Origin of the sequence: Flavobacterium sp. GSP6, assembly GCF_003984855.1 — a bacterium.
GTDB lineage: Bacteria > Bacteroidota > Bacteroidia > Flavobacteriales > Flavobacteriaceae > Flavobacterium.
Genome location: NZ_RYDO01000019.1, coordinates 1 through 56,599, shown reverse-complemented (window position 1 = coordinate 56,599; position 56,599 = coordinate 1). Strand labels below are relative to the sequence as shown.

Here is a 56,599-nt window from a genome sequence, read left to right as displayed (position 1 = left end):
TTTTGCCTTGCCATAATTTCTAAAATTTTAAATTAATAATTGTTTCAAATTCCCTCAATCATCATCCTGTTGCAACACCTTTCGATTGATTTCTAAACAAAGATTACACTTAAACAAATAATTTAGAACACAGCTATATTCCATATGTCCTACAGTGGTATAAATGTCATTTATAAACATAAATGTCACTCTGCATCGAAAATAGAACCAAACAATATTTATATGCTTTTACATATAAATACATTTTATTTAACAGATTATATGCTTTTGCATATAATTTACTATATTTGCTTAAAATCAATGCAAAAGCATATAATTATGAACACACTAGCCGATTTTGTAAAAGAGAAAAGAAACGAAGTAAAACTCACTCAGGAAGCCTTTGCGGAACGCGCTGGAGTAGCACTTACCGTCATTCGAAAAATAGAACAAGGAAAGGAAAACCTCAACCTCGAAAAAGTAAACCAAGTGCTCAAAATGTTTGGGCATATCTTGGCACCGGTAAATGCAAGGGAATTATCCAAAATTGAATACTAAATAATATGAGAAAAGCAGCCGTATATTATAAAGAGTTTCTGGCCGGCATCCTCACGGAAACGGACGACGGGGATTACACCTTCGAATACGACCAAAATTATGCAATGGAACATCCCAAAGAAGGAATCAGCTTGACGATGCCGGTCAGGTCAAAAAGCTATACAGACAAACGATTATTTCCTTTTTTCGAAGGATTGATCCCAGAAGGATGGCTTTTGGATATTGCATCTAAAAACTGGAAAATAAATCCAAATGACAGAATGGGCTTGCTCTTGGCTTGTTGCCAGAATTGCATCGGAGCGGTTAGTATTCAACCAATATCAAACGAAAATGAGTAAAAAGTGTCTATACTGCTACAAACCATTGGAGGACAAAAGTGTTGGTGATTTCCACGAACAGTGCAGCCTAGAGTTTTTCGGCACCAAACAGCCACCAGTATTCGAGCATTCATTAAAACAAATGGCAGAATTGGCTAAAAACGTGGTGGAACGGAGTGTGGCAGTTCCAGGTGTACAACCAAAACTATCCCTATCCATCGTGAATGACTCTCTGCAGGACGGAAACAAAGGGCGTCTTACCGTTGTTGGAGCCTTGGGAGGAAATTACATTTTCAAACCACCATCCGACCAATTTATTGAAATGCCAGAAAACGAACACCTGACGATGCGCATTGCCGAAGCTTTCGGAATCAACACCGTAAAGTCTAGCTTGATCAGATTGCAATCCGGCGAACTATCTTACATTACCAAACGCATCGACCGAACAGACTCGGGAGAGAAGATCCATATGCTCGATATGTTCCAGATCACGGAGGCTTTTGATAAATACAAAAGCTCAATGGAAAAAGTAGGCAAAGCCATAAATGAATATTCGGACAACACCCTGTTGGACAAATTGTATTTTCTGGAATTGGGTGTTTTCAGTTTCCTCACCGGAAACAATGATATGCACTTGAAAAACTTCTCGATGATCCATTCCGGCGAAATCTGGACATTGGCTCCAGCCTATGATCTATTGAACGTAGCCATTGTAAACCCGGACGACACTGAAGAACTTGCCCTAACATTGGAAGGCAAAAAGAAAAAACTCAAATGGGAGAATTTCGAAAGACTAGGCATCAACCTCGGACTTAACGAAAAACAAATAAAAGGAATCGCAAAACGCTTCCAGAAAAACAAGGCCGTCGCCATCCAATGGATCAACAATTCATTCCTGTCGGAGGAGTACAAGGAGAAATACAAGACCCTATTGGAAGAAAGATACCGTAGCTTGTTTCTGCGGGAATAAACGCATCCTTTTTTTGATTAATTTTACTCCAAGAAACTTTGGCCAACAGTACATTAGTGTATCTCAAAGCCCAATCAAAGCCATAGATAGAGTATGAGAACCGAAAACAAGAGATTGTGTATCTACCCTAAGGACATACAACGCATAACAGGAAAGAGTTATCGCCAAAGCATTAGACTACTTCAAAAAATGAGAATTAAGTTAAACAAACTAGAGGATCAGTTTGTGTCTATTGAAGAATTTTGTCAATTTACGAGTCTGAAAATTGAACAAGTTGAACCTTTGATAATCGGATAGAAATTATAATTAAGCTATTCAAAATTTAATCTTTAGCAGTTCAATAAAAATAGCGAACTAGTTCGTGTTTTGACAAATTGCAACCCATTCTTAGAAGTGTTTTTTGTATATTTACAGTCAATAACACAGCTGAAAAACTGTCAAAATTTGAAGTGGCACTTGAATGAAAAAACAGATATAAAATACTATATATCAACCACATAGCAAAATAGAACTTTCCCTCTTTCTCTACAGAATTGAAGCCATAACATCTATTAATCAGTGAGTTAGTTTTTTGTTTTTTGTTTTACTTCTAGCCTACATTTAGATTACATAATTATTATAGAACTGCAGAAAGCAATCAATAATACCAATAAACCCATATTAGTTGATATTAGCCTCTAAATTCAAAAAAAGACAACGGAGAAACATTATATAAAACGTTGCTGTAAGACATCGTAAAATCTTCTTTTAGTCTCTTTTTGCTACAGCACTAATTTTAAATAGAATTAAAGATCATTTAAGAAAAATCGAGTACCATTTTTGATTTTTCCCTATAATTTGACGGGGGACTTTCTACCATAGTACATCACTGCTTTTATATCTCTCATATTTTTATTTGTCTACTTAAAAAGCAAATTTTAGGGCGAGAAACTACTTGTACCAGCTTAAGATTGTTGTAAAACTGCCTACTAGCTATTTAAAAAGGTCTAGTGTAAGGGCTTTCTTAGCTGAGATTATAACAACGCAAGAGTAAGTACTATTTTTATTAAGGAGTAGGCTTTCAAGATGTCTGTGATTGGTAAAATAAGATCTCTCAAATCAGTACCACCCCGTTTATAGTATATTATATGATTCCAAATTTATATTTAAGGCGGGGTTTTATATTGGCGGGAATCAGTTTGTCCAATTGCCTCTTGTCACTTCCTTGCAGACAGATACGCTGCAACCATGTAAAATACAATGCACCTATATAGGATCAAATCTTGGTCCCAAGCGTGCAAAACGACAATCATACCAATTTGGAATTCTTTCTTTCTGCAAAAACTACAAAGTAGCCCAAGCTGACTCAAAAAGGATATCACAGACCGCTAATTATATAATATTAAAAATAATTGTATAACATTCTCTATGTAGAGTTTTGTAAATTTACAAATATGGTAAAGAACCATTGTTTACAGCAAGTAAAAAAATTTAACGACCGCTTACTTGAAGTAAAGTAGAGTTGTAAAACATTCTAAATTTACGTAACTCAAATGAGTATAACCATAAAAGAAAAAAAATGAAAACTAAAATGCAATTAGAACAAAGCATCATAAAGATAACTAATACAATTAACCAAGAATATCCAGAGCTATCAAAATTTATTATTGAAATGCCCGAGAACAATTCGGAGAGTGAGGAAGTAACTATCAAAAGCCTTGAAGAGTATTATAATTCTTTAAAAGATCTTCTGGATAAATATGCAAAAACACATAGTGAAACGGAGATCAAAGAAATTGCTAAAACACTTGAATACGCAGACTTACAAATCTACCCGCCTTCTGAAGATATTTATCAACAATTAAAGGAAGAAAAGGATTTGAATCCAGAAGATATTACAAAAAAGAAAACACCAAACGAAAAGGACTTTAAATATGTGAAAACGGGTGCTGATTTAGATGTTCCAGGTTCAGAGCTAGACGACCAACAAGAAAATGTGGGAAGCGAAGACGAAGAAAACAATTATTACAGTACCGGCGGAGACAACCATAATGATTTAGACGAAAACAAAGAATAATATATAAAACAATTATGAAAATTCAGTTCACCACAGACAAAACAATTTTTGATGACGAAAATCAAGAAGACTATATACCTACCTAAAAATGACAACAAAGGATTTATCAAAGAGCTGTTTGTAAAATACTAGATTATCCTCACGGTTTTGATTGAACACATTAAATTGTTTGTAAATCAGTTTCCTCATTTAGTTAATAGTAGTTTTATAAAAGTATTTATATATAAAAAACGAAAAAATGACTGCTTTTTAAATTTGTAGTTAAAAGAATAATAACTGAATGAATCACAACGATGAAACAATTAAAGCAATATAAAATGGAACAAAGTATAAACAGTTTATTAGGCTACACCATTAAAGGAACTGATGGTGAAATTGGAAAAGTAGAAGAGTTCTTTTTTGATGATCAGACCTCAACCATACGGTATGTGGTGGTAAAAACGGGAGGATGGTTTTCCGAAAAAAAAGTTTTGATTTCGCCTGAAGCATTTCAAAAACTGGATTGCGAATCAAAAAAACTATCTGTAAATCTTACGCAGGAAAAAATAAAAAACAGTCCCGATATTGAAACAGACAAACCTGTTTCAGAACAACAGGAAGAGTTGATTCGTGGATACTACTCTTGGCCAGGCTATTACGGAAACGGAATGTATGGACACATGGGGCTAGGCATGTGGGGATATCCGTTAGTTGAAGTAAGAGAAACAGAAAAGGAAATGATACAAAGAAAAACGGAAAAGCAAGCTAATGAAAACCCGCATCTACGCAGCACACAGGAAGTTACAGGATATGATATTCATACGACGGACGGAAACATAGGCAAAGTAGAAGATTTTATAATTGACGATGTAAGCTGGAAAATCCATTTTCTTATTGTGGAAACCGGCAACTGGTTTTCGGGGAAAAAAGTGATTATTTCTCCACGTTGGATTAAAGATGTAAAATGGCAGGAGCAGATAGTTACTATTAATCACTCAAAGGAAGAAGTAAAAAACAGTCCCGAATATGATTCGTCGCAACCGATAAATGATTCATATGAGCATTCACTCAATGACTATTACGAAAAATAAAATAATAATTATGGAAATTTTACAACAAGCAGAAGTATTTGAAAAAGCCAAAATGAGTCATATGTCTAATAATGATAGAGTGACAGCTTCAAGAGAAGCAAAACGACTTGTATTAGCAATCAACAAAATTTATAAGAAGACAAAAGAAGCAACCTTGATGGATATAATGAAGCGGTTAACCATTAAGAAAAAAAGAATAGATATTCGATTGAAAGGAAGACCTAATTCTTGAGTATACTTATACTATTAACCCCTAATAAACAAACGCCATGGAAAATCATATTGTAAAAATAATTTCAGTGGAACCAGTAACGCATGATGTAAAGCGATTTACAATCCAAAAGCCAGAAGGTTTCAAATTCATACCTGGACAGGCAACCGAAGTGTCCGTAAATACTCCTACTCTTAAACATGAAAAGCGACCTTTTACTTTTACAAGTTTAAATGATAATAGGCACCTTGAATTTACAATCAAAATTTATGATAACCACAACGGAGTTACAAAAGAATTAGGAAAATTAAAGCTCGGTGACGAACTTATCATCCGTGATGTTTGGGGCGCAATTGAATATAAAGGCGAAGGAGTATTCATTGCTGGTGGTGCAGGTGTTACACCATTCATTGCAATTCTGCGGCAGTTACAGGCGGATGACAAAATTGCAAACAACAAACTAATTTTTACCAATAAAACCGAAAAAGATATAATTCTAAAAAAAGAATTTAATGAAATGCTCGGCAAGAATTTCATCAACACGCTCACTGATGAAAAAAAAGAGGGGTACGAAAATGGTAGGATTGATTATACTTTTCTAAAAGAAAAAATAGACAACTTTAAACAGCATTTCTATGTTTGTGGTCCACCACAATTTGTAACGGCCATTTCAGAAGCACTCACACAATTAGGAGCGAAAACTGATACAGTAGTTTTTGAGAAATAATCGGTGAGATTTGTTAAAACTGCTTTAACGATTTGATTGCTTTTTTCTCGAATTTAGAATTATAAAAAAAATCTTTTAAATTTATATTGTGCATGATACAAACGCATCCGATAGCAATAAATTATGAAAAGAAACATAAAAACGATAATAACTAAAAACATATTTCGTCTCCCACTGGATATTCCGGGGCAAACTGAACACCCTATTCCGGTTCAAATTGGACAGTTTTGATGATGATTTTTAGTCCTACTTTGTGATCAAATCAAAAAGATAATTAATGCCTAATCAAAGCCATAGATAGAGTATGTGAACAAATAACAAGAGATTGTGTATCTACCCGAAAGACATACAACGCATAACAGGAAAGAGTTATCGTCAAAGCATAATACTACTGCAAAAAATGAAGATTAAGTCGAATAAACTAGAAGAAAAGTTTGTGTCTATTGAAGAATTTTGCTAATTTATGAGCCTAAAAATTAAACAAGTTGAACCTTTAATAATTGGATCGAATTTATGTTTTAGGTGACTAAATTTTGAACCGTTTCCAGTTCAATAATAGTACTCAACTAGTTCAAATTATTACAATTAATCATTAATTCCAGCAAAAAAATCCTTATATTTGAGTAATTGAAATTTAGAACAATTTGCTAACATATTGAGAGGTATCAGTTGAGGTGTCACTTAAAATAAAAGCTTTTTGAAGCCTTATCTTACAGCACTTAAAAAAAATAAACAAATCCCTCTTTCTCCGCAAAAGAAAAACCTAATTTTTTTTCATATTTTTATATATACTTTTTTCTATTACTCTAATCTCTAAAGTGTTCGACTGTGAAAAAGAGTTCGACAGTCGAACTCTAACGGTTCTTTTAAACACAACTTTTTATCTTTAAAAAACTTAGAATTATTGAAAAATGTTAAAAACAGTTAGGTAAATATTTTAAACCTAAAAAATAATCATTGAATTAAAAAAAAAATCAAATCACTTAAAATCAAATGATTACATTACAATTTTAAGTTGTCAAAAAAAGTTAATATAGGAATTAGGTGTTCGATTGTAGTCCCATCGACTCCACTTTAAAAAAATCGTAATAAGCTGTATTTTAAGCTTTTACGATTTTTTTATTTTACTATTTCCCAACAAAATAAATTAAAATTTATTTACAATAGAATACAATCCTATTTTTTGTTTTTAGCTTGTAAATTCCATTCCTGATTCATAGAAGCGTTTCACAGAAAACATTGTTATATGGCTTTGCATATCCCTCTTTTATCAAAATTTCGTTTAAAACTCTACCAATCATTTAGAATTAGATAGCCAAGTTTGCTTTATTGCAACCTAAATAGTTACAGATAGGATAATTCACTCCGCAATTAGGTTCGAACATAAGGGTGAATCAATGCGTAAAAAAATGAAAAATAATTAGAAAAAAACATCTAATTTTGATCCCAGAAAATATCATTAAAAAAGTGGTACAGTTTCACCGGAATACTTATTAAGTGGTTCGTTAACCGAATAAGGTGTCATAAATGTATGTGAGTTTTAAATAAATTTGTTCATCTAAATCTGAAAACATAAAATTATAATGAATGTAAAAGTTATTAATAATTACGCCAAACTAAAAACAACTTTGTTTTTTTTACCGCTTATATTGTTATTGGTTATTCTTATATTTCTTTTCAGCCAAGATTCTTTAACTACTTTTAAGTATGTACAAATTCAAAAGGACTACTTTTTATATATTAACCATTATTTAGGTCAATATCCAAATTTAGAATACAATCTTACCCAATTAGGCGATGCCTCTGTTTTTTTGTCATTTTTAATTATTTTCATCGTGTATGCTCCTAAAATATGGGAGGCAATATTAACAGCTTCATTGGCTTCCCTCCTATTTTCTTGCCTCTTAAAAAACTTGTTCTTAGTACCTCGACCTGCTCAAATTTTTGACAATCATAGTTTTATCATTGTAGGAAAAACAGCTATCGGATTTAGTAGTTTGCCTTCTGGGCATTCCATTACAGTTTTTACTATACTCACCGTTTTGTTGTTTGCATTTATGACTGAAAAGTTAAACTATAAAATCTTATGGGTCTTTTCTGTTGTATTTACAGGATTGATTATTGTGTTTTCCAGAGTGGGTGTTGGAGCACATCATCCGCTAGACGTCATTATAGGCAGTATTATAGGATATATTTCGGGTCTTATTGGTATTTTTGCCAGCCGAAAATATAAAATATGGAATTGGGTGAATAATAAAAAATACTATCCAATTTTTATTCTGTTGATTGTGATCTGCGGTATTTCATTCATCATCAAAATAAATCGAGAAAGTTTCATCATATTTGATTTGGCGTTAATTAGTTTAATTGTTTCACTTTATAAAATCATTCATGTATACGTTAAAAAATAATTTAAAATTAACTCATTTTGTCTTATTGATGAGTTTTCTTAATTTTATATTCTTTCATTATCCGTTTTTTAAATTTGTGTTTAATAACGTTGAATATAAAAACTTGAACGGAATGTTTTTAATTCTTAGTTTGATGATTCTAATGTTAGTGCTAAATGCTTTCGTTTTTTTTCTGCTTTTTTTCCTGTCGCGTTATGTTGGGAAATTTCTTTTAGTGTTGTTCTTTATAATAAATTCAGTTGCCGTTTACTTCGTTAATACCTATAGTGTTATCATTGACGAAAGTATGATAGGCAATATACTTAATACCAATTATGACGAGTCTAGCAGTTTTTTTTCGTTCAAATTAGTTGTATACTTACTTTTTCTGGGCATAATTCCTAGTATTTATATCATCAAAGTTAAAGTCATAAATGTTACAGTAAAAAGATTTTTTGTCCTGATCTCATTGACTTTATTATTTATTTTAGGTTTAGTAATTGCCAATTCAAGTAATGTTTTGTGGATTGATAAAAATTCAAAAACTTTGGGCGGACTTGCAATGCCTTGGTCTTATACTGTAAATATTTCACTTTTTTATGCACATGAATCCAAAAAAAATGAAAAAGAAATTTTATTACCAAATGCAACAATAAAAGATAATCAAAAATCAGTTGTAGTTTTAGTTATTGGCGAATCTGCAAGAAGTCAAAATTTTTCTTTGTATGGATACAACAAAAACACAAATCCCCTACTCTCTAAAACTAATAATGTATTTCATTTTAATGCAAAATCGGATGCAACCTATACCACTGCAGGTGTGAAAAGTATTTTAGAACATAAAAACACCGATGATTTGTATGAAATTTTGCCCAATTATTTGTATCGAAATAATGTTGATGTTATTTGGAGAACAACAAATTGGGGAGAGCCACCAATTCATATAAAAAATTATCAAAACAGAGCATTTCTAATGCCAAATTGCAAAGGCGATGGCTGTAATTATGATGAAGTACTTTTGAGCGGATTAAAAGAACAAATTTTAGCCAGTAAAAAGAATAAAATATTAATCGTTTTACATACAAGTACAAGTCATGGACCTACATACAGCAAGAAATATCCCTCTGAATTTGAGACTTTTAAACCCGTTTGCAAAAGCGTTGAATTAGCTAATTGTTCTCAAACAGAACTAATCAATGCTTACGACAATACCATTGTGTATACCGATTATATATTAGCCAATATAATTAAAGATTTAAAGCAATTGACTGCCTATAAAAGTACTATGATTTTTGTGTCTGACCATGGTGAATCTTTGGGAGAAAAAAACCTATACATGCATGGTTTACCTTTGAGTATTGCACCAAAAGAACAATATGAAATCCCTTTTATAGTTTGGTATTCTGATAACAGTTCAAAACATTTAAAACCTAATGAGATGTTGTCTCAAAACCATGTATTTCACAGTGTTTTAAATTTTTTAAATATTCAAAGTCCTATTTATAACGAAGAATTGAACATTTTTAAATAAGTAAAACTTCGTATCTCTTTTAGTAAAAACATTTTTAACCCTTGTAATTCAGTGCTTTTTATTCACAAACTATTTAAAATGATTACTTTCAAGAAATCGATCATTTGATTTATATTGTCAATATAGTAGTGACCAAAAGAGCATTACCGTTTTTCGGTTTCTGGCGTTGCGAGTTTTTAAGTCCTGCTTGACTATTTTCTGCTTGAAGTATAATCTTAATTAACCTGGATTTGTTGATTTGTAAAAGTATATTTGCTATTCTTTCCATATCTTGGTTGAGACACTATTTATCATCAACCGTCAATTCATTGCTAATTTAATTATAAAACTTCGAGGTCGGTATCTAACTAACCGCATATTATTTCTTTATGACAAATATTATTTGCCTTTACCATCCTTTTGATATAAATTATTAAATATTGTGCATCTAAGTAATGACTAAAATTTAATGTCGTATTTTAATAAAGCACTAAATTTCTTTACCACAGATTTCACAGATTAGCACAGATTAATTCGTTATGTAATTTTAAAAATCTTTTTAATCCTTACAATCTGTGGCAAAAACTCTTTTTAATAATTGCGACAATATATCTTTCTTGCTACTTATCAAATAAATACACTAACAACAAACATATTTATCACGTATAATCTGTTGAATTTAATATAATTTGCTTGAAAAATTAAATGGAAAACTGGTGTTTTTAATGCGTTTGATTTGTGATATTTATCATTTTTAGAGCATTACTTTCAAAAAGACTATATTTGCAAAAAATTTAAGCAAATGACTACTTTTGAGCAATTCAATCTTCCTAAATCCGTACAAAAAGCGATAGATGATTTAGGGTTTACAACTCCTACTCCTATTCAAGAAAAAACATTTTCTGTGATAATGTCAGGAAGAGATATGATGGGAATCGCTCAAACCGGTACTGGTAAAACATTTGCTTACCTTTTGCCTTTGTTGAAACTATATAAATTTACTCCCGGGCATACCCCAAAAATAGTGCTCCTGGTTCCTACTCGTGAACTTGTTGTACAAGTTGCGGAAGAAATTGAGAAATTGACAAAATACATGTCGGTTCGTACTATTGGAATCTTTGGAGGTGTCAATATCAATACCCAAAAGAAAGCAGTGTATGCAGGTTGCGACATACTAGTGGGAACTCCAGGAAGAATCATGGATTTAACGCTGGATAATGTGATTCGTTTTGAAGAAATGCAAAAGCTGGTAATAGATGAGTTTGATGAAATGCTGAATTTAGGTTTCCGTACCCAATTGACCTCTATATTGGCCATGATGCCTAAAAAACGTCAAAACATTCTGTTTTCAGCAACTATGACAGATGAAGTAGATGCGATTTTGAATGATTATTTTGATTATCCTCAAGAAGTTACGCTTTCGGCATCAGGAACACCTCTGGAAAACATCAAACAAATATCCTATCAGGTTCCTAATTTTAATACTAAAATAAACCTTTTAAAACACTTATTACAAGAAAACGAAGACATGAGTCGTGTGCTGGTGTTTGTCAATAATAAGAAAATTTCTGATATGGTTCACGAACGAATCGAGGAGGATTTTGAAGGTCAGTTTGGAGTAATTCACTCGAATAAATCACAAAATTATCGTTTGAGTACGATGGCTTCGTTCCAAGAAGGAAATTTACGTGGTTTGATTACTACTGACATCATGGCCAGAGGTTTGGATATTTCTAATATTACCCACGTTATCAATTTTGAAATGCCTGAATTACCTGAACTATATATGCACAGAATTGGTCGAACCGGTCGTGCAGATGCTACAGGAACCGCTATAAGTCTTATCGCACCTCGCGAAGAAGAATTTAAAGTAGAGATTGAAGTGCTGATGAATATGGAATTAGCTATTGAACCTTTCCCAGAAACCGTAGAAATTTCATCAAAATTAATTGAACCTGAAAAAGAGAGACAACCGATCAAGTTTATGATGAAAAAACAAAAACTTGACGGAGATGGCGCTTTTCAAGAGAAAAGTAAAAAGAATAAAAAAGTCAATTTAGGCGGCCCTGGTGTAACTAAGAAAAAAACACATGGTTCTGTAAATAGGAATATGCTAAAAACCAGAGACAAAAAGAGAAAAGACAAGAACAAATAGTGATCAGTATTCCGTGTTTAGTGTTCATTTTCTAAATCCTGATTTTTTTCTGAACATCGGGGTCTAAAGATAAAAATAAATAGTAAAAAGTGTTGAAAAATAATTTCCGTTTTTCAACACTTTTTTTGTGAGTTTTTAATTTTAATTCTTAGTGAAAACCAAGCAAACCGGAGAACACAAAACAATTTTTTTACCAGTATCAGCAAGCAATCCAGTCTTTTTATTTCTTTTAAAAATCACTACATCATTGGTATATTGATGTGCTACTACAAGAAAATTTCCCGTTGGGTCAATGGTGAAATTTCGAGGTCCTTTTCCTAAACTACTGGTTTGCCCTTTCAATAGTAATTTTCCGTTTTTTAGAATTTCAAAAATGGTGATATTATTTGCTTCGCCGCGATTAGAGGCATATAAAAACTTCCCGTCAGGTGAAATATGGATATCCGCAGCACTAAATGATCCTTTGAAATCTTTGGCTAAAATAATCGTTTCATCAATCTTTGTCAATGTTCCGTTAGAATAACTAAATACTGTTAGCGCGCCGTCCAGTTCCTGTAATAAATAAACAAATTTACCATCTTTGCTAAAGGTTAAATGTCTGGGTCCGCTCCCGGATTTCACTGAAATGCTGTCTTTTAATTCTAAAACAGTGTGTTCAGCATTAGGATTATAAGCGTATGAATATACTTTGTCATTCCCTAAATCGTTAGACAAAACAAACTTTTTATCTGGAGAAAAATGAACCATGTGTACGTGCGGACCTTCTTGTCTTTGTGTATTAGTTCCTTTTCCATAATGTTGAATAACTTGCTTCGCTTCAGCTAGACTTCCGTCGTTATTTTTAGCAAAAACGGAAATATTTCCCCCGGAATAATTAGCAACAATTACATTTTTATCGTCATTGATTATGTAACAAGGATCCGCACCCTTGGAGCTTTGCTTGTTGATTAAGTCTAATTTTCCTCTTGCTGGATTATAGCTAAAAGAACTCACCGTACTTTTAGTCCCATTTTCGTTTACGGAATACACAAAATTATTATTTTTTGAAACCGTTAAATAACTGGGATTTATAACCTTTTCAGTCGCATTTTTAAAACTGAAATCGCCTGTGTTTGAATCAAAATCATATACATAAATTCCTTTACTGTCACAACTTTGGGTATAGGTTCCTATTAGTAAATTCAATTTGTTTTTTTGTGCATGAACACTTGTAAAAAGGAAGATTAATAGAAGAACCGCAAACGGCTTTTTCATGTTTTTAAAATTTATTAGAAAGCTAAAATACACATTATATTCCTAATGAATGTCACTAGTTTATTCCTTTGAAAAATTATAACAACTTCATCTAAAACTGTCAACAAATTTGTATTTTTGATTCCTGAAATTCAATGAACACCGTTGAAAACAAAATACAGTAAAGTAAACTCAACCTCAGAATGCATTTTAAACATCCCGAAATTTTATACTTTCTGTTCTTGTTGATTGTTCCAATTTTGGTTCATTTGTTTCAATTACGCCATTTCAAAAAAGAATATTTCACCAATGTTCGGTTCTTAAAAGCACTTTCAATTCAAACCAGAAAAAGCTCTAAAATCAAAAAATGGTTGCTTCTCGCCTGTCGTTTATTACTTCTAACTTGCCTTATTTTCGCATTTTCGCAACCTTTTTTCGAGTCCCAAGACAGCAAAAATGCCACCAATGAATTGTATATTATTTTGGACAATTCTTTTAGCATGCAAGCCAAAGGCAAAAAAGGGGAATTATTAAAAAGAGCGGTTCAGGAATTACTTGAAGAAACTCCGGAAAATGTAAATTTTTCTTTAATTACCAATTCCGAAAATTATTGGAACACGGATATAAAGTCTGTTCGTAGTGCTTTACAAAATCTAAAATACAGCCCAACTCCGTTCCAATTAGACAATATAATGGCAAAAATAAAAGCGCATAAATCAGCTTTTAATAAAGATATCGTCATCATTACGGATGCGGTAGGTCTTGATGAAAAACAACTGAAAAATAGTGATGCAACTGATTCTCCTTCATTTATAATTCCAAAAGCAGAACAAAAAAACAATGTTTCTATTGACAGCGTATTCATCCATAAAACAGTAGAAAATTTTTATGAAATTAGTGTCCAAATATCCAGTTATGGCAAGAATTTCAACCCGATTCCAATTTCTCTATACAATGAAAACAAGCTTATTGCTAAAACGATAACAACTTTAGACACAAAGAAAAGAAACCTCAGTTTCACGATTCCTAAACAATCCTTTCATGGTTATTTTTCTATAGTTGACAATGGTTTGTCTTATGACAACACGTTGTTTTTCAGTATTTCAAAAACGAAGAAAACCAACATTATCAGCATTGGAGAACTAGCGAAAAGCAACTTCCTTTCCAGAATTTATACCAGTGAAGAATTCAATTATAACAATTATACCTTAAGCACCTTAGACTATAATAAACTGGAAGAACAAGACGCGATTATTCTTAATGAATTGAATGAAATTCCGCAAGCTTTGGCAACCACTTTGAACTCTTTTGTAGAAAAAGGCGGCAATTTAATTGTGATTCCTTCGGCGATAAGTTCCATTACCAATATAAATTCTTTTTTGTCGAATTTTGGAAACCTCAAATTTAGTTCTTTAGAAAACAGAGAAAAACTGATTACTAAAATCAACTTCAATCATCCTATATTCCATAGTGTTTTTGAAAATAAAGTGACTAATTTTCAATATCCAAAGACAAAAAAATCTTTTGTAATATCCAGTTCCTCTCCTGCTGCTTTGTCTTATGAAGACCAAAGCGTTTTCTTGACATCGATAGCAAATTCGGTTTCAGTAGTTAGTTTTTTTGCTGCTCCTATTAACATCGAAAATTCAAATTTTCAGCAATCTCCATTAATTGTACCTACATTTTACAAGATGGCGATGCACAATCAAAACAACGGAGTAAATGCCTTGATAATTGGTAATAACAACCCGCATTTTATAGAAGCATCGCTAAACAAAGGCGCTATTTTAACGGCAAAAGGCTTAGACGAACAATTTATTCCTATCCAACAAATTCTGAATAATAAAGTCAAAATGACTTTCAATGATTATCCGATACAAGCAGGGAATTTCAGCATTTACAATACAAAAGAGTGGATTGAAAACATTAGTTTCAATTACAACCGAACCGAAAGTGATTTGGCTTCAGCCAATGAGACTATTCTTTCTGACTATAAAACAATCGAATCAATACCATCGTTCTTTGACACTTTACAAACTGATAGAACTGATAATCAAATTTGGAAATGGTTTGTTATCTTTGCACTGTTATTTCTAATAACCGAAATGGCAATTATACGATTCGTAAAGTAAATAACGAAGTTCAATACTTAAAAATCAATATAAAATGAGCAAGAATGTACTTTAGTCATAAAAGTCAATGCAAATTTCATATTCAATCAAAAAAACAAATAGTATCTACATATGAAATTAATCCTCAGAGACGCCAAAATTATCGATTCGAAAAGTACCTTTCATAATAAGACTGCAGATATTTTAATTGTTGATGGTTTTATACAAAAAATTGGAACCTGGCTCCCAAATCTGGATAAAGCAGACGAAATACAACTCGATAATTTACATGTCTCCCAAGGCTGGTTTGACAGTAGCGTTTCGCTTGGAGAGCCTGGTTTTGAGGACCGTGAAACCATATCAAACGGACTTACCGTAGCTGCCAAAAGTGGTTTCACGGCAATCGCATTACAACCCAACTCCTTTCCTATTATTGACAATCAATCCCAAGTCAATTTTGTTTTGAACAAAGCACAAGGATTTGCAACTCAACTGTATCCTATCGGCGCTTTGAGTAAAGAAAGTGCAGGAAAAGACATGGCTGAATTATATGATATGAAAAAAGCGGGAGCCGTTGCTTTTGGAGATTATAATAAAAGTTTAGATAATGCTAATTTGCTAAAAATAGCCTTACAATACGTTCAGGATTTTGATGGATTGATTCTTGCTTTTTCCCAAGACGAAAATATAAAAGGAAATGGAGTGGCCAATGAAGGCATAGTTTCGACCCGACTGGGTTTAAAAGGAATTCCAAATCTTGCCGAAGAAATACAAATTGCACGGAATTTATTTCTGTTAGAATATACCGGCGGAAAACTTCATATTCCAACCATTTCTACTAAAAAATCAGTACAATTAATCAAAGAGGCTAAAGCTAACGGACTAAATGTAACGTGCAGCGTGGCAGTACATCATTTAGTTCTAACTGATGAAAAACTGGAAGGTTTTGATACCCGTTATAAAATTTCTCCACCGCTTAGAACTGAAACCGATAGGAAAGCATTACTGAAAGGAATAAAAGACGGAACGATCGATATGATTACATCCGACCATAATCCGATGGATATTGAGCACAAAAAAATGGAATTTGATGGAGCCAAGAATGGAACTATTGGTCTGGAAAGTGCTTTTGGAGCTTTGATGACTGTTTTGCCATTAGAAACCGTAATAGAAAAACTCACTTCAGGAAAAACAACTTTTGGCATCGAAACAGTATCAATTAATCAAGGTTCAAAAGCAAATATTACCTTATTTAATCCGGAACCAAAAAGCATTTTTACAAAATCATCCATTTTATCCAAATCTAAAAACACTGCTTTTTTAGGAACTGAACTAAGAGGTAAAGTGTACGGAATTGTGAATCAAGGAAAATTAATTTTAGCATAAAAAAATGAATACTATTAATAATAATAATTCAGAGTCAGGAAAGACGGCCGCAATCACCAGTTATATTTTAGGAATTGGCGTATTTATTGCCATGTCTATGAACTCCGAGGACAAAAATGAATTTGCTTCATTTCACATCCGTCAAGGACTGGGACTTACTTTAACATTCATATCACTGGGATTAATCATCAGCAATTTTGACAGCCTAATGATTTCGGCTCCCATGTGGATTTTCGTATTTGTTTTATGGTCTTACGGTATTACCAGTGCTATAAAAGGAGAAACAAAACCGGTTCCATTATTGGGAACGTATTATCAAAAATGGTTATCAAACATCTCATAATCCATGAATTTATCTTTAGAATATAAAATACGAGAGCCTAAAATAAAATTAGACGAAAATCCACTTTTACTTTTATTGCACGGATACGGCAGCAATGAAGACGATTTATTTTCATTTGCAACCGAGCTTCCTGATGAATATTATATTGTTTCAGCACGTGCGCCTTATAACATGCAATACGGTGCATATGCATGGTATGCAATCAATTTTGATGCGGATCAAAATAAATTTTCGGATCACGATCAAGCCAAAGTTTCAAGAGATTTAATTGCCGGATTTATTGATGAATTAATTCAAACCTACCCCATAAATGCTGAGAAAGTCACATTGATTGGCTTCAGCCAAGGATCTATATTGAGTTATGCAATTGCACTTTCGTACCCTGAAAAGGTTCAGAAAGTAGTTGCGATGAGCGGGTACTTAAATTTAGAAATTGTCACTGAGGATTACCTAAAAAACAACTTTCATACCCTGAAAATATTTGCTTCACATGGAACAGTGGATCAAGTAATTCCAGTTGAATTGGCTAGAAAAACACCAGCAATAGTAGAAAATTTAGGGATAAATATAACCTACAAAGAATATCCTATAGGTCATGGAGTTGCTCCACAGAATTTTTATGACTTCAAAAACTGGATTTTAGAGAATGAATAAATAATATTCGTGCCGTATTCAGGTCTTTATAAACGGAATACGGCACCTTAATTATTTTTGGTACAACAACGATTGATTGACCTCAAAAGAAATACTTTTATCTTCATTGACAAAATATTTCAACAAAACTTCACCCCAAATTTCACCATCACTATAATCAGCAATAATCCATCTGTGGTTTAGTATTTTGACTTTGTTAATAATAAATTTATTTGTGCTAATTTGATCTTGACCCGTATACGGATTTCCCTTTAGGTTGGCATTCAAATCCAATAATTTTTCAGTGACGAAAGGAATCAATTTCTCGTATTGAATTGTTTTGTTAGCGCTTGTAGTATCAAAATAATTTTGAGCATTCTCATTTTTTTCCAAAGAAAAATAGTTGGCATCCACTAATTGATTCGAAACCAAACTCAGACTGTCTCTTAATTTTTTAGTGGTTTTTTCATATCTAGTTTGCTCAAATACTACTTGTTTACTCAAAAACATATACGTAAAAACAGTAGAAAGCACAGCCAGAATAGTAAGGTACAGGAATAATGAATTTTTCATTTTAAATATAATTAAATTTTAATTTCTAGATTATCATAGGCGAGATAAACATGCTCGGGGAGATTTTTTTGAACCTCTTCGTGATACCCCATGATATGACTAATGTGTGTGAGATAGGCTTTTTCTGGTTGGACCAAAGCTATAAAATCCAACGCTTCTTTTAAATTGAAATGCGTTTCATGAGACTCTTCCCGTAAAGCATTTACAACCAATACCTTTAGATTTTTTAACTTGACTATTTCACTTTTTTCAATAGTTTTCACATCCGTTAAGTAGGCAAAATCATCAATTCGATACCCAAAAACCTGAAGATTTCCATGCATGACACTGATGGGGACAACCGTTTTGTTGCCAATGGCAAATGACTGGTTGTTGACAACTTCAATAGTTGTAACAGAAGGCGCACCGGGATATTTATTGACCGTTTCAAAAACATAATCGAAACGTCTTTTTAGATTAGTTATAACCCGTTGATGTGCATAAATTGGAATTTCTCCTTGTTTGAAATTAAAAGGCCGAATATCATCGATTCCTGCGGTATGATCCGCATGTTCATGAGTAAATAAAATACCATCTACTTTCTGGCAATTTGACGCAAGCATTTGCTGTCTGAAATCAGGTCCGCAATCAATTACAAAAGAATAATTCTCCCAAGAAATCCATACAGAGACGCGCAGTCTTTTATCTTTAGAATCAGAGCTTTTACAAACAGGATGATTACTACCAATAACAGGAATGCCTTGTGATGTACCAGTTCCTAAAAAATATACCGTCAACTTTCTTTATTTTATTTGCAAAAATAGGGTTAATTCCCTTTCATTAGAAACCTATTTAACTAACTTTACAAAATATTAGCCATATTAAAAGAAAATGGATACAGAAATAAAATTAAAAGGTGATAAAATCATCGAACAAATCCCTTCAGTCAAAGATAAAGCACTTCGTATCAATTTGAACGAAAATATCTATGGAACTTTTGCAGAAATTGGCGCTGGACAGGAAACTGTAAGACATTTTTTTAGATCTGGTGGATCGTCAGGTACAATTGCAAAAGCAATGTCAGCCTATGACAAAGACTTTAGCGATGCCGTTTATGGAATTGAAGAGGACGGTCGTTATGTGACCGAAAGTCGACTCAAAAAAATGCTTTCTCATGAAGTAAATCTAATAGAGAAAAGGCTAAGCAGAGAAAAACATCCTAATAAAATGTTTTTTAGCTATGCGAATACCGTGGCCACTATTGACTTTGCCAAACAATTCAAAGGACATGGCTGGGTTGGTATTAGTTATCAAATTGAGCCGGATGAGGATTATAATGAAATTATTCTTCACATTCGATTTAAAGAAACTGATGTGCGTTTGCAACAGGAAACATTGGGTATTCTGGGCGTAAATTTAATTTACGGGGCGTATTACAAATACAATGATCCCAAACGTCTCTTGCGTTATTTGTATGACCATTTAGACAAAGATCAATTAGAAATAGACACCATAAATTTCTCAGGTCCACGTTTTGCTGATGTTGATAATCGTTTGATGAGTTTACAATTAGTCAAAAATGGAATGACTGATGCCGTTATGTTTAATCCTGATGGAATAAACATACTTCCTGCTGCTATATTATACAAGAAAAACATCCTTGCTTTTAGGGGTAGTTTTCGTCCGGTTACAAAAGTCAACATGGACATGTATGAGAAATCATTAAAAATGTTTTTAAATGAGAACAAGGTCAGTCCGGAAAACACATTAGTGATTTTTGAAATTACATTATCCAACCTACGATCTGATGGAGAAATCGATGAAAGAGATTTTATGGATCGAGCTGAATTACTCTGTTCACTTGGACAAACCGTAATGATTTCAAATTTTCAGGAATATTACAAGGTAGTGGAGTATTTTGCGAATTATACCAAAGCCAGAATGGGATTAGCCATGGGCGTGAATAATTTAATAGATATTTTTGACGAGAAATATTACCGTCATTTAAGTGGCGGAATTCTGGAAGCTTTCGGGAAATTATTCTACCGCGACATGAAAGTATTCTTGTATCCAATGATTGGGGAAAATGGAGAAATAATCACCTCCGAAAATTTAAAAGTACACCCAAGAATGAAAGAACTCTATAAATTCTTTAAATTCAACGGAAAAGTAGTTGATATAGATGATTATGACCCCTCTATTTTAGAGGTGTTCTCTCGTGAAGTTTTAAATATGATTAATAATGGAAAGCCCGGTTGGGAAACAATGCTTCCCCCTGGTATTGCAGAAATAATTAAGGAACACAGACTTTTTGGATTTGATCCTAATAAAGTTTTGAAGGAAATCAATTCGTGAATCAGTAGTCAAATTTTGAGTTAAATTAAAAACAAAGTCCAGAGCTGGGGTCGATTAAAACCGCAGATCTGGACTTTGTTTATTATTAAAAGTTGGTTTGTATTTATATTTGCAAATGCAATAAAGGATGACTACCACGGAATCCTTATTTTAGTATCTGAGCAGCATGCACTTTGGTTTTTACAGCCGAGATAACCTCATCAATAATCCCGTTTTCATCAATTACAAAAGTAGTCCTGTGGATCCCGTCATACTCTTTTCCCATAAATTTCTTGGGACCCCAAACCCCAAAAGCCTGTATCACTGATTTGTCTTCATCTGCAAGTAATGGAAAAGGAAAGTTATACTTTTCCTTAAACTTGGCCTGTGCTTTTTGAACATCGGCACTAACGCCCAGAAGAGCATAATTGTTTGCTTCAAATCGCTCGAAATTATCTCTTAAGTCACAAGCCTCAGCTGTACATCCTGGCGTATTTGCTTTTGGATAAAAGAAAATTACTAATTTTTTACCTGCATAATCTGTTAATTGATGTAATTTTCCATCTTGATCCAGACCTGAAAAATCAGGTGCTTTTTCTCCTTTTTTTAATGTTGTCATTATTTTTATTGATTTGAATTTGAATTTTGCTAATGCCGCCGAAATTGTTTTTCTTTACCAATCAAATTTAATAAATAATGAATAAACAGGAACGTGTAATTTTTGTTATAAATACGTTAAAAAAACTATATCCTACGATTCCAATTCCCTTGGATCATAAAGACCCGTATACGTTGCTGATTGCCGTTTTATTATCCGCACAATGTACGGATATTCAAGTAAATAAAATCACTCCTTTACTTTTTGCAAAAGCAGATAATCCGTTTGATATGATCAAAATGTCTGTCGAAGAAATTAAGGAAATCATTCGGCCTTGTGGCTTATCGCCAATGAAATCAAAAGGAATTCATGGTTTATCCCATATATTAATTGACAAACATGGCGGAAAAGTACCTCAGAGTTTTGAATTTCTGGAAGAATTACCCGCGGTAGGACATAAAACGGCCAGTGTTGTGATGTCCCAAGCTTTTGGAGTTCCAGCCTTTCCGGTTGACACACACATTCATCGCTTGATGTACCGCTGGAATTTAACCAATGGGAAAAACGTAGTTCAAACAGAGAAAGATGCTAAACGCCTTTTTCCTGAAGCAATTTGGAATGACCTGCATCTTCAAATTATTTGGTACGGAAGAGAATATTCTCCGGCTCGTGGCTGGGATTTAGATCAGGATATTATTACTAAAACTATTGGCCGAAAAACGGTTATTGATACATATTATAAAAAATAAAGTATGCTAAAAAACCGCTGCTTCCAAATGGAATAAGCGGTTTTCTAGTCTTTTACAATCCAAATAAAATAGGAAAGCTGCTATTTCTTGGTCAATTCGATATAATTTCGAAATTTTTATTGTCTATTTTCAGTATGCTTAACGCCTTAGAATAGCTTAATAAAAAAGAAATTGTTTCTTTACTGGGTTTCATTGTTTGAGAAACTAATGATTTTTTTGAGTAAGTTTTTGCCATAGAGTAATACAAATTTGTTTTCTATTACAACGCAGCAAGTTTCAGTATATTGTCAATTAGTCAAAACAATTTGGTGTTTATCAATCACTTTTCTCAAATTCATCAAAGCGTAACGCATTCTCCCTAAGGCGGTATTGATACTCACTCCTGTTGTCTCTGAAATTTCTTTAAAACTCATATCCTGGTACATTCGCATCACTAAAACTTCTTTTTGATCAGCAGGAAGTTCTTCTATTAGTTTTTTTAAATCCATTTCGACTTGTTCCGATATTATTTTGTTTTCTATGGTCAACGAATCATCGGACATAATTGAGAAAATGGAAAACTCTTCCGTTTCTCTGAACATGGGCATTTTTTTAGTTTTTCGGTAATGATCAACAACCAGATTATGGGAAATACGCATTACCCAAGGTAAAAATTTACCTTCTTCATTATACGAATTTGATTTTAAAGTTTTTATTACTTTGATAAAAGTATCCTGAAAAATGTCTTTGGTAATATCTCTATCCGGAATTTTAGAATATATAAAACCAAAAATTTTTGATTCATGCCTTTTTATCAATTTAGCTAAGGCATCCTCATTACCTGAGATGTATTCCTTTACCAATAATGCGTCAGGGAGTTGTATATTAACCATAATTATACTTTTTAGTTTTTAATTAAAATTGGAGAGTTTTCTCTAAAAAGTAGTTTTGTATATAGGCTAAAGAGTTTTTAGGTTTATTAAAGTTTTCAAATTTAACCAATTATTATTTTAAGATCCAAGTAAAATTAATATAAATTAACAGATGTTCATTGAAATTTGTTAAAATTTTTCTTGTTTTTTCACATTTACAACACAAATAGCATGCCGATGAATACATTCAAGTTGTTTGTAATTTCAAAATATTTAGCAGAATAATCAAATTCGCCAATTTTATTTCTAAAACTCCACTAATTATTCGTTTTTTCCAAAACTGAAATTCCATATAACAACCAGTAAAAATCTTATTTCCAATCACTTTTACAGAACGAACAATAGTTTCATTTGGTGATGGATACAATTCCCAATTAGATCCATTAAATTCTAATAATCCCTCATAGTTTGCAAAGAAAACATAATGATTTTGATCTTGAGAAATCATCCAGTTTTGATTTCCTGCACCATAAGTAGTAGAGAAATATTTTACAATTGGCGGTAGCTCTTGCGAAAAACACAAAAAGATATTAAAAAAAGAAAAATGTATAATTTTGTTTTCAAAAGTTCTTGTTATTAATTTTTCAAAAATAAAATTAAAAATAGTATTTATTTATTGGATTGAAAACATTAAAACGATACAAGAAGAAAAGCACTTTTCAACCGTGCTTTTTATGATTATTTGTGAGTTGTTCATTCCCTTTTCTCTGTTCAAAATTGATTACTTTTGTAAAAATTATCATTTTTATGCAAGTTGACCTTTCGAAACTAGATCCAAAGAAAAATATTATTATAAAAGGAGCGCAAGTACACAACCTAAAAAATGTAGACGTCGCCATTCCCCGCAATAAATTAGTGGTTATCACGGGACTTTCGGGTTCTGGAAAATCAAGCTTGGCTTTTGATACTTTATATGCCGAAGGGCAACGCCGTTACGTAGAAAGTTTATCTTCGTATGCGAGACAATTTCTTGGACGATTGGATAAACCAAAAGTGGAATACATCAAAGGAATTGCTCCGGCAATTGCTATTGAACAAAAGGTGAATACTACCAATGCCCGCTCTACTGTAGGAACCTCAACCGAAATATACGATTATGTAAAATTGCTTTTTGCCAGAATTGGACGCACGTATTCGCCTATTTCTGGTCGGGAAGTCAAAAAAAATAACGTTACCGATGTCGTTACCGATGTCAAAACATTTGCAATAAACAGCAAATGGTTGCTGCTTGCTCCGATTCATCTGGAAGAAGGGCGAAAACTGGAAGACAAACTAAAGGTCCTATTACAGCAAGGTTTTGCCCGAATATTAGTGAATAACGAAATGGTTCGTCTGGACGACTTACCGGATTCACTAGATATAAAAGAAATATTCTTAATCATTGACCGAATTGTAGTCAATCACGATACTTCCGGAGAAGAAGAATTCTACAATCGTCTTGCTGATGCTGTGCAAACTGCTTTCTTTGAAGGAAAAGGGATCTGCCATTTACAAGAATTAAACGCTGATAAAAAGTATTCCTACTCCAATAATTTTGAGTTGGATGGTATTACATTTCTAGAACCCAACGTTCATTTGTTCAGCTTCAATAATCCGTATGGAGCATGTCCCGTTTGTGAAGGATATGGAAATATTATAGGAATTGATTCCGAATTAGTCGTGCCAAATACCACTTTGTCTGTTTATGAAAACGCAATCTTCCCTTGGCGAGGAGAAAGTATGAGCTGGTTTCGCGACGAATTAGTAAATAATGCCTACAAATTTGATTTTCCAATACACAAACCGTATTATGAGTTGTCTGAGGATCAAAAAGAACTAATTTGGAATGGAAATAGCTACTTTCAAGGGCTGAATGATTTTTTTAAAGAACTGGAAGAAAAAAATTATAAAATTCAAAACAGAGTAATGCTTTCGCGCTATCGAGGCAAAACCAAATGCCATTCCTGCAAAGGAAAACGCTTGAGAGTAGAAGCTTCCTACGTGAAAATAAACGCAAAAACGGTTTCTGATTTAGTTGATTTACCGATTAAACATCTGGTAACCTTTTTCGAAAACATTGATTTAGATGTGTATGAAAAGCAAATTGCGAAGCGATTAATGGTTGAAATCAACAACCGTCTATCGTTTTTAACCGAAGTAGGATTAGACTACCTTACATTAAACAGAAATTCTGCAACACTTTCTGGAGGTGAATCACAACGCATCAACTTAGCCACTTCATTAGGGAGCAGCTTAGTGGGTTCAATGTATATCTTGGATGAACCCAGTATTGGTTTACATCCAAAAGATACAGAACGTTTGATAAAAGTATTGTTATCGTTACGCGATTTAGGCAATACGGTCATTGTGGTAGAACACGATGAGGATATCATGAAAGCCGCTGATATGATTATTGATATAGGTCCGGAAGCAGGAACTTTAGGCGGGCATTTAGTCGCGCAGGGAACCTATGATGAAATACTAAAATCTACTTCACTTACAGCAAAATATCTAAACGGTGATTTAGAAATTACCGTCCCTAAAAAACGAAGACTTTTCAAGAATTTTATAGACATAAAAGGAGCACGAGAAAATAATTTACAAAATATTGATGTTACTTTTCCACTGGATGTATTAACGGTTATTACAGGAGTTTCTGGAAGTGGAAAAAGTACGCTTGTTAAGAAAATCCTTTTTCCGGCCATGCAAAAAAAGTTGGAAAACGCAGGTGAAAAAGCAGGACAATTTACTGAAATGACCGGTTCTTTTGCTCAAATTAAACACATAGAATACGTAGATCAAAACCCAATAGGAAGAAGTTCCCGTTCTAATCCGGTGACGTATATCAAGGCGTATGATGATATCCGAGAATTGTATGCTAAACAAAAACTATCAACGATTAGAGGCTATCAAGCCAAACATTTTTCTTTTAATGTTGATGGAGGGAGATGTGAAACATGTAAAGGGGAAGGTGCTATCAACGTAGAAATGGTTTTTATGGCTGATGTACAATTACCTTGTGAAACCTGCAACGGGAAACGATTCAAAAAAGAAGTACTGGAAGTAGCTTTTGAAAGCAAAAACATTCATAATATTCTTACAATGACCATAGACGATGCGATTGCGTTTTTCAATACTAATAAACAACCTAAAATAACTCAAAAATTACAGCCTTTGCAAGATGTGGGATTGGGATATGTTCAATTAGGCCAATCATCTTCTACTCTGTCCGGAGGCGAAGCCCAACGAATAAAACTGGCTTCATTCTTAGTGAAAGGAGCTACAAAAGACAAAGCCTTATTTGTTTTTGACGAACCTACAACGGGACTGCACTTTCATGACATCAAAAAATTATTAGCGTCTTTCGATGCATTGATTGATAAAGGACATTCAATTATTGTTATTGAACACAACCTTGATTTAATAAAATGTGCCGATTGGATTATTGATTTGGGGCCTGAGGGAGGAGAAAATGGCGGAAAATTATTGGCTGTGGGAACTCCTGAACAAGTTGTTAAAATAAAAGAATCTGTTACGGGAAAATATTTGAAAGATAAATTATAAATATTATCCCATATAACATTTCTCTTCAAAAGTCTTTCCATCTTCATCAATAGCTACAAGTATTTTTTTAGCTTTTGAGGAAACCTGTGTAATATAAATCCAGGCGATGGACCACAGTCCTAATGTAATGCAACAGATACAAAAATTAAAAAGATGATCTACTTTTTGTCTTTTTTTCAATAAAATAGCGAAGGGCAACTTGTCGTTTCGTTCCAACACTATAAATCCATGGTTGGTTTTATTTTCCAGGATGGAGGAAAACTTTATAAAATTCTCCTCGGTTATACTTGTATTGCTTTTCATATTATTTCAGATAATTTATCTCTAATTTTTTTACTAGTAGTGACAAAATGACGTTTACAAAAATAATGGCAATTTTAGAACTTCACAATACCCACTTTTAGTGATATTTTGCATTTCTATTTTTTATTAAATATAAAAAAAATAATTATAAATACATGAAAATAAGCGACTTAATACGTAACAATCCGAAAATAAATAATATTTAGGTGAATTTTTTTACAACCAGATTCAGAGCTTCGTTTATCTCTATTGAAATAACAAACTTGTAATTAATATAAATATATAAAACGGCTACTAAAATAGATTTTAATCCTATGCTTATGATTGGATGAAAAGGAAATTCCCAGAAATAAAACATCAAGAACAATACAAAAGTTATCGCAAGAGAATATAATGTCTGTATTGTAAACGGATACAAGTGCATACGCTTGACTACAAAAAGCAGTTTAGCCAAACTATACAGCGTTATTGATAACAAAGTAGCTACTGCAGTTCCTGTTATAGCATATCTTGGTATAAAAAACATATTCAGTCCTATTGTTAGAAAAACAAGTAATAAACCTAAAAACAAGACCATACGGTAGTATTTTGAATTAAAAATAATAGCATTATTATTTCCTAAAATCAAATCAAAATATTTAGAAATCCCAATCAAAAATACCACTAGAATTCCTCCACTATACTCTTTTGGAACCATTATATACAACTGGTTGATATTGACAAAAATACACAGCATTACAAAACCACCTACAACTTGCAGATTAATTGAAGTCTTTTTGTACAAATCATTTAATTCATCCTGTTTATTCTCATGCATTAACTTAGCCGTTATGGGATATGTAATTTGATGCATCGCCCTACTGGGAACTGCTATGACAGATGCAATATAAGTAGCAACGGAATAATAGGCTATATTCTCAATTTTAATGTATTGATTCAGCATAATTTTATCAATATCCAACAACATAACCGCAACACTACCTGATAAAATAATGAAAAAAGTATATACTAAAACATCTTTCACATTTTGAGGAATGGAAAACTGAAATACAGGTTTTTTTATTCGGAAAGCATAAAACATCGTTATAGCAAAAGCCAGAAAATAAATAATAGCAGTAACATAAATAAATTGTACCACTGTAATCCATTTATAATAGACTCCAATCAAAGCAAATAAAGAAAATAATCTTAGCCCTACCTCTTTCACAAAATTTCCAAAAACCGAATGCATGTGCACTCTGGCCCAAGCATAAAAAATCTCGAAATAAGCCATACTAAGTCCTATAAATGGAATAAGCCATAAATAATCTTTAACTACAGGATTTTCTTTGCTCAAGTATAATGAAATAGGTTCAAAAAAGAATAATCCAATCAATACTAAAGGGATACACAACAAGAAAGGAATTAGTACAGTAAACGAGAGAAACTTGGAGCGTTCTTCTTCTGTTTTATACTGAGTATAAAACTTCACCAACGTATTTTGCATACCAAAAGCCAATAAAGGCATAATGATATTTGCCCAAGAAAGAATGTAGTTTGTTAAGGCATAAAATACTGTTCCTAAAAAAAACGGATACAAATAAAGTGTATTTATTGCCCCAATACCAAAACCAAAATAGGTAATTATTGTATTCTTTAAAGATTGATTTAATACTATTCCCATTTCTTTATCATTGCGAGACACAAAGCAATCTCACTTTTAATTTATATTTTATTAAGCAGTTCAACCAATTCTTTTGTAAGATTTTTTCTGGAATAACGCTGTAATCCAACTCCATTTACTTGCAATTTACCTTCCAAAAACTGATTATAAAAGTCCAAAATTACACTTTTAAGTTTCATTTTCTCCGAATAATCAAAAAATATGCCTGTGTTGGTAGTGGTAATAATTTCGGCAAAATCAGAACCTTTGGGACCAATTGCAATAATTGGACGGTTGGAAACCATATATTCAAATAATTTCCCAGGGATAATGCTTTTAGTCTCTTCAGAATTAATTTCGACAAGCAACAAAACCTGGGATTTTCTTTGATGTGCAATCGCTTCTGCATGCGAAACATACCCCAAATTATTCAAATAGGAATTTAACCCGAATTGTGTCATAGTTTCCAAAACTTCTTGACTGACTGCTCCGATTAGCTTTATTTCTACATGCGATTTGAACTCCGGAATCTCATGAATCAATTCAACCAAACTCTCCCATAAAATCAGAGGATTTCTCTCGGAAAGAAAAGAACCAATGTGCGCCAAAGAAAATTTAGAATCTAACGCTTGTTTTTCGACTTGCTCCGTATCATACCCATTGGTGATAACCGCAATGGGCTTATTTGTAATCGCTACAAATTCAGTTTTAGTAGTTTTACTCGTGACTATAATGGTATCGGCTGTATTCAAAACCTGGTGTTCTAGTGCTTTGTGTTTTTTAGCAGCAAAACTCGACAATCGCAAGGATTTGTGATAACCAATAGTGGTCCATGGATCCCTGAAATCAGCAAACCATTTTAAATCTAATTTCTGTTTTAATTCCATTCCAATAAGATGCAGACTGTGCGGTGGTCCGGAAGTAACTATGGTATCAATATTGTTTTCTACAATATATTTCTCCAGATAAGCAACTGATGGTTTTACCCAAAAAACACGTGCATCTGGAATAAAAAGATTCCCGCGAATCCAAAGAAACGTTTTATCCAGAAAAGATTGTTTTTTTTGATTTGGAATAATCCCGGAACTGATTTTTTGGGTTTTGTTTTTCGAAAGAAACGAAGCCAGTTGATACGGTTCAAAAATTTTCTGTTTCAGAATAATGGTCTTATCCGAAACTTCTTTAACCAAGTTTTCATCAACAATAGGATAAGTTGGATTCTCCGGAATATACACAATCGGCTGAATGCCAAAATCTGGCAAATACTTAACAAACTTTAGCCAACGTTGTACCCCAGGTCCTCCAGCCGGTGGCCAATAATAGGTAATTATTAAAATTTTTTTTGGTTCCAAGTTTAGGATTTTGTTGTAATTGATTTTAAATCCGTAAAAAACAAAATACTGTTTTGATACAATCCTTTTGAAATAATGTAAAAAGCCGGTAAAGCGGGGATTACTGAATAATATTTAAATTTGTCAGGTATAAATAAGTAAATACCAAACAATACTCCAAAAATAAAACCTAATAAAAAAAGTAACAACAATATTTGTTGAAACGATTTTAAACCGAATAATTCTATCATAATTTTAATAAATATTTTTGTTATTTAGTTTCTCCAACTCTTCAATATCTAGTTGATCTTTAAGTCTATTAGCTGCTTTTTTGGAAATAATCAAATTATCATAATCAATAAAAAACACTGGAATTCCATCTATATCTATGATATTTGCTTTTTCTAAAAGTACTACAAAAGGCTGATTTTCTAAACCTTTAACAGAAGTCATAAATATCCAATCTAAAATTAATATTTAGAGTGAAATCTGTCCGTCCCGGAATAAATTGCATTGTATTAATACTTTAAAAATCACCTAAACCAATTTGTTTGATCGCATTTCTTAAATTTCCACGATTAGCAATCGTATCTTCAATGAAAATATCAATATCTCCTGTGTTTCTTCCGTAGCCGTAAATATTTACTGCAAATCCACCGATAGTTAAATAGTTTACCTTGTTTTCTGACAAGTACTTCCAAACATCTATTATTTGTTTATGCATATTCATTTCAAATTATTTTGATTTTGAATATTTCTTTGCTGCCTTTAATAAGCAAGATATTTCGATTATTGCCATCAGTTTTTCAAAACGTTGCTGATAAGTCAATCCTCTTGTTTCCTCAACATATCTAGCCTCCTTTACTGTTGATGTTCGTGATTTAATTTGACTTTACCCATTGCATTAAAAATTTAGAATGTATTCGAAATTTATTAGATCAAATTTACAAATAAATATCAGACAGCTAACGCCTTTTTTTTCTTTCAAAATAAATCCCACCAATCAAAAGCAACAACATTCCTATGGAACTTACCAACGTAATCGTGCTTCCGGTTTTTATAACTTGAGGTTCAAACTTGAATTCTATTTTGTGTTGCCCCCCTGGAAGAACTAGTGCTCTCAATACATAATCAACAGGGAAATGAACTGTTTTTACGCCATCAACATAGGCATTCCATCCCTTTTCATAATATATTTCAGAGAAAACTGCCAAAGCATATTTAGTATTATTAGCAGTATATTTAAGATAATTGGGTTTGTAAACATCTAATTGAATGGTTCCGCTGGTATCCCATCTCCTTTTCAATCCAACATTTCTAAACTTAGATCCATGCTCATGCCGGTTAAATATTGCGACATCTTTAGTATCTAGTTGTCCTAAAGATTTCATCTCATCATCAGGGGTATTAACTACTTTCACACTGCTTACAAACCAGGCATTCCCATTGGCATTTGGGTTCGAAGTTGGAAATTCTTTTCCTTCCTTATCCGTCTGAATTACATACTTGACATTTAGCATGTTTAGGATTTCCATATTATTATTGGCAATTTGATAATCAAATAATTGTTGCATTCTTCGCGGCTTCACGGCACTGTAGCCACCAATTGATTTATGAAAATAAGAAGCACGTGCGCTGGACAAGTTTCCACTTACTTCAAAAACTCTGTAATGAGTTGTATCCTTGAGAATTTCAACATCGGAAGCTGTTTCCTGAAATGGGACTTCCACTTCCCTGCCGCTGACAAAATCTTTTTCTGACACATAATTTTTATCAACAAAAAACAAATCAAAAACCATCAATAAGCCTACAAGTATAATAGCGGTTTTCTGAGCAAACCTATCTTTAATAAACAACCATAAAATACCCGCTGTAATTACTATCAAGAAACCAGATCGCAATAAATCAGCACTATACAAACTCATTCGGTCCTGTTTTAAGGCATTAACAAAGTCGGGTCCGTAACTTTGTTGATAATACGCATCATTACCTCCAGAGAAACTAAACATACTTTTACTAAAAAACAAGATCAGTATTAATCCCAGCCCTAAAACACCGGTCTCCATTACGGCTTTCTTTTGTAGTTTTTTGTCCAATGTAAAGAAAGACTGCAATCCCATAATAGCCAGAACAGGAAAACACAATTCAAGAATAACTTGTATGGAGGAAACTGCTCTAAATTTATTGTACATAGGAATATAGTCAATAAAAAAATCAGTCACTAAAGGAAGATTCTTCCCCCATGAAAGTATCAAAGCAACTACAGCTCCAGAAAGGAATACATATTTTATTTTGCGTGTATCAATAAACAAGGCCATAATAGCCAAAAAGAAAACCACTATACCAATGTATGCGGGAGCAGCAACTATGGGTTGATCTCCCCAATAGGTTGGCATTCCTGAAACAAAATCAGTTGCCTGATCTTCTGGTACGCCCTTGCCCACCATTAGTTCAAACATATTACTGTCTTTTCCTACTGCCTCATTATTTGAGCCTCCAAAAAGTCGGGGCGCTATCAGATTAAAACTTTCCATAATTCCATAACTGTATTCCGTTATGTACTCATACGTCAAGGCGCTATTACTATCCTTTTTTGAACCATCAGGATTAAAGGTTAATTCACTTTTCCCTCGAGTACTAAAATCTGCATATTCGGCAGTAGCTAATAAATTAGTCGCATTGGTGCCAATAGCAAATATTCCCGCAACCGCAAGTATTCCAAATGAATACAGTAGCGATTTATAGTCTTTTTCTTTTACTTGCCGGTACACAAAATATATAGAAAGAATCAATAAGAAAATCAATAAATAATAGGTCATCTGGAAGTGATTCGCATTGATTTCTAATGCTGTCGCAAAAAGCGTAATCAAACCTCCAAGAATATATTTTTTTTGAAACACCAAAATAAATCCAGCAATAACCAGTGGCATATACGCAATAGCGTGTGCTTTAGCATTATGACCAACACCGAGAATAATAATCAGATATGTAGATAAACCAAAGGCCAATGCTCCAAAAAAGGCTTTTAAGGGATCCACTTTTAATACCAGCATCAAACCATAAAATCCAAGAAAATATAAAAACAAATAATCCGCAGGACGCGGTAAAAATCGCAATACATCATCTATTGCCCCAATGTAATCGTGAGGATATTTGGCTCCTAGTTGATAGGTTGGCATACCTCCAAATGCAGAATTAGTCCAATACGGCTCCACATCATTGGTGGCTCTAAAGTCATTTTGCTCTTTGGCCATTCCTGTATATTGCACAATATCAGACTGGAAAATTTGCTTTCCTTGTAACACAGGATAAAAATATAGCAGAGAAATCACAACAAAACCAAGTATGGCTAAGGCGTATGGATAGAACTTATTTATTATTTTCAATGTAAAATGGTTTGGATTATAGTAAAAATGATGCTAATAATGACAAATTTAATCTATTTCTTCGTAATCTACATAATCGCCCACTTTTTTGGTTTCGCGTGGGTTTTTAGTATTTGCTGTTGTGTAAAGAACTTCTTCCTCCTTAGATTGCGTTTTTTGCCACGTATTCTCTTGTGCATACTGCTGTTGCTTCTGCATGTTTTCGCCTGCTTTCTGCACTACTTTTTTTACTAATAATGGCAGAAATAATTTAGCCAAAAATCTAAAAATATAATAGAAAGCAATCATATAAAAAAGTGCTTTTATAAAACCCGTAAATGAAGCTGTTTGCATATAAGTGTAATTTTTTCCAAAATTAATAAATCAACTGTTCAAAATTAAACTATCTCTCTTAAATAAATAATAAAATATAGTACATTTGAAAAGCGTTTTTACTTTTTAACTAAAAAAAATAAGATGTCCAAAATCAAAATCTTACTAATTGTAGCTCTCTCAATGATTCCAAGTATTCATTATGGGCAACATACGGATCAAATCAATTCGAACAGACCGGGTGAAACCATGTCGGCTTTTGCTGTTGGAAAGTCTGTTATCCAAATAGAAACTGGTGTTTACGGGATCAAACAAAACCATCGTTTATTGAACTATGATGCAAACGGTTTTGGGATTGATGCCACATTGCGATGGGGATTATTCATGGAAAAGCTGGAATTGATAGCCGATATACAATACCAAAACGAACTGTACACTTCTTTATTCAACAAAAGCAATCGTGCAGACTTTAAGCAAACGGTTCTGGGAGCTAAATATTTAGTGTATGATCCTTTCCGGAATTATGAAAAAAAAACAAACCTCTACAGCTGGAAAGCCAATCGCAGTTTTGACTGGCACCAACTAATACCTGCTGTATCTGTGTTTGCAGGAGCTAATTTTACAATGGCAGACAATCCGTATTCTTTTTCCACTGAATCCGGTATATCTCCAAAAATTATGTTGATTACCCAAAATCATTTAGGTGATGGCAGGTGGGTTTTTGTAACGAATATCATTGCTGACTATATTACAACTGATTTCCCGAGTTATGGCTACGTGGTAACTTTGACTAGAGGGTTTAATGACAAATGGTCCGGATTTGTAGAAAATCAGGGGTTCAAAAGTGATTTTTACAGCGATGCAATTGTTCGTGGTGGCGCTGCTTATTTGTTAAATAAAGACATGCAAATTGATGCCTCAATAAGTACAAGTCTTAAAGATACTCCATCTGCACTGTATGGAGGTATTGGTTTTTCCTGGCGCTATGATGCCAATTACCAAGAAGTAAGAATAAATATTGACAATTAAGTATTCCGATAAAAAAGCCTTAAAAATAAGCGGTATAAAAGAATCCCAAAACTTTCGTTTTGGGATTCTTTGTATTTGTCTTTTCTAGTCGCTGAAAAGAGTACTGAAAACTATTTTACTTCCATCAATTCTACATCAAAAATCAAAGTAGCATTTGGCGGAATTGCTCCTCCGGCACCACGAGATCCATACCCTAAATGAGATGGAATCACAAAACGTGCTTTGTCACCTACACGCAACAAGGCAATTCCTTCATCCCAACCCTCAATAACCTGACCTTGCCCCAATCTAAATTCGATTGGTTTTTTTCTTGGATAAGAGGAATCAAACACTTTTCCATTCTCTAATGAACCTTCATAGTGAACAGCAACGGTTTTTCCGCTTTCTGCTTTTTTACCTTCTCCTCTTTGGATGAATTGGTAACGCAGTCCACTTTCTGTTTTTTCAAAACCCGCAGCTAATTTTTCCATCGCAGCTTCAGCATCGGCTTTCAAAGTGGCATCACGTTTGTTCCGTGATCCCTTAAAGCTAATAAAAGCTTCAATTGCATTCCAATTTTTAGCTTCGTCTCCTACTCTAACGATCTCTAAAGTCTCTAAAACATCGCCTTGAGCGATAGCATCAACGACATCCTGACCTTCAACTACATGACCAAAAACAGTATGCTTATTATCCAGCCATTCCGTAGGAATGTGTGTAATGTAAAATTGAGAACCATTCGTTCCTGGTCCTGAATTCGCCATCGCCAAAACACCCGGACGATCATGTTTTAGACTTGGATGAAACTCATCATCAAATTTGTACCCTGGATCTCCAGTTCCTGTTCCTTGTGGACAACCGCCTTGTACCATAAAATCAGGAATTACTCTGTGAAATTTTAATCCATTATAAAACTTAACTCCTTGTGGTTTAACTTTATTTTCTAAGTTACCTTCTGCTAATCCTACAAAGTTCCCAACTGTACCAGGAGTCAAATCGTGTGTTAGTTTTACTAAAACAGCCCCTTTTGTGGTGTTGAACTTAGCATATATTCCGTTTTCCATTGCTTTTTAATTTTTATTGAAATGCAAATTTACAAAATTAATTTATTTGAACCTATTCACTAAAACGTTACATTTGATAAATCATCTTGAAATTTCTTCCAATTTTCTGTCTTAAAAAGGATCCTATTTAAAGCCACTTGAAATTTAATCTTTGATGTAATTCTAACACAACCTGTATTCAAATGATTCTTTTTATACCGTCACCACTAAAAACCTATTTATCTATGAAATCTATTTATTACCTTTTATTCTTTTTTAGTTTCATTTGCAATGCGCAAGAAAGACCAGTACCGCTAGCGTATTTTTTGCCGCAAAACGAAACGTACAATGACAAAATTCCGACACCTAAAAGTGTTTTTAATTTTGAATTAGGAGAAATGCATACTGATCACAATCAAGTAGTTCGCTTTATGGAAGCTATTGCAAAAGCTTCTGACAGAGTGCAAATAGAAACAACCGGTTACACTTATGAAAACCGTCCACTACAATTACTTACCATTTCAAGTCCTGAAAATTTAGCAAAAATTGATGAAATTCATAGAAAACACCTCGCTTTATCGGATTCAGATACTAATGCTTCGGATGTATCTAATTTGCCTATCGTACTCTATTTAGGCTATTCAATCCATGGAAATGAATCCAGCGGAACCGGTGCCGCAATTGCTCTGGCCTATTATCTTACAGCCTCAGAAAGTCCTGAACTAAAAAAAATGCTGGATAATACGATTATTCTATTAGATCCAAGTTTAAATCCAGATGGTTTGCATCGTTTTTCAACTTGGGTGAACAGCCATAAAAGTAAAAACTTAGTAACAGATCCTAATGACCGAGAATTTAATGAAGCATGGCCAGGCGGAAGATTTAATCACTACTGGTTTGACATGAACAGAGACTGGCTTCCCGTTCAACTTCCAGAAAGTCAGGCGCGCATTAGGACTTTCAGGAAATGGATGCCAAATGTATTGTGTGATTTTCACGAAATGGGAACTAATTCGACTTACTTTTTTCAGCCGGGAGTTCAAAGTCGCACCAACCCACTCACTCCTGAATTAAACCAAAAACTAACCAAAAAAATTGCAGGCTACCATGCCAAAGCATTGGATAAAATTGGAAGTTTTTATTATGTCGAAGATGGTTTTGATGACTTTTATTACGGCAAAGGATCTACCTATCCTGACATCAATGGAGGTATCGGTATTTTATTTGAACAAGCGAGTTCAAGAGGACATGCCCAACAAAGCGTAAACGGAATAATCACTTTTCCATTTACCATCAAAAATCAATTTACAACCAGCTTGTCATCAGTACAGGCTGCGTATGAAATGCGAAAAGAGTTGCTAGAATACCAACGCGATTTTTTTACTAATTCCAGTGCCGAAAGTAAAAGAAACAAAACAAAAGGCTATGTATTTGGAGACGAAAAAGATGCTACTAAAGTTCAAGAACTCGCCAAAATACTAAGCCAGCATAAAATTGAAATGCTGCAATTGAAAGAAGACATCACCATCAACAAAAAGAAATTCAGTAAAGATTTGAGTATTATTATTCCCATGGAACAAAAAAACTCAAAGCTCATACACGCTATTTTTGATAGACAAACCAAGTTCAAAGACAGTATCTTTTATGACATTTCAGCATGGAATTTTGATCTGGCTTTCAATTTAAATTTTGAGGAACTGAATTCCCTTTCACAAGCCGGGGCACGTTACGAAAATGTATTGAAACCCGGAACGGTCAATCAAAAAAGTGATGTAGGATACCTAATCGAATGGACAGACTACAATTCTCCTAAACTTTTATACCAATTACAGGCCAAAGGACTGCGTATAAAAACCACTAAGAAACCATTTGTCCACAACGGAAAAACTTTTTCCTATGGGAGTTTGTTAGTACCTGTTCAGAATCAGACAATGAGTTCAGATGAAATGTATGTGTACCTGAACCAAATTATCCCGGAATACGCTATTGCTATTACCGCCGTAGAAACCGGGTTTACTGATGGTGCCAATTTAGGAAATCCCAATCTAGTCAATCTTACCATGCCTAAAGTAGCTATGGTCGTGGGACGTGGTGTTGATCCATCAGATGCGGGAGAATTATGGCATTTATTTGATCAAAAAGCACAAATTCCATTGACTAAAATAGATATGGAACAACTACAAAGAGTGACTCTAAGTGGTTATACGACTTTGATCATGGTCAATGGAAATTATGGTGGACTTTCACCAGCTACAGCAGCTAAAATAGAGCAATGGACTCAAAGTGGAGGAACTTTAATTGCGTATCAGGATGCTATTAAATGGCTGAATGATAGTAAATTAATTGAATTAACTTTGAAAACTACTAAAAATGAAGCTAAAGCAATTTCATTTGAACAAACTAGTGATTTCACGGGAGCACAAGAGATTGGCGGGGCAATATTTGAAACCAGATTAGATTTATCACATCCTATTAATTATGGAATGCCACGAAATACGATGCCTATTTTCAGAAACTCCTCTATTTTTATTGAACCCAATAAAAACAGTTTTGGTAATCCAATCCAATATACTAAAAATCCATTGTTGAGCGGTTACATTTCGAAACCAAAACTGGAGTTGTTAAAAGAAACCGTACCGTTTCAAGCCATTCGAAAAGGAGATGGAGCTATTTTAATTTTCACAGACAATACTAATTTCCGAGCCTTCTGGCTGGGAACAGAAAAATTATTTTGGAATGCTGTTTTCTTTGGCAAACTCATGTAAAAAACTATATTTTTTTTTAAAGTATTTCAGAGTATTATAAAAAAAGCGCAAAGTCAAAATACTTTGCGCTTTTTTTATACACTCAATTCATTGTACTTTTTGCACTTTGTCTTTGCGTTTATAAGTAACTGCATACACAGTTAATGCTAATAAGGACAAAATAATACAACCCAAAGTAACGGCCTGCCAGCTTCCATATTTCCATAACATCAAACCATAAGCTGAACCTGCCGCGGTTCCTAAAAAACTAAACGACATATACACGGTGTTCATACGGTTTCGTGCCTCTGGAAGTATTGAATATACACGGGTTTGATTTGAAATATGAACACTTTGTAAACCAATATCAATACAGACAATCCCTATAATTATTCCGATAATACTTTGTGCTGAAAAATAAAAAATAACAAAACTGACTAACATCAATAAACTGCCATATCCCACAACAACTCTAGAACTGCCTTTGTCTCCGATTTTACCTACCAAAGGTGCCGCTAATGCTCCGGAAGCGCCCACCACGCCAAAAAGACCTATTGTTGCGCTATTAAAATGAAAAGGATCATCAGAAAGCAATAACACCATTGTGGTCCAAAACGCTCCAAATTGAGCAAAACAAAATACATTCATCACGGTTGCTTCTCGCAATAACGGTTGGGTTTTTATCAAAGAAAAAAGCGATTGGATTAATTGCGCATAAGTTCCCCCGAATACTGGTTGATTGAATGGAAATTGCTTGTAGATTACAAAAAAAATAAAAAGACATATTCCGGCGGCTATCCAAAACATGGCTCGCCAGCCCCAAATATCTCCAATAAAGCCGCTAAGGGTTCTAGACAATAATATCCCCACAAGCAAACCACTCATAATGGTCCCTACCACTTTACCCCGTTCTTCCGGCTTACTCAAAGAGGCAGCCAAAGGTAAAATCAATTGTGGCACTATAGAAGTAATACCTATAAGTAATGAAGCAATTTCTAGCACCACAAAACTTTGGGCAGTAGCCGCAATAATCAAGGCTATTACTGAGGCAAAAGTGGTGATTAAAATCTGTTTTTTACGTTCAATCTTATCGCCAAGCGGAACCATAAAAAAAAGTCCAATAGCATAACCTGCTTGCGTCAGGTAGGTTATTGTACCGGAATCCGTTACGGGGATTTTAAATTCGGATGCTATTAAAATAATTAAGGGTTGGCAATAATAGAGGTTGGCAACAATAAGTCCAGTGCAGGCTGCCATAAACAAAACACTTGATTTGGATAAATTCATGTGACAAAAATACTATTCTAATTTTTCCTGAAAAAATTAATAAATATTTTTTTTCATACATTCCTGCACAATTTACGGCTTCAATTGGAACGTACTAAGTACCAATTATTGAAAATAAGCAAGTACGTTTTCAATTGTATCAATTAATTATGTTGGACCCAAATGAGCTGGGAAGTATTGTAGCCAAGGTCTTGTGCTGTTTTTAGATACGCCTGTTTTATATTTTGAGGCATTGTTTTATCTCGTGAAAGAAACCATAAATTCTTAAGACTTCTCCCAGCCATCAAAGCATATTTATAATCCGAATCAAGTGCTATAATGGTGTACCCTGAATAAAATGGACCAAAAAAAGAAACTTTTAATTTTCCGGTGTTTGAATCGCCCGCAAACTTAACCTTGCCTGTAGCTGCAACGTATTTGTTCTTTATAAAATTAAAACCCCGATTTATCACTTTAAGACTTCCATCCTTATTGAGTGAATATTTAGCTGTGGTATTGTTTAAATTTTTTTCAAAAACAAAATCCAGCCGTGCAATTTCGTACCAGTTGCCTAGAAATTTGTCTTTATCAAAATTTTGTATTGCCTTTACCTTTTTAGGTGTAGAGTGGCACAGATTCATTACGAATAAAGTTACTGAGAGCAATGTTAGACTTCCTAAGGCCAGAATTTTCTTTTTCATGATCTATCTTTAGATATCAAAATTCAGAAATAAAAAACTGTAAATCAATACAATTTAGAATACTTTAGGATTTGTTTTGGGTATTGCGCTCGAATAATTTACACACTTATGAAACATAAAAAACGTATTTTATCTATTGACAAATAGTGTTAGATGCCCACCACCGCTATCATTGTTAAATTTGACTCTAGTTTAATTTCAGGAATTGCTGTAGTCTTTTTTTTATTCAACAGTTCTGTTCTGTCATTCCATAAACGTTCCAGAAGTTGATTCATTTGTACTCTACAGCTTCTTTTGAGTATAAAAAAACACTCTTTTATAGACCAAAGCTAAAAAAAAACGAAAAATAAAACCTAATTTAGTACCCTTTGTAAGCGGCAGAAATACTTTAGCGAATACCCTAAAAAACTTAAATTACGATGATCAAGTATCACTTTAGAAAAGCAGAATCCTCTGAGATATCTCCAATATGGGAGATATTACAACAAGCTATCATTCGAAGAAAAAAAGACGGCAGCAATCAATGGCAAGACGGTTACCCAAATCCAGAGGTTGTACAAAAAGATATAGAAAAAGGGGAAGGATTTGTTTTGGTTGAAGGAGAAACCATCATTGGCTATAGTGCGGTATTAATCAATGACGAGCCTGCTTATGAGAAAATTGAAGGAAACTGGTTAACCAATGATGATTTTGTTGTACTGCACCGCGTAGCTATTGCTGAAAAGTATTTAGGCAAAGGCTTGGCTAAAATGATTCTCAGACACATTGAGGATTTTGCGGTAAGCAACCTCATTTACAGCATAAAAGCAGACACCAATTTTGACAACATTGCCATGATAAAAATTTTTGAAAGTTCAGGTTATACCTATTGTGGTGAAGTTTATTTTAGAGGAAGCCCACGAAAAGCATACGAGAAAGTCTTGGCTAGACAGAACCAATTGGAATTATAAAAAACTTAGTATTAAAATTTAAAAACCGCAAATTCGCAGATAAAAACAGTTAGCAACGGTTTCTATAATTTGCGAATTTGCGGTGAGTTTTATTTAATACAATTTGTCTTAAACTGCAACTTCTTCTTCAAGTGCGGTTTCAAATTCCATGTGATCTTCTATCTCGACAGTTGCTTCCGGTTTAGAAGCTTTGATTGCATTGAACCTTTCTAATTGTTCCAATTCTCCTTCTTCTCCACTGAAATACGGAAAAACATCCATAATAGGAGATTCTGAAATAGCAGGAATCGTATAATCTCCCATCGTGCCTTTCATCACACTGATAGTATTATCATAAGCCTCTTTTACCTCATTGGCTTGCACTAATAAATACATATTGGTCTTGCGTTCTTTTCCACTTTCTTCGTCATAGGCGAGTAATGAAACTTTAGATCTAAACCAGCGATCTGCATTTTCAAAAGGATGAATCTCAGCATAATTAGCCACTTTTATATTCGTGATTTTGAATTCTTCACTGATATACGCTGACATTTCTTCATTAATTCGGCTTTCGGCTTCTGTGTAAGATAACGCATCTACCAAGTAGGGTTCGGTCGTAATTTTTTGCCCGCCAGTTTCATCTGTTTTTCTATATTTCACTTTGCATTCGTACCAAGTTGTGCTCATTTTATTTTATTTTTAGGATGTCAAAGATAGATTTTAAAGGAAACTAAATTTACTATTCCTAAAATAGATATTCACAATTTTAGATAGAAGTCACCGTTCCCGAAACCTTCCTTTTTGAGACTATCAAAAATAAAAAAAACCGTTCGGCTTTATTTGAAATGTTAAAACAATGTTAAATAAAAACCAAACGGTTGTTTAATTTAAACGCTTGTTTAGTTTTGTTTTTGAAAAAATTAAATTCTCTTGAAACGTAATTTTAACGACAAACAAATTCAAATCCTGGAAGTTGCAGAAACTCTTTTTGCAGAAAAGGGATTTGACGGTACTTCGATTAGGAACATAGCAAAAATAGCAAAAATCAATATTGCTATGGTTTCGTATTATTTTGGGTCCAAAGAGCGACTACTGGAATCGCTTATAGTGTACAGAACTTCAGATCTTAAAAATCAATTAGAACATTTATTGCTGGAAGATCTGGAACCCCTTGACAAAATCAATAAGCTGATTGAACTGTACATCAACAGAATCAATAGTAATCGAGGGATTTATAGAATATTACACTTTGAATTCCCCTCCAAAAAAAGCAAACAAAATCTTTCAGTTTTTTCAGAATTAAAAAAGGGAAATCTAAAATCCCTTGAAATTATAATTAAAGAAGGCCAGAATAAAGGCATTTTCAGAAAAGATATTATTATTCCGCTTATCACACCCACAATTCTGGGTACTTTTTTTCATTTTCACATGAACAAACCTTTCTTCGAAAATTTATTAAACTTGAAAACTGAAGATTTATACAATAATTACATCAAAACCAATTTGACAACGCACATTCAACAAACTGTAAAGGCACTTCTGATCTATGAAATGGGCACACCAGAAATGCTATGCAAACAATAATAAAGACCTATGCGAATTCCATATTCCTACAAAAAACAAAAATTATCTACGTATGAAAGTTAGTCCATTCATGCTCATTGTGATTTTCTTCATTGGAATTTCATCTGCAGCAGCGCAAGAAAAAACAAGTTTAACATTGAACGAAGCCATCAATTTGGCTTGGGCCAAAAGTAATGAAGTTACACTGGCCAATACAAAAGTAAAAACTAAAAAGTACGAACTGCAATCTACCAAAAACAATCAATATCCTGATTTGAAACTTTCAGGGCAATACCAAAGATTAGCAAATGCTTCCGTTAATTTCAAACTCAATCAAAATAATACAGAAACTCAGGAAGCACTCCCAATTGTCAATCAATTGATGATTGGACAGTTGAATGCTAGTGTTCCGGTTTTCTCAGGTTTTAAAATTCAAAATAGCATCACCGTTTATGAAAATTTGTATCAGGCAGAAATGGCTACGGCATTGCAAACAAAGGAGGAAATTGCGTTGCGGGTGATTGATTATTATGCCAGTTTATACAAAGCCCAGAAAACAATTGAACTACTAAAAGAAAATCAAAAAAGTGCGCAACAGCGGGTAAACGATTTTATAGCCCTTGAAAAAAACGGAATTATCCCCAGAAATGATTTGTTAAAATCCCAATTACAGGCTTCGAAAATCCAATTGTCATTAGACGAAACAAATAATAATTTAAAAATCATCAACTTTTATCTGGTTACGCTTTTAAAACTAAATCCGGACACAAAATTAGAGATTCGAGAGCGTGATTTTGCCGATTTCCAAATGACTAATATCCCTGAAAATGAATTACCGGCACTAGAAAATCGGAAGGATTTAGAAGCCCTTCGGTTTCAGGGAAAAGCCAGTGAAGCCAATATAAAAATAGCTAAAGGGTCGTACTATCCGGCCATTGCGTTAGTTGGCGGGTATACGGCATTAGACCTGAGCAATGTGATTACGGTGCAAAACGCGATGAATATAGGCATCGGGCTTTCGTATGATTTGAGTGCCATTCTAAAAAACGGAACTTTAGTGCGGCTGGCCGAAAATAAATTTTTAGAAGTCCAAAACTCTGAAGCCATACTAACGGATTATATTAAAATCCAAGTTCAAAAAGCGATTGAAGATTATGATTTAGCTTTAAAACAAGATGTTGTATATGGACAAGCGCTGGAACAATCTTCTGAAAATTACAGAATCATCAAAGATAAATATGATAATGGTCTTTCGGACACCAATGATTTACTGGAGGCTGATGTAGAGCAATTGAGTTCTAAAATCAATAAGACTTTGGCCAAAGCCAATACCATTCAAAAATATTATGAGTTACTCTCGGTAACCGGCCAATTATCTCAAACCTTCACTATTTCAAAATTATAATATACCTACCATGGAAAACAAAAAAACAAATACAAAATTTATCATTATCCTAGTGGCATTGGTAGTTTTAGGTGGGACGTACGGAACTTTTAAATACCTGCATTCACAATCTCACGAAGAAACTGATGATGCCCAAATTGAAAAAAACATGAACCCAATTATCCCAAGAGTTTCAGGATATGTGGATAAAGTGTACATCAAGGACAATGATTTTGTAAAGAAAGGCGATACGCTTTTTACCATTGACAAAAGGGATTACCAGTTAAAAATTGAAGAAGCACATGCTGCAATGATTGGCGCTGAAGGTAATTTTGAAGTTACTAAAGCTGATATAGGCAGTGCTTTAGCCAGTATTTCTGTTTCGGATGCCAATGTACGATCTGCAAGTGGTAATATCGAATCCGCAAAAATAAGATTGGGACGCATAACCAGTGATTACAATCGATATGATAATTTATACAAAAGCCATTCGATCACAAAACAACAATACGAACAGGCTTTAGCCGCCAAACTGGAAGCTGAAAGTCAAGTACGCGTGTTACAACAACAGGAAAGAGCCACTGCCTTTCAAAAATCAGTTATTATAGCTAAATCTAAAGTTTCAGGTAAACAGACAGAAGTGGCTGCAGCCAATATACAAAGAGCAAAAGCAATGCTTGATGCCGCAAAATTAAATTTAACCTACACTGCTATCACTGCTGCTATTGATGGTCAGGTATCAAAAATTGATATTCAGCCGGGACAACTAGTGCAACCAGGGCAATCCCTATTTTATATTATCAACAACAATGAAGCATGGGTAGTTGCTAATTTCAAAGAAACGCAACTCAACAAAATGGTTATTGGTCAAAAAGTAATCGTAAAAGTAGATGCGTATCCCGAATATGATTTCAAGGGAACCATTACTTCCTTTTCCCCAGCAACAGGATCCCGTTTCTCCTTATTACCGCCAGATAATGCCACAGGAAATTTTGTGAAAACCATTCAAAGATTACCTGTTAAAATAAGTTTGATTCCAACAAATGACCCTGAAAAAATAAAATTACTGCGCCCGGGAATGAATGTAGATGTTGATGTACATTTAGATTAAAGCTGTTTTTTTTGAATTAAAAACGGCACCTCTTTTAATAAAATGATAGTTTACACTTTAGTATAAATGGCACAAGCAGGAGAAGACGATTTAGTAGAATATGGCTACAGACGAGTTCTTATTACGATCACAGCAGTACTTTGTGCTTTACTTGAAATCGTAGATACCACTATAGTCAATGTGGCACTGACAAACATGAGAGGAAGTCTGGGTGCCACATTAAATGATGTTGCTTGGGTCATTACCGCTTATGCTATTGCAAACGTGATTGTAATCCCTATGACCAGCTGGCTTTCACAACAATTTGGAAGACGAAATTATTTTGTGACTTCCATTATCATTTTTACAGTAGCCTCTTTTTTGTGCGGCAATGCCAATAATATATGGGAACTTATTACGTTTAGATTTATTCAGGGTTTGGGCGGTGGTGCTTTATTAGTGACCGCACAAACCATTATAACAGAGAGTTATCCCATTGCAAAACGAGGTATGGCACAGGCTATTTATGGAATGGGAGTTATCGTGGGACCTACTTTGGGTCCGCCATTAGGGGGTTATATTGTTGACAATTTCTCTTGGCCTTATATTTTTTATATCAATATTCCCATTGGTATCATAGCTACTATTCTAGCTTTAACTTTTGTTAAAAGTCCTAAATATGGCGAAAAACTAAAAGCCAATCAGGTCGATTGGTTGGGGATTTTTCTGTTGACTGTGTTTATTGGTTCTTTGCAATATGTTCTAGAACACGGACAACAAGATGACTGGTTCAACAATAAAATAATTATATTCTTGAGTACGGTATCCATTTTTGGCCTGGTATTATTCATTTGGAGAGAAATGACCTACAAACATCCTATTGTCAATTTGCAGGTTTTAAAAGATGGAAATCTAAGAATTGGTGTCATAATGTGTTTCATATTAGGCTTTGGTCTTTATGGTTCCACATTAATAATTCCAATTTACACCCAAACCATTCTAGGCTGGACCGCTACAGATGCAGGATTATTGCTTATTCCGGGTTCAATCACCACTGCTATTATGATGCCCATTATTGGTAAACTAATTCAAAGAGGTGTTCCGCAAAGTTATATGGTGGGTCTTGGTTTTTTGATTTTCTTTTTCTTTACCCTAATGATGCACAACAGCTTGACTCCTAATACGGGTGTTGAGCATTTGTATTGGGGATTAATTTTAAGAGGAATAGGATTGGGACTGCTGTTTGTACCCATAACCACACTGTCACTCTCCACCTTAAAAGGAAAGGATATTGGCGAAGGGGCAGCCTTTACAGGAATGATGCGCCAATTGGGAGGTTCATTTGGAATAGCAATTATCACCACCTTTATCACGAGATTTGGTCAGGAACACAGAGTAAATTTGATTTCAAATTTAGATGCCAGCAAGTTCGAAGTCCAACAACGCGTTATAATGTTGCAAAAAGGGTTTATGTCAAAAGGATTTAGTGCTAATGAATCGCTGAAAAAAGCCTATCAGGTTATTGATTATTCAGTGATGAAACAAAGTACCGTTTTATCGTATATGGATATTTTTCTGTATCTGGGAATTATGTTTCTGTGTTGTATTCCAATCATCTTTTTTATCAAAAAAGGGAAAAACAAAATCAATCCTGCTGATGCCATGCATTAATAAAGAGCCGATTAATAGCGTCTCTAACGGGTAAAAACCAAATGATTGCCCTCCGATAAATTTGCATCAAATTGATAGCTATCATAATTGAACCCTTTCAAATCTTCAATCGTTTGAGCATCCGTATCAATAATATAACGCACCATCATTCCCCTTGCTTTTTTGGCAAAAAAGCTGATGATCTTTAATTTTCCGTTTTTGTACTCTTTAAATTCCGGAGTGATCACAGGAACTTTCAACGCCTTGACATCAATTGCCAAAAAGTATTCCTTACTTGCAAGATTGACAAACAATTCGTCTTCTTTGAGCTCTTTATTTAAAGCTTTTGTAACGATTGGTTTCCAAAATTCATACAGATTTTTGCTTTCGCCAATGGGTAATTTGGTGCCCATTTCCAATCTGTACGCCTGAATTAAATCCAATGGTTTCAGCAAGCCATACAAACCGGATAGGATTCTTAAACGATCTTGTAAAGCTTCTGTTTTTTTTCCTGGAATCGAATAGGCATCTAATCCAATGTACACATCACCATCAAAAGTAAACACAGCCGGACGTGCATTTGAAGTGGTAAAAGGTGTTTTCCAATCTTGATTTCGTTTCCAGTTCAAATCTGCTAACTTATCTGAAATACTCATCAAAATTGATAAATCAGCAGGCTTCATCTCTTTTAAAACTTTGTGGACTTCTCGCGATTCTTTTAAAAACAAAGGTTGGGTGTGCAACTCCGTAGGTAGCTGTTTCTCTAAATTTAACGACTTGGCTGGCGATATTACAATTTTCATACACATTACTCTTTCGAGCGCTTTTTATTAATTCTCCCAAAAGTACTAATTGAAATCAAGAAATCAAGAGCCTTTAAACTAATTTGTTTAATAGTGTACTAGAGGATTTAGTTTAGCAACCTTTTTTTTGGTATTTTTGAGTTTAAAAATAACACAAAGAGTAGGTCAACATGAATCTAATTGAAATTAGAAAAGCTACAATCGCTGATCTTAAAGAACTGCAAAAGATAAGTATCCAAACATTTACAGCAACTTATGCCGCTGTAAACACCCCTGAAAACATCACTAATTACATCGAAAAAAACTTCAATGCAGTACAATTAACAACTGAATTGAACAATCCAAATTCCTTTTTTTATATAGCCATTTCAAAATCAGAAATCGTTGGATATTTAAAAATAAACATAGGTGATGCTCAAACGGAAAACATAAACAAAAATGCTTTAGAAATACATCGGATTTATGTTTTACAAACTTTTCATGGTAAAAACATTGGGCAACTGTTGCTGAACGAAGTAAAAAAGATTGCACAACGTACTGGCGTTGATTATATTTGGCTTGGTGTCTGGGAAGAAAATCACCGAGCCATTCGATTTTATACTAAAAATGGATTTGTAGTATTTGACAAACACATTTTTACCTTAGGAAATGACGAACAAATTGACTTAATGATGCAATTTCAAATACAGCAACAATAATCAAAATTTAAATTGTCGTTTATTTAAGTGACTATAAAACTCTATTTGGTCTGTTTTTATACGAAAATTTATCAAAAAGCTATGAAACAGGATGTAATTATTGTGGGAGCTAGACTGGCAGATCCATTCTGAATACCATCGGCCGCACTTGCCACTCTTTTTGCTCCCGTTGGGAATTTAAAAGATAAAATAAATACCCTTGGTTCAAAAATAAGTTCGTGGAAAATTCTAAAGGCGTATTACATTGACTATGCTTTGCCTAATCAGGCAAGTGTGCGAAATACGATTGCTGTTTCGGAAATAAAAATATCAGATACGCTGTTCATTTGTGGCGACAACTTACTGAATAGTTCTATCAATGCCGCTCTCAAAACAGGATGATTAGCAGCAGAGGCGATGAAAGTATAGCTTATTATAAAAATAATAAATAAGATTATCGCCACATTTTTAATGATTTTAATTCGAATAAAAAATAAAATCAGTGAATCTGTGGCTATTCTTTTTTGAATAGCTTCAAGTTGTAATGCTAATCAACAACAACTTTATAAGTAGGATCTTCTAAAATATTTACGTCAATTACGCTATCCGCGTTTTTTAGTAACACTCTGCAATCTTCGCTTAAATGTCGCAAATGAACCGTTTTATCGACTTTTGCATACCGCTCTGTAATTTTATTTACGGCATCAATAGCACTCATATCGGTAATTTTACTTTCTTTAAAATCAATAATGACTTCGTTTGGATCATTCAAAATATCAAATTTTTCCAAAAAAGCGGTTGTTGAAGCAAAAAATAAAGGCCCATAAATTTCGTAATGCTTCACTCCTTTATCATCTAGATATTTTTTAGCCCTAATTCTTTTGGCGCTTTCCCAAGAGAAAACTAATGCAGAAATGATGACTCCAACTAAGACGGCTAAAGCCAAATTGTGTAATACTATAGTAATTAGTGCCACTAAAATCCCAACAAAAATATCGTGTTTTGGCATTTTATTGATGATTCTGAAACTCGCCCATTCAAATGTTCCAATTGCTACCATAATCATGACACCAACCAGAGCCGCCATAGGCAACTGTTCAATTATTGGAGCACCAAACAAAATAATTACAAGTATGGTTAGTGCAGCAATGATTCCTGATAATCGCGCTCTGGAACCCGCCGAAAGATTAACTAATGTTTGTGCAATCATAGGACAACCTCCCATCCCAAAGAAAAAACCATTCAAAATATTAGCACTTCCTTGGGCGATACACTCTTTATTTCCTTTGCCTTTTGTTTCAGTTATTTCATCGACTAAGTTCAAGGTCAATAACCCTTCTGTCAATCCCACAGAAGCCATGATTAATGCGTAAGGAAATATTATTTGTAACGTTTGCAGGTTAAGAGGAATATTAGGAATATGAAAAGGTGGAAAACCGCCACTTACGGAAGCGATATCCCGCACCGTTTTAGTCTCAATTCCAAAGAAAAAAACCAGTCCAAATACCACAATAATTGCCACTAATGAAGATGGAACTGCTTTTGTTATTTTGGGTAGCAACACCACAATTGCTATTGTCAATGCAACCAATCCTACCATAATAAAGAAAGAAGTTCCAGAAAGCCATTCGCTTTTACCATTAACAAAGGTTTTGAATTGATCCAATTGCGACATGAAAATAATTACGGCTAATCCATTTACAAAACCAAACATAACGGGCTGTGGTACCAGTCGGATAAATTTTCCAAGTTTAAAAAGCCCTACTAAAATTTGTAAAACTCCTGCCAAAGCAACTGCTGCAAGAACATATTCTAATCCATTTGAATTCATTAAAGCAATTAAAACAATTACCGTTGCTCCTGCTCCTCCAGAAATCATTCCCGGTCTACCACCAAAGACAGCCGTAATCAATCCCGCAATAAAAGACGCATATAAACCCATCAATGGCGGAAAACCTGCTACTATTGCAAAAGATAATGATTCCGGAATCATAGTCATAGCCACGGTTAATCCTGCTAAAATTTCAGTTTTGTAATTGACTTGCCGTGAAAAATCAAATAAGTTAAATACTTTTTTCATGTGATAATTATAATAAGAATATTTGGGTACAATTTCATATAAAGAAGTTGTGTCGACAAAAAATGTGATAAAATGTTTTTAAAAAACTCTTTTGATTTAAAAACTATAAATCAAGGCGGAGTACCTTGAGAGATTAGAATGGTACCGTTTTTCATAAGAGTTGCAAAAATAAAACTTTTTAATTGTTTCACCAAACAGAAAGTGAAATTGCTTAAATTTGGCAAAAGGTATATCTTTTTTTCAAAAACAAGGGTTTAAATGCCACATCAATAGATTCAAGCATAAAAAAATATCCTTTGCATTAAAAGCTTAAAAGCAAAAAAACCGTTTTGAAAAAAGAACCAGTAAAATACTATCAATACAATTACAAAATCATGAAATTACTCTATACTTTATTCTTCGCACTTTTTTTAAATAATAGTTACTCACAATCCACGAATGACTATTTTGAAAAGATCAGAAACAATGAAGCGGAACTAACTGCTTTCTTTTCGCAAATGCCAAAAGGCGGTGATTTGCATCATCATTTCTCAGGTTCCATTTACGCTGAATCCATATTGCAACGCGCTATTGCAGACGATTTTTATCTCAATATTGAGACGATGGATGTGTTAAAAGAAAAACCAGCAACGGGAAACTGGCTACTATTTTCGACATTGAAAAATAACGGAACATTAGAAGCATATAAGCAAAAAATCATGCAAAAGTGGTCTATAAAAGACTATAATGATGTAGATTATCCATCCGACAAGTTGTTTTTCGAATCATTTATGAAGTTCGAACCGGCCATCAAAGGGAATTTTGGACAAGGATTATTGGAACTTAAAAACAGAGCTATTTCAGAAAATGTCAGTTATATTGAAACCCAATTGTCTACAATCCCAACAGATATGAATACCGATGATTTAACAAAATTCAATTCCAGATTGCGAAAATCAGCTTTAGCAAAAGATGAAAAAGCAGTTTTAAAATCATTGGATTCGGTGTACAATTCACTACTAAAAAAAGATGCCGAATCCTATGCTAAAGCCTTCAATACCAATTTTGTTACTAAGCTGCACAAAGACCTTAAAATCGATGACAAGCAATTTACAATGCGGTATCAAAATTTTGTATTGCGCTTTATGGAACCCGTAGATTTATTCAAAAATCTGGTAATCGCATTCATATCTGCAGATGAAAGTTCACTGATGGCGGGAGTTAACATTGTTTCTCCGGAAGATGGCGAAACCTCGATGAAGGATTATTGGTTACACATGCTAATGTTTAAATACTGTCATTCCCGTTATCCAAATGTAAAATATACAATGCACGCCGGCGAGTTGACGCTTGGTTTGGTACAACCAGAAGAGTTAACGTGGCATATTGGATCCGCCGTTTATACTGCAGGAGCCAACCGTATTGGGCACGGAGTAGATATGGCCTACGAGAAAGATTCGTATAATTTGCTCCGTTATATGGCAAAGAAAACCATTCCTATCGAAATCAATTTAGTAAGCAATGAGTTTATTTTGAAGGTAAAAGAAAGCCGTCATCCATTGACTTTATATAAAGAATTTGGCGTGCCAATCGTAATTAGTACGGATGATGCAGGGATTTTACGCACGAATATGACCGAACAATATGTCTTGTTAACCAAAAGATACAAAGACGTTTCCTATAAAGATATAAAGCAATATGTGTACAACAGCATTCAGTACAGTTTCATCAAAGATGTTTCTGTAAAAAAACAATTGCTAAATGATTTAGAGTCCAGATTTAAGGCTTTCGAAGCTACATTTCCTTTGAAGTAAATCATTTTCATAGTATAAAATCTTTTTTTATAACACCAAAAAATCCGCTCGAAAGCGGATTTTTTTTGTAAAACAGAATCTAAGTTTTGATTATTTTGGATTTAAAATCAATTCAATTCTTTTAATCGCGTCTTCATAATGGTATCTTGTTTCTGCATTTACAACTCTGGTTTTAGCAACTGCTAAGGTGGTTTTTAATGCATTCAACTCGCCTCTCACCAATCCTCTCACATCGGACTGAGCCACATTATAATAGTCAGAAGAACGTCCGGGTTTAATTTCTTCTTTCATCAGATAACTCATTCTTTCAATGTATGCGCGTTGCAAATTTCTTCTGTAAATAGTCACATTCGAAGCTAAATTGGCTTCTTTCCAAATTCCTTTACGCATATCACTCAATAAATCCAATGCTTTATAATTAGTAGTTCCCATGATTTCCGCATCCATCAATCGACCAATTCGTTCAAAACTCAACATAGCATTCAAATGTCTGGCTTGTAAATTTCGAAAACGTTCTGTGTAACCGGAGTAATCAATATTTTTTAATGTACTTACATTCACCAACCACGTTGGAGAAGTAAAAGCATTGGCTTGTAACCATTGCATGGCTTCTTGTTGTTTTGCTTTTGGTACAATTTCATAAATATTTCCGGTTTGGTTTGGCTTTTTGGTTGTTTCATAAACACCGCCCACATTCGTTACCACATGTCCCACATATCTACTCCAGACATCCAGCATTTCTTTGTATAATTCGTCTAAATCCTCATAGTTATTAGTCACATCACTCGTCCATTCTGATAAATGAGAAGCTACATATTGCAAGTTTTTAAGTCCGTATGAACTTGCTTTCATGGAATTATTTCCGATATCTTCCGTTTGTGAAGTTGGATCAAAACTACTGCTTTGTTTCCCATATTTATAAACAAGATTTCCTGCTTTTTCCATAATCCATTGGTCTAAAATAGGCACTTCTACTTCCGGAGAAGAGGCATTAGGAATGACTCTGTATCCCCAATTGGTAGCATAATGATCGTAAGGCCCCATCTGGCGTATGAAACGAATGTCTTTATCTCCAGGTTGAGCGATATAATTAAAACGGGCATAATCCATCAAACTCGCTGAAATTCCATTTTTTTGAGTAAAGGCACCGTCTCTGTAATTTTCAGTATCATACGCACAACTCGCGCCCATATTATGAGGAAAACCAAGCGCATGCCCTACTTCATGTGCAATAACCATGCGCATCATTTCACCCATCTCTTCGTCGCTGGTATTCAAGGTTCTTGCTGAAGGATTTGCTGCTCCGGTTTCTAACAAATAACGGTTTCTATAGGAACGCAAATGATTGTGGTACCAAATAACATCACTCTCTATAATTTCTCCTGTTCTGGGATCAGAAACACTTGGTCCAACCGCATTACGCGTCGTACTCGCTACATAACGAATCACAGAATACCGAATGTCTTCCGGGCTAAAATCAGGATCCTCGTCTTTAGTAGGCGCATCTTTGGCAATAATTGCATTTTTAAAACCAGCAGTTTCAAAAGGCTTTTGCCAATCTTCAATTCCTTGTTTAATGTATTTGCGTAGTTTTTCAGGCGTGGCAGGATCTAAATAGTACACAATAGGTTTGATGGGTTCTACCAGTTCACCTTTTGCGTAAGCGACAGGATCTTTAGGCTCCAATTTCCAACGGCGGATATAGGTTTTACTGTCGGATTTCAATTCATTACTTCCATAGTCAATCTGGCTCATGGTAAACCAACCCACTCGCGGATCTGCTAATCTGGGTTGCATCAGTTTTTCTGGCAACAAAATCATCGATTGATTCATTTGGATGCTAATTGTTTCTGCATCTTCCTGAACAGGCGGTTTAGATGCATTGTAAGTGAAATCCTGAACCACTTCAATATTCATAGGATAACTTTTCATCGTATTGATAAAACTGCGGGATTCATCGAGGCCTTTTACTTTATAGGTTTCTCTCATTTCACTAGATAAACCGCTGATTGATTTGACATCAGTGCTATAAAATTTAGTCACATCAATAACGGTATTTAAAGAATCTTTACTAAATGCTACAATATCAAAAGCAAATAAAGTAGGTTCATAATTATTTGATTTTACTGAAATACTAATGGGTAAACTGTCATTGGCAACGGCACTAAATGATTTTAATTTGATCAGAATTTTGTCCTGAAAACGATGCCAGATAATTAATTGTTCATTGGTTTCGGAACCCGCATTTACATATCCGCCTCCTAAATTAGTCGGTAATTTAGCCAACCTACTTACCAAAAGCATGTCTTTATCCAAGTATTTATTCGGGATTTCGAAAAAATATTTTTTGTCCACTTTGTGTACCATAAACAAACCTTCGTCAGAAACGGCGTCTTTGGTAATCACCTTGCTGTATTCCTTGATGGTAGCTTCTGGTTTCTTTTCTGATGGAGGGGCTACAGTGGTGTTTTTATCTTTTTTTCTTTTCGATTGTGCAAATTGGGTTGTAGGCACAAGCATTAATGCTGCGATTGCAGTTAAAATGAAAAATTTCTTCATTAATAGGTTTTTTATTGGTTAATCAATATCAAAAATAAATTTTAGCACCTGTAAATTACATATAATCTATTGGTTTAACTTTTAATTAACAGCAAACCAATCTATTTTAAGGTAATATAGTAGCAATACGTTTCTAATGTGATTTTAGTTAGATCCCTTTTTTTATTACATTTGGGAAGATTTTTTTTTATAATTAAGTTCAAAATTATTACTCAAACCTATATTTTTAATTGTCACCGTTTAAAAATACTTTCTAAAAGTCACCATGTGATTTGTAGAGAAGCATTAATTTTTTTGGACAACCAATCTCCTTTTAAATACGATTATAAACAAAACAATAAAAAATGATTCAAAATAATCTCTTTAAAATACCCTTGTTTTTAGCAGCTTTAACATTGCTTTCCTGCAATGGTTACTCGCAAAAAAACCTTTCAAAAATTGCTTTTGGATCGTGTTCAAACCAAAGTAATTCCCTGTCTATTTTTGATGTCGTGGTAAAACACCAACCAGATTTATTTATATTTCTGGGAGATAATATTTACGGTGACACTGAAAATATGCACACACTGCAAGCCAAATACGAGCGATTGGCAGCTAAACCTACTTTTCAAAATTTAAAAAAAAATATGCCTATCATAGCTACTTGGGATGATCACGATTACGGCCAAAATGATGCAGGAAGGCATTATCCCAAAAAGAAAGAATCAAAAGAACTTTTTCTTAATTTTTTTGGGGAACCTATAGCTTCCGAAAGACGAAAACACGAGGGAATATATACCTCTTATTTGTATGAAACTAAAGGCAAAAAAGTACAGATTATCCTGTTAGACAACCGTACTTTCCGGGATGATTACAAGCTATATAATAACGAACTTGAGGATGACAAACGTTATTTTTACTCCTTGGACTATGCACCAGTACAAAACCCGGATTCCACATACTTAGGAGCCGAACAGTGGAAATGGTTAGAAACAGAACTACAAAAACCAGCTGATCTTCGCCTAATTGGTTCAGGATCCCAGTTTGGGATTGAGTACAACGGGTATGAAGGCTGGGCTAATTTTCCGCTGGAGCAACAAAGATTTTTAGATCTAATCAAGAAAACCAAAGCAAACGGTATTTTGTTTTTGACCGGAGACGTTCATTATGGTGAAATTTCTAAACTTACAGAACCCGGATTATATCCTATTTACGACTTTACCTCCAGCGGACTTTCCTCCACCTGGCACTTTGCGACACCCAACAAAAATAGAATTGAAGGCCCTATTATGGATAACCATTTTGGCTTATTAACAATTAATTGGGGGGGGGAAATTCCTCAAATAAAAATGGAAATTTGGGATGTCAATAATAATCAACGTGCAGAATACACAATTGGGTTGGATGAAATTAGTTTTAGAAAATAGCAGATTTTAAGAATGATTTTTTATGCTAGCCTATAATTTTCTTAAAAATCAAAAGTTCGCTTCCTAAACCATAAAAACAAGCTCAAGATATTTTTATATTGAAAATAAGTCTGGATAAAGAATGAATTCAGTGACTATTCTTATTTTTTTAGCAATCTCATTCACTCGGTTGCAAACATAACTAAGACTTAGGTAGAACTGTAGTACTTAAAAATCATAAAGATACAATATGAAAATCCTTAACTTAATGACATTGGGCACGAGCCAGAGGCATCGCGCTAGCCGTTGGGATTATTTCCGCTCGGACACCAGCTTTCTGAATCATTGAATCATCTATTAAAGAAATCAACTGTCCGAAAACAGATTTAGTCGAAAAATACTTATTTTTACCCATCGTTATTTGATTTATGCAACTCAAAATTACGATGATTTTTAAGAAGCCATTAATTTGACTTCTTTTTTATCGGACAACAATGAAACAAAACAAAAAAAAACATAATTTTTTAAAACAAAAAACCCCTATTCCTATCGGAATAGGGGTTTTCAAAGAAAGGCTACGAACCGAGCCCGCATGGCGAACACGTGGTATCTAT

49 protein-coding genes are annotated in these 56,599 nt (G+C 33.9%); 27 read left to right on the top strand and 22 right to left on the bottom strand.

The window, feature by feature from the left end:
- The first annotated feature begins 318 nt into the window (after positions 1–318).
- The 10 genes from EKM03_RS14115 to EKM03_RS14060 all read left to right on the top strand — a co-directional run bounded on the left by EKM03_RS14115 (position 319) and on the right by EKM03_RS14060 (position 11,943).
- Positions 319–537, top strand: coding sequence for a helix-turn-helix domain-containing protein (locus tag EKM03_RS14115; RefSeq protein WP_126562069.1), 219 nt, complete (start codon positions 319–321; stop codon positions 535–537).
- Between the two features lie 5 nt (positions 538–542).
- Positions 543–875: a HipA N-terminal domain-containing protein gene (locus EKM03_RS14110; protein ID WP_126562070.1), complete on the top strand. Its 333-nt coding sequence runs from the start codon at positions 543–545 to the stop codon at positions 873–875.
- Positions 868–1,824 carry a HipA domain-containing protein gene (locus EKM03_RS14105; RefSeq protein ID WP_126562071.1) on the top strand — a complete coding sequence of 319 codons (957 nt, stop codon included), beginning with the start codon at positions 868–870 and terminating at the stop codon, positions 1,822–1,824. Before EKM03_RS14110 ends, EKM03_RS14105 begins: the two co-directional genes overlap by 8 nt.
- A 1,558-nt stretch (positions 1,825–3,382) precedes the next feature.
- Entirely contained in the window at positions 3,383–3,880 is a 498-nt protein-coding gene (locus tag EKM03_RS14095) for a hypothetical protein (RefSeq protein WP_233584107.1), read from the top strand.
- A gap of 317 nt (positions 3,881–4,197) precedes the next feature.
- Positions 4,198–4,950 (top strand): PRC-barrel domain-containing protein, encoded by a 753-nt coding sequence (locus EKM03_RS14090; RefSeq protein ID WP_158616375.1) that lies wholly within the window; start codon positions 4,198–4,200, stop codon positions 4,948–4,950.
- Positions 4,951–4,960: 10 nt separating this feature from the next.
- A complete protein-coding gene (locus tag EKM03_RS14085; protein WP_126740638.1) occupies positions 4,961–5,182 on the top strand; it encodes a hypothetical protein in 222 nt (73 codons plus the stop codon).
- 37 nt (positions 5,183–5,219) lie between these two features.
- On the top strand, positions 5,220–5,888 hold the full coding sequence (locus EKM03_RS14080; RefSeq protein ID WP_126455377.1) for an FAD-binding oxidoreductase: 669 nt from the start codon (positions 5,220–5,222) through the stop codon (positions 5,886–5,888).
- A 1,583-nt stretch (positions 5,889–7,471) separates the two neighbouring features.
- Positions 7,472–8,299 carry a phosphatase PAP2 family protein gene (locus tag EKM03_RS14070; protein ID WP_199739627.1) on the top strand — a complete coding sequence of 276 codons (828 nt, stop codon included), beginning with the start codon at positions 7,472–7,474 and terminating at the stop codon, positions 8,297–8,299.
- Complete coding sequence (eptA, locus tag EKM03_RS14065; protein WP_126740637.1) at positions 8,280–9,809, top strand: phosphoethanolamine--lipid A transferase EptA; 1,530 nt, start codon at positions 8,280–8,282, stop codon at positions 9,807–9,809. The genes EKM03_RS14070 and eptA overlap by 20 nt, the downstream gene beginning before the upstream one ends.
- Before the next feature lie 781 nt (positions 9,810–10,590).
- The gene (locus EKM03_RS14060) at positions 10,591–11,943 is read left to right on the top strand and encodes a DEAD/DEAH box helicase (protein ID WP_126740636.1); all 1,353 of its coding nucleotides are present in this window, start codon (positions 10,591–10,593) and stop codon (positions 11,941–11,943) included.
- Between the two features lie 141 nt (positions 11,944–12,084).
- Here the strand turns inward: EKM03_RS14060 and EKM03_RS14055 are convergent, their stop codons facing one another.
- Complete coding sequence (locus tag EKM03_RS14055) at positions 12,085–13,197, bottom strand: lactonase family protein (protein WP_126562076.1); 1,113 nt, start codon at positions 13,195–13,197, stop codon at positions 12,085–12,087.
- A gap of 182 nt (positions 13,198–13,379) precedes the next feature.
- Between EKM03_RS14055 and EKM03_RS14050 the strand changes: the two genes are divergently transcribed.
- The 4 genes from EKM03_RS14050 (at position 13,380) to EKM03_RS14035 (ending at position 17,670) form a co-directional block, all read left to right on the top strand.
- The gene (locus EKM03_RS14050) at positions 13,380–15,308 is read left to right on the top strand and encodes a BatA domain-containing protein (RefSeq protein WP_126740635.1); all 1,929 of its coding nucleotides are present in this window, start codon (positions 13,380–13,382) and stop codon (positions 15,306–15,308) included.
- Positions 15,309–15,419: 111 nt separating this feature from the next.
- Positions 15,420–16,673 carry a dihydroorotase family protein gene (locus tag EKM03_RS14045; RefSeq protein ID WP_126740634.1) on the top strand — a complete coding sequence of 418 codons (1,254 nt, stop codon included), beginning with the start codon at positions 15,420–15,422 and terminating at the stop codon, positions 16,671–16,673.
- 4 nt (positions 16,674–16,677) lie between these two features.
- Positions 16,678–17,016 (top strand): hypothetical protein, encoded by a 339-nt coding sequence (locus EKM03_RS14040; RefSeq protein WP_126455457.1) that lies wholly within the window; start codon positions 16,678–16,680, stop codon positions 17,014–17,016.
- A 3-nt stretch (positions 17,017–17,019) separates the two neighbouring features.
- Positions 17,020–17,670 (top strand): alpha/beta hydrolase, encoded by a 651-nt coding sequence (locus EKM03_RS14035; RefSeq protein WP_126740633.1) that lies wholly within the window; start codon positions 17,020–17,022, stop codon positions 17,668–17,670.
- Positions 17,671–17,721: 51 nt separating this feature from the next.
- Here the strand turns inward: EKM03_RS14035 and EKM03_RS14030 are convergent, their stop codons facing one another.
- Together EKM03_RS14030 and EKM03_RS14025 are read right to left on the bottom strand one after the other, a co-directional pair.
- The gene (locus EKM03_RS14030) at positions 17,722–18,222 is read right to left on the bottom strand and encodes a hypothetical protein (protein ID WP_126740632.1); all 501 of its coding nucleotides are present in this window, start codon (positions 18,220–18,222) and stop codon (positions 17,722–17,724) included.
- Between the two features lie 11 nt (positions 18,223–18,233).
- The gene (locus tag EKM03_RS14025; RefSeq protein WP_126463392.1) at positions 18,234–18,998 is read right to left on the bottom strand and encodes an MBL fold metallo-hydrolase; all 765 of its coding nucleotides are present in this window, start codon (positions 18,996–18,998) and stop codon (positions 18,234–18,236) included.
- A 94-nt stretch (positions 18,999–19,092) separates the two neighbouring features.
- On the opposite strand from EKM03_RS14025, the gene EKM03_RS14020 reads away from it, so the two are divergent.
- Positions 19,093–20,556 (top strand): TonB-dependent receptor, encoded by a 1,464-nt coding sequence (locus tag EKM03_RS14020; protein ID WP_126463394.1) that lies wholly within the window; start codon positions 19,093–19,095, stop codon positions 20,554–20,556.
- A gap of 145 nt (positions 20,557–20,701) precedes the next feature.
- Here EKM03_RS14020 and bcp read toward each other — a convergent pair whose 3' ends face one another.
- Positions 20,702–21,154, bottom strand: coding sequence for a thioredoxin-dependent thiol peroxidase (bcp, locus tag EKM03_RS14015; RefSeq protein WP_126740631.1), 453 nt, complete (start codon positions 21,152–21,154; stop codon positions 20,702–20,704).
- 77 nt (positions 21,155–21,231) lie between these two features.
- Between bcp and nth the strand changes: the two genes are divergently transcribed.
- A complete protein-coding gene (nth, locus tag EKM03_RS14010; RefSeq protein ID WP_126555464.1) occupies positions 21,232–21,882 on the top strand; it encodes an endonuclease III in 651 nt (216 codons plus the stop codon).
- Positions 21,883–22,169: 287 nt separating this feature from the next.
- On the opposite strand, the gene EKM03_RS14005 is transcribed toward nth, so the two are convergent.
- Both EKM03_RS14005 and EKM03_RS15335 read right to left on the bottom strand, forming a co-directional pair.
- Entirely contained in the window at positions 22,170–22,754 is a 585-nt protein-coding gene (locus EKM03_RS14005; protein ID WP_126463400.1) for an RNA polymerase sigma factor, read from the bottom strand.
- A 226-nt stretch (positions 22,755–22,980) separates the two neighbouring features.
- Positions 22,981–23,316, bottom strand: a complete 336-nt coding sequence (locus tag EKM03_RS15335; RefSeq protein ID WP_233584106.1) for a hypothetical protein — start codon at positions 23,314–23,316, stop codon at positions 22,981–22,983.
- Positions 23,317–23,540: 224 nt separating this feature from the next.
- On the opposite strand from EKM03_RS15335, the gene uvrA reads away from it, so the two are divergent.
- Positions 23,541–26,336, top strand: coding sequence for an excinuclease ABC subunit UvrA (gene uvrA, locus EKM03_RS13995; protein ID WP_126740630.1), 2,796 nt, complete (start codon positions 23,541–23,543; stop codon positions 26,334–26,336).
- A 3-nt stretch (positions 26,337–26,339) separates the two neighbouring features.
- On the opposite strand, the gene EKM03_RS13990 is transcribed toward uvrA, so the two are convergent.
- The 8 genes from EKM03_RS13990 to EKM03_RS13960 all read right to left on the bottom strand — a co-directional run bounded on the left by EKM03_RS13990 (position 26,340) and on the right by EKM03_RS13960 (position 33,331).
- The gene (locus EKM03_RS13990; RefSeq protein ID WP_126740629.1) at positions 26,340–26,639 is read right to left on the bottom strand and encodes a hypothetical protein; all 300 of its coding nucleotides are present in this window, start codon (positions 26,637–26,639) and stop codon (positions 26,340–26,342) included.
- Positions 26,640–26,841: 202 nt separating this feature from the next.
- A complete protein-coding gene (locus EKM03_RS13985; protein WP_126577157.1) occupies positions 26,842–28,302 on the bottom strand; it encodes a lipopolysaccharide biosynthesis protein in 1,461 nt (486 codons plus the stop codon).
- Positions 28,303–28,343: 41 nt separating this feature from the next.
- Entirely contained in the window at positions 28,344–29,633 is a 1,290-nt protein-coding gene (locus tag EKM03_RS13980; protein WP_126740628.1) for a glycosyltransferase family 4 protein, read from the bottom strand.
- Between the two features lie 2 nt (positions 29,634–29,635).
- On the bottom strand, positions 29,636–29,863 hold the full coding sequence (locus EKM03_RS13975) for a hypothetical protein (RefSeq protein ID WP_126740627.1): 228 nt from the start codon (positions 29,861–29,863) through the stop codon (positions 29,636–29,638).
- Between the two features lie 4 nt (positions 29,864–29,867).
- Entirely contained in the window at positions 29,868–30,065 is a 198-nt protein-coding gene (locus EKM03_RS15330; RefSeq protein ID WP_233584105.1) for a hypothetical protein, read from the bottom strand.
- A gap of 73 nt (positions 30,066–30,138) precedes the next feature.
- On the bottom strand, positions 30,139–30,342 hold the full coding sequence (locus EKM03_RS15325; RefSeq protein WP_233579320.1) for a hypothetical protein: 204 nt from the start codon (positions 30,340–30,342) through the stop codon (positions 30,139–30,141).
- A 235-nt stretch (positions 30,343–30,577) separates the two neighbouring features.
- Positions 30,578–32,998, bottom strand: coding sequence for a YfhO family protein (locus EKM03_RS13965; RefSeq protein WP_126740626.1), 2,421 nt, complete (start codon positions 32,996–32,998; stop codon positions 30,578–30,580).
- Positions 32,999–33,046: 48 nt separating this feature from the next.
- Entirely contained in the window at positions 33,047–33,331 is a 285-nt protein-coding gene (locus EKM03_RS13960) for a DUF4834 family protein (protein WP_126455421.1), read from the bottom strand.
- A gap of 123 nt (positions 33,332–33,454) precedes the next feature.
- On the opposite strand from EKM03_RS13960, the gene EKM03_RS13955 reads away from it, so the two are divergent.
- Positions 33,455–34,339, top strand: coding sequence for a transporter (locus EKM03_RS13955; protein ID WP_197037254.1), 885 nt, complete (start codon positions 33,455–33,457; stop codon positions 34,337–34,339).
- A 110-nt stretch (positions 34,340–34,449) separates the two neighbouring features.
- On the opposite strand, the gene EKM03_RS13950 is transcribed toward EKM03_RS13955, so the two are convergent.
- A complete protein-coding gene (locus EKM03_RS13950; RefSeq protein WP_126455419.1) occupies positions 34,450–35,382 on the bottom strand; it encodes a peptidylprolyl isomerase in 933 nt (310 codons plus the stop codon).
- A 224-nt stretch (positions 35,383–35,606) separates the two neighbouring features.
- Here EKM03_RS13950 and EKM03_RS13945 point away from each other — a divergent pair, with 224 nt between their 5' ends.
- Positions 35,607–38,126 (top strand): M14 family metallopeptidase, encoded by a 2,520-nt coding sequence (locus tag EKM03_RS13945; RefSeq protein ID WP_126740625.1) that lies wholly within the window; start codon positions 35,607–35,609, stop codon positions 38,124–38,126.
- Between the two features lie 87 nt (positions 38,127–38,213).
- Here the strand turns inward: EKM03_RS13945 and EKM03_RS13940 are convergent, their stop codons facing one another.
- Together EKM03_RS13940 and EKM03_RS13935 are read right to left on the bottom strand one after the other, a co-directional pair.
- Positions 38,214–39,392: an MFS transporter gene (locus tag EKM03_RS13940; RefSeq protein ID WP_126740624.1), complete on the bottom strand. Its 1,179-nt coding sequence runs from the start codon at positions 39,390–39,392 to the stop codon at positions 38,214–38,216.
- Between the two features lie 143 nt (positions 39,393–39,535).
- Positions 39,536–40,072 (bottom strand): lipocalin family protein, encoded by a 537-nt coding sequence (locus tag EKM03_RS13935; RefSeq protein WP_126740623.1) that lies wholly within the window; start codon positions 40,070–40,072, stop codon positions 39,536–39,538.
- A gap of 419 nt (positions 40,073–40,491) precedes the next feature.
- Here EKM03_RS13935 and EKM03_RS13930 point away from each other — a divergent pair, with 419 nt between their 5' ends.
- Positions 40,492–41,022 carry a GNAT family N-acetyltransferase gene (locus tag EKM03_RS13930; protein ID WP_126555440.1) on the top strand — a complete coding sequence of 177 codons (531 nt, stop codon included), beginning with the start codon at positions 40,492–40,494 and terminating at the stop codon, positions 41,020–41,022.
- 108 nt (positions 41,023–41,130) lie between these two features.
- On the opposite strand, the gene EKM03_RS13925 is transcribed toward EKM03_RS13930, so the two are convergent.
- Entirely contained in the window at positions 41,131–41,688 is a 558-nt protein-coding gene (locus EKM03_RS13925) for a DUF4494 domain-containing protein (protein WP_126455916.1), read from the bottom strand.
- Between the two features lie 243 nt (positions 41,689–41,931).
- Between EKM03_RS13925 and EKM03_RS13920 the strand changes: the two genes are divergently transcribed.
- The 4 genes from EKM03_RS13920 to EKM03_RS13905 all read left to right on the top strand — a co-directional run bounded on the left by EKM03_RS13920 (position 41,932) and on the right by EKM03_RS13905 (position 46,709).
- Positions 41,932–42,585 (top strand): TetR/AcrR family transcriptional regulator, encoded by a 654-nt coding sequence (locus EKM03_RS13920; RefSeq protein ID WP_126463424.1) that lies wholly within the window; start codon positions 41,932–41,934, stop codon positions 42,583–42,585.
- A 52-nt stretch (positions 42,586–42,637) separates the two neighbouring features.
- Positions 42,638–43,969, top strand: a complete 1,332-nt coding sequence (locus tag EKM03_RS13915) for a TolC family protein (protein ID WP_126740622.1) — start codon at positions 42,638–42,640, stop codon at positions 43,967–43,969.
- A gap of 10 nt (positions 43,970–43,979) precedes the next feature.
- Entirely contained in the window at positions 43,980–45,059 is a 1,080-nt protein-coding gene (locus EKM03_RS13910) for an HlyD family secretion protein (protein ID WP_126463428.1), read from the top strand.
- A gap of 66 nt (positions 45,060–45,125) precedes the next feature.
- Positions 45,126–46,709 (top strand): MDR family MFS transporter, encoded by a 1,584-nt coding sequence (locus EKM03_RS13905; protein ID WP_126555429.1) that lies wholly within the window; start codon positions 45,126–45,128, stop codon positions 46,707–46,709.
- 23 nt (positions 46,710–46,732) lie between these two features.
- Here EKM03_RS13905 and yaaA read toward each other — a convergent pair whose 3' ends face one another.
- Positions 46,733–47,491, bottom strand: coding sequence for a peroxide stress protein YaaA (gene yaaA / locus EKM03_RS13900; protein ID WP_126564431.1), 759 nt, complete (start codon positions 47,489–47,491; stop codon positions 46,733–46,735).
- 170 nt (positions 47,492–47,661) lie between these two features.
- Here yaaA and EKM03_RS13895 point away from each other — a divergent pair, with 170 nt between their 5' ends.
- The gene (locus EKM03_RS13895) at positions 47,662–48,189 is read left to right on the top strand and encodes a GNAT family N-acetyltransferase (RefSeq protein ID WP_126564430.1); all 528 of its coding nucleotides are present in this window, start codon (positions 47,662–47,664) and stop codon (positions 48,187–48,189) included.
- Positions 48,190–48,715: 526 nt separating this feature from the next.
- On the opposite strand, the gene EKM03_RS13890 is transcribed toward EKM03_RS13895, so the two are convergent.
- Positions 48,716–50,248 carry a SulP family inorganic anion transporter gene (locus EKM03_RS13890; RefSeq protein WP_126555426.1) on the bottom strand — a complete coding sequence of 511 codons (1,533 nt, stop codon included), beginning with the start codon at positions 50,246–50,248 and terminating at the stop codon, positions 48,716–48,718.
- Between the two features lie 374 nt (positions 50,249–50,622).
- Between EKM03_RS13890 and EKM03_RS13885 the strand changes: the two genes are divergently transcribed.
- The gene (locus EKM03_RS13885; RefSeq protein WP_126740640.1) at positions 50,623–52,041 is read left to right on the top strand and encodes an adenosine deaminase; all 1,419 of its coding nucleotides are present in this window, start codon (positions 50,623–50,625) and stop codon (positions 52,039–52,041) included.
- A 90-nt stretch (positions 52,042–52,131) separates the two neighbouring features.
- On the opposite strand, the gene EKM03_RS13880 is transcribed toward EKM03_RS13885, so the two are convergent.
- Entirely contained in the window at positions 52,132–54,600 is a 2,469-nt protein-coding gene (locus EKM03_RS13880) for a zinc-dependent metalloprotease (RefSeq protein ID WP_126740621.1), read from the bottom strand.
- Positions 54,601–54,944: 344 nt separating this feature from the next.
- On the opposite strand from EKM03_RS13880, the gene EKM03_RS13875 reads away from it, so the two are divergent.
- Positions 54,945–56,006, top strand: coding sequence for an alkaline phosphatase D family protein (locus EKM03_RS13875; protein WP_126463442.1), 1,062 nt, complete (start codon positions 54,945–54,947; stop codon positions 56,004–56,006).
- Positions 56,007–56,250: 244 nt separating this feature from the next.
- Here EKM03_RS13875 and EKM03_RS15025 read toward each other — a convergent pair whose 3' ends face one another.
- Positions 56,251–56,400 (bottom strand): hypothetical protein, encoded by a 150-nt coding sequence (locus EKM03_RS15025; RefSeq protein ID WP_158615230.1) that lies wholly within the window; start codon positions 56,398–56,400, stop codon positions 56,251–56,253.
- Positions 56,401–56,599: the final 199 nt, after the last annotated feature.

Excerpts from the sequence above, each read along its gene's own strand:
- EKM03_RS13925 (WP_126455916.1), bottom strand. The coding sequence starts at position 41,688 with ATGAGCACAACTTGGTACGAATGCAAAGTGAAATATAGAAAAACAGAT.
- eptA (WP_126740637.1), top strand. The coding sequence starts at position 8,280 with ATGTATACGTTAAAAAATAATTTAAAATTAACTCATTTTGTCTTATTG.
- EKM03_RS13910 (WP_126463428.1), top strand. The coding sequence starts at position 43,980 with ATGGAAAACAAAAAAACAAATACAAAATTTATCATTATCCTAGTGGCA.
- EKM03_RS15330 (WP_233584105.1), bottom strand. The coding sequence starts at position 30,065 with ATGACTTCTGTTAAAGGTTTAGAAAATCAGCCTTTTGTAGTACTTTTA.
- EKM03_RS14020 (WP_126463394.1), top strand. The coding sequence starts at position 19,093 with ATGGATACAGAAATAAAATTAAAAGGTGATAAAATCATCGAACAAATC.
- EKM03_RS14040 (WP_126455457.1), top strand. The coding sequence starts at position 16,678 with ATGAATACTATTAATAATAATAATTCAGAGTCAGGAAAGACGGCCGCA.
- EKM03_RS15325 (WP_233579320.1), bottom strand. The coding sequence starts at position 30,342 with ATGAATATGCATAAACAAATAATAGATGTTTGGAAGTACTTGTCAGAA.
- EKM03_RS13930 (WP_126555440.1), top strand. The coding sequence starts at position 40,492 with ATGATCAAGTATCACTTTAGAAAAGCAGAATCCTCTGAGATATCTCCA.
- EKM03_RS13895 (WP_126564430.1), top strand. The coding sequence starts at position 47,662 with ATGAATCTAATTGAAATTAGAAAAGCTACAATCGCTGATCTTAAAGAA.
- EKM03_RS14045 (WP_126740634.1), top strand. The coding sequence starts at position 15,420 with ATGAAATTAATCCTCAGAGACGCCAAAATTATCGATTCGAAAAGTACC.
- EKM03_RS14085 (WP_126740638.1), top strand. The coding sequence starts at position 4,961 with ATGGAAATTTTACAACAAGCAGAAGTATTTGAAAAAGCCAAAATGAGT.
- EKM03_RS13990 (WP_126740629.1), bottom strand. The coding sequence starts at position 26,639 with ATGAAAAGCAATACAAGTATAACCGAGGAGAATTTTATAAAGTTTTCC.
- yaaA (WP_126564431.1), bottom strand. The coding sequence starts at position 47,491 with ATGAAAATTGTAATATCGCCAGCCAAGTCGTTAAATTTAGAGAAACAG.
- EKM03_RS14005 (WP_126463400.1), bottom strand. The coding sequence starts at position 22,754 with ATGGTTAATATACAACTCCCTGACGCATTATTGGTAAAGGAATACATC.
- EKM03_RS14050 (WP_126740635.1), top strand. The coding sequence starts at position 13,380 with ATGCATTTTAAACATCCCGAAATTTTATACTTTCTGTTCTTGTTGATT.
- EKM03_RS14080 (WP_126455377.1), top strand. The coding sequence starts at position 5,220 with ATGGAAAATCATATTGTAAAAATAATTTCAGTGGAACCAGTAACGCAT.
- EKM03_RS13875 (WP_126463442.1), top strand. The coding sequence starts at position 54,945 with ATGATTCAAAATAATCTCTTTAAAATACCCTTGTTTTTAGCAGCTTTA.
- EKM03_RS13940 (WP_126740624.1), bottom strand. The coding sequence starts at position 39,392 with ATGAATTTATCCAAATCAAGTGTTTTGTTTATGGCAGCCTGCACTGGA.
- EKM03_RS14095 (WP_233584107.1), top strand. The coding sequence starts at position 3,383 with ATGAAAACTAAAATGCAATTAGAACAAAGCATCATAAAGATAACTAAT.
- EKM03_RS14090 (WP_158616375.1), top strand. The coding sequence starts at position 4,198 with ATGGAACAAAGTATAAACAGTTTATTAGGCTACACCATTAAAGGAACT.
- EKM03_RS13935 (WP_126740623.1), bottom strand. The coding sequence starts at position 40,072 with ATGAAAAAGAAAATTCTGGCCTTAGGAAGTCTAACATTGCTCTCAGTA.
- nth (WP_126555464.1), top strand. The coding sequence starts at position 21,232 with ATGAATAAACAGGAACGTGTAATTTTTGTTATAAATACGTTAAAAAAA.
- uvrA (WP_126740630.1), top strand. The coding sequence starts at position 23,541 with ATGCAAGTTGACCTTTCGAAACTAGATCCAAAGAAAAATATTATTATA.
- EKM03_RS14055 (WP_126562076.1), bottom strand. The coding sequence starts at position 13,197 with ATGAAAAAGCCGTTTGCGGTTCTTCTATTAATCTTCCTTTTTACAAGT.
- EKM03_RS14030 (WP_126740632.1), bottom strand. The coding sequence starts at position 18,222 with ATGAAAAATTCATTATTCCTGTACCTTACTATTCTGGCTGTGCTTTCT.
- EKM03_RS14035 (WP_126740633.1), top strand. The coding sequence starts at position 17,020 with ATGAATTTATCTTTAGAATATAAAATACGAGAGCCTAAAATAAAATTA.
- EKM03_RS14060 (WP_126740636.1), top strand. The coding sequence starts at position 10,591 with ATGACTACTTTTGAGCAATTCAATCTTCCTAAATCCGTACAAAAAGCG.
- EKM03_RS13880 (WP_126740621.1), bottom strand. The coding sequence starts at position 54,600 with ATGAAGAAATTTTTCATTTTAACTGCAATCGCAGCATTAATGCTTGTG.
- EKM03_RS13955 (WP_197037254.1), top strand. The coding sequence starts at position 33,455 with ATGTCCAAAATCAAAATCTTACTAATTGTAGCTCTCTCAATGATTCCA.
- EKM03_RS13885 (WP_126740640.1), top strand. The coding sequence starts at position 50,623 with ATGAAATTACTCTATACTTTATTCTTCGCACTTTTTTTAAATAATAGT.
- EKM03_RS14110 (WP_126562070.1), top strand. The coding sequence starts at position 543 with ATGAGAAAAGCAGCCGTATATTATAAAGAGTTTCTGGCCGGCATCCTC.
- EKM03_RS13950 (WP_126455419.1), bottom strand. The coding sequence starts at position 35,382 with ATGGAAAACGGAATATATGCTAAGTTCAACACCACAAAAGGGGCTGTT.
- EKM03_RS13945 (WP_126740625.1), top strand. The coding sequence starts at position 35,607 with ATGAAATCTATTTATTACCTTTTATTCTTTTTTAGTTTCATTTGCAAT.
- EKM03_RS13975 (WP_126740627.1), bottom strand. The coding sequence starts at position 29,863 with ATGATAGAATTATTCGGTTTAAAATCGTTTCAACAAATATTGTTGTTA.
- EKM03_RS14070 (WP_199739627.1), top strand. The coding sequence starts at position 7,472 with ATGAATGTAAAAGTTATTAATAATTACGCCAAACTAAAAACAACTTTG.
- EKM03_RS15025 (WP_158615230.1), bottom strand. The coding sequence starts at position 56,400 with ATGGGTAAAAATAAGTATTTTTCGACTAAATCTGTTTTCGGACAGTTG.
- EKM03_RS13890 (WP_126555426.1), bottom strand. The coding sequence starts at position 50,248 with ATGAAAAAAGTATTTAACTTATTTGATTTTTCACGGCAAGTCAATTAC.
- EKM03_RS13960 (WP_126455421.1), bottom strand. The coding sequence starts at position 33,331 with ATGCAAACAGCTTCATTTACGGGTTTTATAAAAGCACTTTTTTATATG.
- EKM03_RS13985 (WP_126577157.1), bottom strand. The coding sequence starts at position 28,302 with ATGGGAATAGTATTAAATCAATCTTTAAAGAATACAATAATTACCTAT.
- EKM03_RS14105 (WP_126562071.1), top strand. The coding sequence starts at position 868 with ATGAGTAAAAAGTGTCTATACTGCTACAAACCATTGGAGGACAAAAGT.
- EKM03_RS14115 (WP_126562069.1), top strand. The coding sequence starts at position 319 with ATGAACACACTAGCCGATTTTGTAAAAGAGAAAAGAAACGAAGTAAAA.
- bcp (WP_126740631.1), bottom strand. The coding sequence starts at position 21,154 with ATGACAACATTAAAAAAAGGAGAAAAAGCACCTGATTTTTCAGGTCTG.
- EKM03_RS13915 (WP_126740622.1), top strand. The coding sequence starts at position 42,638 with ATGAAAGTTAGTCCATTCATGCTCATTGTGATTTTCTTCATTGGAATT.
- EKM03_RS13905 (WP_126555429.1), top strand. The coding sequence starts at position 45,126 with ATGGCACAAGCAGGAGAAGACGATTTAGTAGAATATGGCTACAGACGA.